At 54.3% G+C, this 57,671-nt stretch carries 48 protein-coding genes (2 of these 48 cut by a window edge); 11 read left to right on the top strand and 37 right to left on the bottom strand.

Translation table 11 applies throughout. The features are described from left to right. Nucleotides 1-91: the beginning of a helix-turn-helix transcriptional regulator gene (locus L2097_RS00505; protein WP_104659003.1), read on the bottom strand. The gene continues 140 nt to the left of window position 1, outside the view; 91 of the gene's 231 nt are visible here — the first part of the coding sequence; its start codon is at nucleotides 89-91; the stop codon falls past the left edge of the window. 206 nt (nucleotides 92-297) lie between these two features. Between L2097_RS00505 and L2097_RS00500 the strand changes: the two genes are divergently transcribed. Continuing rightward, the gene (locus tag L2097_RS00500) at nucleotides 298-1,638 is read left to right on the top strand and encodes a hypothetical protein (RefSeq protein ID WP_250351923.1); all 1,341 of its coding nucleotides are present in this window, start codon (nucleotides 298-300) and stop codon (nucleotides 1,636-1,638) included. A gap of 427 nt (nucleotides 1,639-2,065) precedes the next feature. On the opposite strand, the gene L2097_RS00495 is transcribed toward L2097_RS00500, so the two are convergent. The 4 genes from L2097_RS00495 to guaB all read right to left on the bottom strand — a co-directional run bounded on the left by L2097_RS00495 (nucleotide 2,066) and on the right by guaB (nucleotide 7,543). Next, nucleotides 2,066-2,548: a hypothetical protein gene (locus L2097_RS00495; RefSeq protein ID WP_104659004.1), complete on the bottom strand. Its 483-nt coding sequence runs from the start codon at nucleotides 2,546-2,548 to the stop codon at nucleotides 2,066-2,068. Nucleotides 2,549-2,940: 392 nt separating this feature from the next. Beyond that, nucleotides 2,941-4,128 carry a tyrosine-type recombinase/integrase gene (locus L2097_RS00490; protein WP_250351922.1) on the bottom strand — a complete coding sequence of 396 codons (1,188 nt, stop codon included), beginning with the start codon at nucleotides 4,126-4,128 and terminating at the stop codon, nucleotides 2,941-2,943. Nucleotides 4,129-4,435: 307 nt separating this feature from the next. Then, nucleotides 4,436-6,013 carry a glutamine-hydrolyzing GMP synthase gene (guaA, locus tag L2097_RS00485; RefSeq protein ID WP_039079792.1) on the bottom strand — a complete coding sequence of 526 codons (1,578 nt, stop codon included), beginning with the start codon at nucleotides 6,011-6,013 and terminating at the stop codon, nucleotides 4,436-4,438. A 63-nt stretch (nucleotides 6,014-6,076) separates the two neighbouring features. Next, nucleotides 6,077-7,543, bottom strand: coding sequence for an IMP dehydrogenase (guaB, locus tag L2097_RS00480; RefSeq protein WP_039079791.1), 1,467 nt, complete (start codon nucleotides 7,541-7,543; stop codon nucleotides 6,077-6,079). 159 nt (nucleotides 7,544-7,702) lie between these two features. Here guaB and xseA point away from each other — a divergent pair, with 159 nt between their 5' ends. Beyond that, a complete protein-coding gene (gene xseA, locus L2097_RS00475; RefSeq protein ID WP_250351921.1) occupies nucleotides 7,703-9,085 on the top strand; it encodes an exodeoxyribonuclease VII large subunit in 1,383 nt (460 codons plus the stop codon). A gap of 1 nt (nucleotide 9,086) precedes the next feature. Here xseA and L2097_RS00470 read toward each other — a convergent pair whose 3' ends face one another. Then, nucleotides 9,087-10,220 carry an MFS transporter gene (locus L2097_RS00470; RefSeq protein ID WP_350028989.1) on the bottom strand — a complete coding sequence of 378 codons (1,134 nt, stop codon included), beginning with the start codon at nucleotides 10,218-10,220 and terminating at the stop codon, nucleotides 9,087-9,089. Nucleotides 10,221-10,347: 127 nt separating this feature from the next. Between L2097_RS00470 and L2097_RS00465 the strand changes: the two genes are divergently transcribed. After that, on the top strand, nucleotides 10,348-11,373 hold the full coding sequence (locus L2097_RS00465; protein WP_047369296.1) for a M4 family metallopeptidase: 1,026 nt from the start codon (nucleotides 10,348-10,350) through the stop codon (nucleotides 11,371-11,373). Next, nucleotides 11,373-11,723: a protealysin inhibitor emfourin gene (locus L2097_RS00460; protein ID WP_047369295.1), complete on the top strand. Its 351-nt coding sequence runs from the start codon at nucleotides 11,373-11,375 to the stop codon at nucleotides 11,721-11,723. Before L2097_RS00465 ends, L2097_RS00460 begins: the two co-directional genes overlap by 1 nt. Here L2097_RS00460 and L2097_RS00455 read toward each other — a convergent pair. From L2097_RS00455 to L2097_RS00405, 11 genes are all read right to left on the bottom strand, one after another. Next, nucleotides 11,720-11,941 carry a zinc ribbon domain-containing protein gene (locus tag L2097_RS00455; protein ID WP_085005438.1) on the bottom strand — a complete coding sequence of 74 codons (222 nt, stop codon included), beginning with the start codon at nucleotides 11,939-11,941 and terminating at the stop codon, nucleotides 11,720-11,722. The genes L2097_RS00460 and L2097_RS00455 overlap by 4 nt on opposite strands. 56 nt (nucleotides 11,942-11,997) lie before the next feature. Further along, on the bottom strand, nucleotides 11,998-13,479 hold the full coding sequence (gene der, locus L2097_RS00450; protein ID WP_085005437.1) for a ribosome biogenesis GTPase Der: 1,482 nt from the start codon (nucleotides 13,477-13,479) through the stop codon (nucleotides 11,998-12,000). Between the two features lie 123 nt (nucleotides 13,480-13,602). Further along, on the bottom strand, nucleotides 13,603-14,781 hold the full coding sequence (gene bamB / locus L2097_RS00445) for an outer membrane protein assembly factor BamB (protein WP_047369292.1): 1,179 nt from the start codon (nucleotides 14,779-14,781) through the stop codon (nucleotides 13,603-13,605). Between the two features lie 10 nt (nucleotides 14,782-14,791). Continuing rightward, nucleotides 14,792-15,412, bottom strand: coding sequence for a YfgM family protein (locus L2097_RS00440; protein WP_047369291.1), 621 nt, complete (start codon nucleotides 15,410-15,412; stop codon nucleotides 14,792-14,794). Nucleotides 15,413-15,448: 36 nt separating this feature from the next. Next, entirely contained in the window at nucleotides 15,449-16,723 is a 1,275-nt protein-coding gene (gene hisS, locus L2097_RS00435) for a histidine--tRNA ligase (protein ID WP_047373200.1), read from the bottom strand. Nucleotides 16,724-16,815: 92 nt separating this feature from the next. Next, entirely contained in the window at nucleotides 16,816-17,934 is a 1,119-nt protein-coding gene (gene ispG / locus L2097_RS00430; RefSeq protein WP_047369290.1) for a flavodoxin-dependent (E)-4-hydroxy-3-methylbut-2-enyl-diphosphate synthase, read from the bottom strand. A 26-nt stretch (nucleotides 17,935-17,960) separates the two neighbouring features. After that, entirely contained in the window at nucleotides 17,961-18,968 is a 1,008-nt protein-coding gene (gene rodZ / locus L2097_RS00425) for a cytoskeleton protein RodZ (protein ID WP_047369289.1), read from the bottom strand. Nucleotides 18,969-19,260: 292 nt separating this feature from the next. Beyond that, the gene (rlmN, locus tag L2097_RS00420; RefSeq protein WP_047369288.1) at nucleotides 19,261-20,427 is read right to left on the bottom strand and encodes a dual-specificity RNA methyltransferase RlmN; all 1,167 of its coding nucleotides are present in this window, start codon (nucleotides 20,425-20,427) and stop codon (nucleotides 19,261-19,263) included. Nucleotides 20,428-20,645: 218 nt separating this feature from the next. After that, nucleotides 20,646-21,077 (bottom strand): nucleoside-diphosphate kinase, encoded by a 432-nt coding sequence (gene ndk, locus L2097_RS00415; RefSeq protein WP_047369287.1) that lies wholly within the window; start codon nucleotides 21,075-21,077, stop codon nucleotides 20,646-20,648. 282 nt (nucleotides 21,078-21,359) lie between these two features. Beyond that, entirely contained in the window at nucleotides 21,360-23,684 is a 2,325-nt protein-coding gene (pbpC, locus tag L2097_RS00410; RefSeq protein WP_250351920.1) for a peptidoglycan glycosyltransferase PbpC, read from the bottom strand. Nucleotide 23,685: 1 nt separating this feature from the next. Further along, nucleotides 23,686-28,647 carry an alpha-2-macroglobulin family protein gene (locus L2097_RS00405; RefSeq protein WP_250351919.1) on the bottom strand — a complete coding sequence of 1,654 codons (4,962 nt, stop codon included), beginning with the start codon at nucleotides 28,645-28,647 and terminating at the stop codon, nucleotides 23,686-23,688. Between the two features lie 278 nt (nucleotides 28,648-28,925). On the opposite strand from L2097_RS00405, the gene L2097_RS00400 reads away from it, so the two are divergent. The 4 genes from L2097_RS00400 (at nucleotide 28,926) to L2097_RS00385 (ending at nucleotide 33,685) form a co-directional block, all read left to right on the top strand. Next, nucleotides 28,926-30,470 (top strand): PTS transporter subunit EIIC, encoded by a 1,545-nt coding sequence (locus L2097_RS00400; RefSeq protein ID WP_085005430.1) that lies wholly within the window; start codon nucleotides 28,926-28,928, stop codon nucleotides 30,468-30,470. A gap of 12 nt (nucleotides 30,471-30,482) precedes the next feature. Beyond that, nucleotides 30,483-31,850: a 6-phospho-alpha-glucosidase gene (locus tag L2097_RS00395; RefSeq protein ID WP_142516176.1), complete on the top strand. Its 1,368-nt coding sequence runs from the start codon at nucleotides 30,483-30,485 to the stop codon at nucleotides 31,848-31,850. 215 nt (nucleotides 31,851-32,065) lie between these two features. After that, nucleotides 32,066-32,911, top strand: a complete 846-nt coding sequence (gene sseA / locus L2097_RS00390; RefSeq protein WP_250351918.1) for a 3-mercaptopyruvate sulfurtransferase — start codon at nucleotides 32,066-32,068, stop codon at nucleotides 32,909-32,911. Further along, entirely contained in the window at nucleotides 32,912-33,685 is a 774-nt protein-coding gene (locus tag L2097_RS00385; protein WP_047369281.1) for a MurR/RpiR family transcriptional regulator, read from the top strand. Between the two features lie 13 nt (nucleotides 33,686-33,698). Here L2097_RS00385 and sseB read toward each other — a convergent pair whose 3' ends face one another. The 11 genes from sseB to trmJ form a co-directional block, all read right to left on the bottom strand. Beyond that, the gene (sseB, locus tag L2097_RS00380) at nucleotides 33,699-34,496 is read right to left on the bottom strand and encodes an enhanced serine sensitivity protein SseB (RefSeq protein WP_250351917.1); all 798 of its coding nucleotides are present in this window, start codon (nucleotides 34,494-34,496) and stop codon (nucleotides 33,699-33,701) included. 127 nt (nucleotides 34,497-34,623) lie between these two features. Further along, entirely contained in the window at nucleotides 34,624-35,913 is a 1,290-nt protein-coding gene (gene pepB, locus L2097_RS00375) for an aminopeptidase PepB (RefSeq protein WP_047369279.1), read from the bottom strand. 60 nt (nucleotides 35,914-35,973) lie between these two features. Then, nucleotides 35,974-36,174, bottom strand: coding sequence for a Fe-S cluster assembly protein IscX (iscX, locus tag L2097_RS00370; RefSeq protein WP_039079658.1), 201 nt, complete (start codon nucleotides 36,172-36,174; stop codon nucleotides 35,974-35,976). Between the two features lies 1 nt (nucleotide 36,175). Beyond that, nucleotides 36,176-36,511 carry an ISC system 2Fe-2S type ferredoxin gene (gene fdx, locus L2097_RS00365; RefSeq protein ID WP_039079657.1) on the bottom strand — a complete coding sequence of 112 codons (336 nt, stop codon included), beginning with the start codon at nucleotides 36,509-36,511 and terminating at the stop codon, nucleotides 36,176-36,178. 1 nt (nucleotide 36,512) lies between these two features. After that, nucleotides 36,513-38,363 (bottom strand): Fe-S protein assembly chaperone HscA, encoded by a 1,851-nt coding sequence (gene hscA / locus L2097_RS00360; protein ID WP_085005428.1) that lies wholly within the window; start codon nucleotides 38,361-38,363, stop codon nucleotides 36,513-36,515. 18 nt (nucleotides 38,364-38,381) lie between these two features. Beyond that, nucleotides 38,382-38,897, bottom strand: coding sequence for a co-chaperone HscB (gene hscB, locus L2097_RS00355; protein WP_047369277.1), 516 nt, complete (start codon nucleotides 38,895-38,897; stop codon nucleotides 38,382-38,384). Between the two features lie 122 nt (nucleotides 38,898-39,019). Further along, nucleotides 39,020-39,343, bottom strand: coding sequence for an iron-sulfur cluster assembly protein IscA (gene iscA, locus L2097_RS00350; protein WP_039079654.1), 324 nt, complete (start codon nucleotides 39,341-39,343; stop codon nucleotides 39,020-39,022). 13 nt (nucleotides 39,344-39,356) lie between these two features. Beyond that, on the bottom strand, nucleotides 39,357-39,743 hold the full coding sequence (gene iscU / locus L2097_RS00345; protein ID WP_003860661.1) for a Fe-S cluster assembly scaffold IscU: 387 nt from the start codon (nucleotides 39,741-39,743) through the stop codon (nucleotides 39,357-39,359). Between the two features lie 27 nt (nucleotides 39,744-39,770). Then, a complete protein-coding gene (gene iscS / locus L2097_RS00340) occupies nucleotides 39,771-40,985 on the bottom strand; it encodes a cysteine desulfurase (protein ID WP_047369276.1) in 1,215 nt (404 codons plus the stop codon). 242 nt (nucleotides 40,986-41,227) lie between these two features. After that, nucleotides 41,228-41,719, bottom strand: a complete 492-nt coding sequence (gene iscR, locus L2097_RS00335; protein ID WP_047369275.1) for a Fe-S cluster assembly transcriptional regulator IscR — start codon at nucleotides 41,717-41,719, stop codon at nucleotides 41,228-41,230. A 217-nt stretch (nucleotides 41,720-41,936) separates the two neighbouring features. Further along, complete coding sequence (gene trmJ, locus L2097_RS00330; protein ID WP_047369274.1) at nucleotides 41,937-42,671, bottom strand: tRNA (cytosine(32)/uridine(32)-2'-O)-methyltransferase TrmJ; 735 nt, start codon at nucleotides 42,669-42,671, stop codon at nucleotides 41,937-41,939. 117 nt (nucleotides 42,672-42,788) lie between these two features. Between trmJ and suhB the strand changes: the two genes are divergently transcribed. After that, the gene (gene suhB / locus L2097_RS00325; RefSeq protein ID WP_047369273.1) at nucleotides 42,789-43,592 is read left to right on the top strand and encodes an inositol-1-monophosphatase; all 804 of its coding nucleotides are present in this window, start codon (nucleotides 42,789-42,791) and stop codon (nucleotides 43,590-43,592) included. Between the two features lie 52 nt (nucleotides 43,593-43,644). On the opposite strand, the gene L2097_RS00320 is transcribed toward suhB, so the two are convergent. Together L2097_RS00320 and L2097_RS00315 are read right to left on the bottom strand one after the other, a co-directional pair. Beyond that, entirely contained in the window at nucleotides 43,645-44,625 is a 981-nt protein-coding gene (locus L2097_RS00320; RefSeq protein WP_250351916.1) for a nickel/cobalt transporter, read from the bottom strand. Beyond that, nucleotides 44,616-45,254, bottom strand: coding sequence for a DUF1007 family protein (locus L2097_RS00315; protein ID WP_047369271.1), 639 nt, complete (start codon nucleotides 45,252-45,254; stop codon nucleotides 44,616-44,618). The genes L2097_RS00320 and L2097_RS00315 overlap by 10 nt, the downstream gene beginning before the upstream one ends. A gap of 124 nt (nucleotides 45,255-45,378) precedes the next feature. Here L2097_RS00315 and csiE point away from each other — a divergent pair, with 124 nt between their 5' ends. Further along, complete coding sequence (csiE, locus tag L2097_RS00310) at nucleotides 45,379-46,656, top strand: stationary phase inducible protein CsiE (protein ID WP_047369270.1); 1,278 nt, start codon at nucleotides 45,379-45,381, stop codon at nucleotides 46,654-46,656. Here the strand turns inward: csiE and L2097_RS00305 are convergent. The 7 genes from L2097_RS00305 to L2097_RS00275 form a co-directional block, all read right to left on the bottom strand. Continuing rightward, nucleotides 46,653-47,792 carry a 3-phenylpropionate MFS transporter gene (locus tag L2097_RS00305; RefSeq protein WP_047369269.1) on the bottom strand — a complete coding sequence of 380 codons (1,140 nt, stop codon included), beginning with the start codon at nucleotides 47,790-47,792 and terminating at the stop codon, nucleotides 46,653-46,655. The two genes, csiE and L2097_RS00305, sit on opposite strands and share 4 nt — an antisense overlap. A 100-nt stretch (nucleotides 47,793-47,892) precedes the next feature. After that, nucleotides 47,893-48,756 (bottom strand): aldose 1-epimerase, encoded by an 864-nt coding sequence (locus L2097_RS00300; RefSeq protein ID WP_250351915.1) that lies wholly within the window; start codon nucleotides 48,754-48,756, stop codon nucleotides 47,893-47,895. An 11-nt stretch (nucleotides 48,757-48,767) separates the two neighbouring features. Continuing rightward, nucleotides 48,768-49,829 (bottom strand): zinc-dependent alcohol dehydrogenase family protein, encoded by a 1,062-nt coding sequence (locus tag L2097_RS00295; RefSeq protein WP_250353108.1) that lies wholly within the window; start codon nucleotides 49,827-49,829, stop codon nucleotides 48,768-48,770. A gap of 62 nt (nucleotides 49,830-49,891) precedes the next feature. Continuing rightward, nucleotides 49,892-50,887 carry an ABC transporter permease gene (locus tag L2097_RS00290; protein ID WP_250351914.1) on the bottom strand — a complete coding sequence of 332 codons (996 nt, stop codon included), beginning with the start codon at nucleotides 50,885-50,887 and terminating at the stop codon, nucleotides 49,892-49,894. Between the two features lie 25 nt (nucleotides 50,888-50,912). Beyond that, nucleotides 50,913-52,424 (bottom strand): sugar ABC transporter ATP-binding protein, encoded by a 1,512-nt coding sequence (locus tag L2097_RS00285; RefSeq protein WP_250351913.1) that lies wholly within the window; start codon nucleotides 52,422-52,424, stop codon nucleotides 50,913-50,915. 12 nt (nucleotides 52,425-52,436) lie between these two features. Beyond that, nucleotides 52,437-53,420 (bottom strand): substrate-binding domain-containing protein, encoded by a 984-nt coding sequence (locus L2097_RS00280; protein WP_047369266.1) that lies wholly within the window; start codon nucleotides 53,418-53,420, stop codon nucleotides 52,437-52,439. 139 nt (nucleotides 53,421-53,559) lie between these two features. After that, entirely contained in the window at nucleotides 53,560-56,841 is a 3,282-nt protein-coding gene (locus L2097_RS00275) for a DUF5107 domain-containing protein (RefSeq protein ID WP_250351912.1), read from the bottom strand. 117 nt (nucleotides 56,842-56,958) lie between these two features. On the opposite strand from L2097_RS00275, the gene L2097_RS00270 reads away from it, so the two are divergent. Next, a protein-coding gene (locus L2097_RS00270) for an ROK family protein (RefSeq protein WP_250351911.1) crosses the window boundary here: on the top strand, nucleotides 56,959-57,671 show its 5' portion. The gene runs 481 nt beyond the window's last position; the window shows 713 of its 1,194 coding nt (coding positions 1-713); its start codon is at nucleotides 56,959-56,961; its stop codon lies beyond the right edge, outside the window.

Here is a 57,671-nt window from a genome sequence, read left to right as displayed (position 1 = left end):
GTTCCAGGTTATAGATTGTTCGATCAGACAAAGGAATCATGCTGAGTAGGGTCTTACGATTAATTAGGGTCTTATGTGCTAGTTCTTGCATGTGTTGGCCTCCTGTTAGTTGCTGAGACCTGACTATGCCAATATTTTTCAGGCATCGAATTGGACGTTTAGGCGGATTAGGTTGAATCTTCAATTTATTTTCAAATTAACAAAGGACAGCTGCCAGCCATTACAAGTAGTTGCTAATAGACTCATTACTTAACCAGTAGTAACATAACCCTGAACTGTATATGGGGGATGTGGAAAATGGCATATATCGAAAGTGAAAAGAATATAAGTGATCGCTTAGGTATGTACTTTATCTCTGTCTGGGAAGATTGCGATACCGCTGTTGCCGCTGGCATACGGGAATTTCGAGAGCGATGGGCAAACTACACTGTACATTCAAAAAGAAAGGACCCACGAAGCCATTTGAAGGGTATTTCATCCTACGACAAACGAGAAGCGGATAAGCGCCCTATTGGAGAGCTTATCTTAGAGGTTATTGATCCTAAGGTGTCAGCATTCCTTAACTCTCTTCCTGAGAGTCATTTTCAATTCTTTCCTATCCCCTATATGAATATTGCTCACTCCCCCTTACCCTGTTCAAATGATAAATTTACCAGCACTGAAAGCGTCCCTAGTTGTTCGCATATTAAATATGGTTCTAAATTTAAAGAAGATGCTCCGATAACCAATCTAGTGATGGTTATGGGTATCAAAAATGCTCATGATGTTATTAAACAGCAACTAAGGCGTTTTGCAAACACGGAACATCAATATCGACCTATTGATCTTAAGTTTCAAGCAACCGTGGAAAATCTGCTTGAGCTTTTATGGCAGCTTCACCTTACACCGACACGCTTCAAGCAGCACAGTGCAGACACAAAACTCAATGCGCGGCGAAAGCAAACTTTCTGCGAGCTGTGTGGCCAAAGAAATGAACTTGCAGAATATTTTTATAAGCTAGATAACAATATGCTAGAACTGGAAGATGAGATAGAAATTCACAACGAACAGAACCCTGATAATCAGAAAAAACTACAACTCAGCCACAGGTATTGTTCTTACCATAAACAGAAACACAAAAATGGCTGCACCTGGAACTCCGCTTACAAGAGTGCTCTGCACTCAAAAGACCAATTCGAGAATGAATTGCAGAGATTGCAACTTCACATAGTCAGAGTCGAAGAGCTGAAAGTGATTTCAAGAGATGAACTAGTTGACCTTTATTTCTATCATTTCCTTCAAGATAAATGCGTGACTCAGAAACAAAGTGACGCATTTTTCCATTACGTTAAGGATAATTTTAAATACCCAATTGTACTCAAGGGAGAAACAAAAAGACTCATTCATGAAGCAGCCGTTCGCTTGACTGGAGTTGGTATAACTCTTGGAGCTGATGATGTCGGAAAACTGCGAGATATCGCTCGCCATATGGTTGACTCTAGATTAACAGATAGTAAGAAACGAATGCTCGTTCTTAAGAAACAAGGATTCAATCAGAGACAAATTGCAGATAAGTTAACGGAAATAGAGGGAAGAACTATTTCACCCCAAGCAGTTTCTAAAGCTTTGAGAAGTGTAAATAGTGATTTTAACATTTAAAAACATGAATCCAATCATACTATAAATGAATAAGATGGTAATATATAACACCCAATTAAAGAAAATGCATTTCTAATTAAATAGACACTTCTGACCCATCTGATAATAGAAAATAGATGAATTGAGTAGATCAAGGACATCAAAATAAACATACCTCACATCAAAAACAGCAATCAAAATAAATAAACTCCGTACGTTATTAAAATAACACTGGAACGTCCGAATTAAATATAAGAATATTCTCAACAAAGAACTGAATTATAGCATATAAAAATGCATTAACTCATGATTTAACTGACAAAATCCCTTAGTTGCGCACAACACAATCTTAAAATCCACTATAAACGAAAAACATAAATTGTATATTGCCAACAATAACCAAGAATAATAGTCAACTAAAAAGGATAACAACCAAAGTAGTGACCATTCAATATTTTTTTGCGTACGATTCCAGATCGTATACCACTTGAATGAAGAGATCAGCAAGTCCAACCCCATATTTCTCTTGTGTTTCAAGCAGGTTTTCCGAATTTTTTAGAGCATCATGCAGCTGTCCAAGCCCATCGGTCAAATCGTCAAAACTATGTGAACATTGTTCGATTAGATTCAACAGCTCACCTTTATTTGGTGTGTATCCTAATTGATGAGCGAATTTATTCCTCATCTTGTTAATACTTTGCAAACAACTAGCCACTTCATCTGGTATTAATTCCAAAGAGTTAATAAAAGCAATTTTCCTGCTATGGGTCAATGAAAGAAAATGCTGTTTAAGCTTAACGTCATAGCTTAAAACTATCTCTTCGAGAAGATGTTCAACTACTAAGTGACCAATAACAAATCCTGTCAGCAAATCCGAATCCTCGATCCTATGGAACAAGAATTCCTCGTACTCATTTATATTATCTGACATTGTAACTTGGCTCCCTAATGCAACGAATTACATTTACCATCCCTAACCCTTTATTGCTGGTTCCACAAGATAATCGACAAGGACAACAGGTGAAAAAATTCTCATACTAGATAGCTGTAATCAGGAACACTAAAAATCTATCAGGCATGTTTTAAATTTTTACCCTCGCTATTTTAGGTTAATGCATACTAGCTTCCCAAATAATAGGCTTGCCTCTTTTGTAACAAGTAAATGTATCTAGCTTACGTTCTAAGCATTTTAATAAACTAATTGAAATTTATTAAAAGTATAATTTTCAGGGTACAAGTCACTATATTTGGCATAGTGCTGCCTGTCAAATTTGTTTTATATCTTTCCGTAGATGTGTCCGATTAAGTCTGAGCTATTACATATTACGCAACCCATTCATCTATCATATCAGCCCAATCCTGTAGCATTGATGCTCTTTGCTCTCGATATTCAGCTTTGTTGTATACCGCTCTCACCCCTTTCTGTTCATGTGCCAGGCATTTTTCTATCCAGTCAGTATTGTATCCGGCCTCATGCAGCAGAGTGCTCGCAGTTCTACGAAGATCATGGGGTCCAAATTTAATGAGTGACTGGCCTTCTTTCTGCGCCGCCTTATACGTTAAAACCATTACGCGGTTCATCGTCGCACTGCTCATTGGAGCATCGGAATCATAACGAGAAGGAAGAATGTAGTCAGAACCACCGGCAAATGTTTTCAAAGCAATCAGAATATCCATAGCCTGGCGAGACAAAAATACCAAGTGTGGGTTACGCCGTTTCATTCGCTCCTTAGGGATCGTCCACAACGCTTCAATAAAGTTAAATTCATTCCAGGTTGCATTAGTTAATTCGCTTTTACGTACCATAGTCAACAAGAGAAGCTTTACCGCAGCACGAATCTGAGGAGTTGTTCCTACTTTTTCCATGTACCGGTACATCAAACCGATCTCAGCCGGCATTAATGTTCGGTCTCTCGGCTCAAATCGAGCGATACTTGCAGGCCGTACCAAATCAGCGGGATTCTCGACTTTCTGCCCTCTTTCTATTGCCCATCGATATACTTGGAGCACAATATCACGCGTATGCACAGCTGTTGCAGGTGCCCCTCTCTCCACTATCGCATCAGTAAGTGCTCTCAAGTCTTCATGGGTAATTTCTGTAAGCTTTTGGTTGCCAAATTTTCCCTCTAGCTCTCGGGCATAGACTGAGCGACGCATATCACGGGTGGAGTCGGCCATCTGATAGCCACGCAGCCATTTCTGAGCCCAGGCACCAAAGGTTTCAGCATCTTTCGTTCTCGCCTTAGCACGGGCTTTCTCTTTGGCCGGAGACTTTCCATCAGTAACCATTCGCTTCGCTTCATTGAGACGCTCACGTGCTTCAGCTAACGTTATACCTCCTACTCCGTAGCGGCCAAAGGTAATGGTTTCTTGCCTGCCATTGATCGAGTAGTTGTAGCGAAAGGAGATAGACCCTGCGGTTGTGACGGCAACATAGAGGCCATCACGGTCATTGACTTTGTAAAGTCTATCCTTGGGTTTGAGATTGCGTAGCTTAGTATCAGTCAGCATGTTTCAACCTATTATTCTTGTTTGATACCATGCTGAGAAACCTCTAAATAATTGGAGTTTAATCCTTATAAAACAGATGGATATGAAAAATTAATACCATGCCCCATCAAAAACACTCAGCATGGTATCGGGCGTAATCCATGGCATTACCAATGAATCATACCCATCAAAATACCACTGTCAAACCATGCTTGGCGTTGCCAGACATTGCCAAAAATAACTATACCAAAAACAAAAAAAGTCCGCATTTACGCGGACTTAGATATGATTTAGTGCCTGTTAGTGCAAGACGTTTCCTGTTGGAAAATCATTCCCACTCAATCGTCGCTGGCGGCTTACCGCTGATGTCATACACCACGCGGGAAATACCATTCACTTCGTTGATGATACGGTTGGAAACGCGGCCGAGGAAGTCGTACGGCAGATGTGCCCAGTGCGCAGTCATAAAGTCGATGGTTTCAACGGCACGCAGAGAGACAACCCAGTCGTACTTACGGCCATCGCCCATCACGCCAACAGAGCGGACCGGCAGAAAGACGGTAAATGCCTGGCTGACTTTGTTGTACAGGTCAGCTTTGCGCAGTTCTTCAATAAAAATAGCATCTGCGCGACGCAGCAGGTCGCAGTACTCTTTCTTCACTTCGCCCAGTACGCGAACGCCAAGGCCTGGCCCCGGGAACGGATGGCGGTAAAGCATGTCGTACGGCAGGCCCAGCTCAAGGCCGATTTTACGGACTTCGTCTTTGAACAGCTCACGCAGCGGTTCAACAAGGCCCATCTTCATCTCTTTCGGCAAGCCGCCCACGTTGTGGTGAGACTTAATCACGTGTGCTTTACCGGTCGCGGACGCGGCAGATTCGATCACGTCAGGGTAGATGGTGCCCTGCGCCAGCCATTTCACGTCTTCAAGTTTCAGCGCTTCTTCGTCGAAGATTTCGACAAACACACGGCCAATGATTTTGCGTTTGGCTTCCGGATCGTTCTCGCCTGCCAGCTCACTCAGGAAGCGTGATTCACCTTCCACGTGAACAATGTTCAGACCGAAGTGGTCGCCGAACATGTCCATTACCTGCTCAGCTTCATTCAGACGCAGCAGACCGTTATCGACGAACACGCAGGTCAGGTTTTTACCGATCGCGCGATGTAAAAGCATCGCCGTCACAGAGGAGTCAACGCCGCCGGACAGGCCGAGGATCACTTTGTCGTCGCCAACCTGCGCACGGATGCGTTCGATAGCGTCGTCGATGATTTTCGCCGGGGTCCACAGGGCTTCACACTGGCAGATATCGATAACGAAACGCTCCAGCATGCGCAGACCCTGACGGGTATGGGTCACTTCCGGGTGGAACTGTACGCCGTAGAAGCGTTTTTCTTCGTTAGCCATAATGGCGAACGGGCAGGTTTCGGTGCTGGCAACGGTGACAAAGTCAGACGGAATAGCCGTCACTTTATCGCCATGGCTCATCCATACGTCCAGCAGCGGTTTACCGTCTGCGGTCAGGGAGTCTTCAATACCACGAATCAGGGCGCTGTCGGTCAGAACTTCAACCTGGGCATAACCAAATTCGCGCTCGCTGGACGCTTCAACATGGCCGCCCAACTGCATCGCCATCGTCTGCATGCCGTAGCAGACGCCAAATACGGGCACGCCGGCTTCAAATACATATTGCGGCGCGCGCGGACTGTTATCTTCGGTGGTGCTTTCCGGGCCGCCGGAAAGGATGATGCCGCTTGGGTTAAATTCACGAATCTGCGCTTCGGTGACATCCCATGCCCACAGTTCACAGTAAACACCGAGCTCACGCACGCGGCGGGCAACAAGTTGTGTGTACTGAGAACCGAAATCGAGGATAAGGATGCGATGTTTATGAATATTTTCCGTCATTGACGCTAATTCCGAGGCAAGTGAAACAAAATCGCCCGGCTTATAGCCGGGCGTGGAAACTTATCAGGAGCCCATACGGTAGTTCGGGGATTCCTTGGTGATGGTCACATCATGGACGTGGCTTTCCTGGATGCCCGCACCGCTGATACGCACGAATTCCGCTTTCGTGCGCAGCAGGTCGATGGTACCACAGCCGGTCAGCCCCATACAGGAACGCAGGCCGCCCATTTGCTGATGAATAATCTCTTTCAGGCGACCTTTATACGCCACGCGTCCTTCGATACCTTCCGGCACCAGTTTGTCAGCGGCATTATCCGTCTGGAAATAACGATCAGAGGAACCTTTGGACATCGCGCCCAGAGAACCCATACCACGGTAAGATTTGTAAGAACGCCCCTGGTAAAGTTCGATTTCGCCCGGCGACTCTTCGGTGCCCGCCAGCATAGAGCCGACCATCACCGCAGCCGCGCCAGCGGCGATCGCTTTGGCAATGTCGCCAGAGAAGCGGATACCGCCGTCAGCGATAACCGGAATACCGGTGCCTTCCAGCGCTTCAACCGCGTCTGAAACAGCCGTAATCTGCGGAACACCCACACCGGTAACGATACGGGTAGTACAGATAGAGCCAGGGCCAATACCGACTTTCACAGCGCTGCAACCGGCTTCCGCCAGCGCACGTGCGCCTGCGCCCGTCGCGACGTTACCGCCAATGATTTGCAGATCCGGGTATTTTGCACGGGTTTCACGAATGCGTTGCAGAACGCCCTCGGAATGGCCATGCGAGGAGTCAATCAGCAGAACGTCAACGCCTGCCGCAACCAGCGCATCAACACGCTCTTCGTTACCTGCGCCGGCGCCAACCGCAGCACCGACGCGAAGACGGCCCTGCTCGTCTTTACAGGCGTTCGGTTTACGTTCCGCTTTCTGGAAGTCTTTGACGGTAATCATGCCGAGCAGACGGAATTTGTCGTCAACAACCAGCGCTTTCTCAACGCGTTTTTCGTGCATTTTCGCAAACACAACTTCACGCGCTTCGCCTTCGCGAACGGTAACCAGACGCTCTTTCGGCGTCATATATACGCTAACAGGCTGGTTCAGGTCGGTGACAAAGCGAACATCACGACCGGTAATGATACCCACCAGTGAATTGTCTTCGGCAACCACCGGATAACCAGCGAAACCGTTACGCTCGGTCAGTTCTTTCACTTCGCGCAGAGTAGTGGTTGGCAGGACGGTTTGAGGATCTTTAACCACGCCGGACTCGTGTTTTTTAACACGGCGGACTTCCTCAGCCTGGCGTTCGATGGACATGTTTTTATGAATAAAGCCAATGCCGCCTTCCTGTGCCAGGGCAATTGCCAGGCGCGCTTCCGTAACGGTGTCCATTGCTGCGGAGAGCATCGGAATATTCAGACGAATGGTCTTAGTGAGCTGAGTGCTCAAATCGGCAGTATTCGGCAGAACGGTGGAGTGAGCGGGAACGAGGAGGACGTCGTCAAACGTCAGGGCTTCTTTAGCGATACGTAGCATGGGCAATATCTCTGACCTGGGTGGTTAAATATTGCCGTGGCATTATACAGAGCGTAACCGATTGCTTCCACATTTTTTTGCGAAAAATACTTGCGCTCATCGCTGAGCGGGTTACTATCGACTGAATAACCTGCTGATTTAGAATTTGATCTAGCTCACATGTCATCTCTTCAAAGCCCCGCAATTTTTACCGTTAGCCGCCTGAATCAGACAGTACGTAGCCTGCTGGAACGCGAAATGGGCCAGGTCTGGATCACAGGTGAAATCTCTAATTTTACCCAGCCTGCGTCCGGTCACTGGTACTTCACGCTTAAGGACGACACCGCACAGGTTCGCGGGGCAATGTTTCGCAACAGCAACCGTCGCGTGACGTTCCGCCCTCAGCATGGGCAGCAAGTGCTGGTTCGCGCGTCTGTTACGCTCTATGACCCGCGCGGCGATTACCAGATAATCGTTGAAAGCATGCAGCCCGCCGGTGAAGGGTTACTGCAGCAGAAATATGAGCAACTGAAAGCGGCGCTGTCAGCAGAAGGGCTTTTCGATCAACAGTTCAAACAGCCGCTCCCCACACCGGCCCACTGTATTGGCGTTATCACCTCGAAAACCGGCGCTGCACTACATGACATTCTCCACGTTCTGAAACGACGGGATCCCTCTTTGCCGGTGGTCATCTACCCCACCGCGGTACAAGGTGACGATGCGCCGGGGCAAATTGTACGCGCCATAGAACTGGCGAACGCGCGTCAGGAATGTGATGTGCTGATCGTCGGGCGTGGTGGTGGCTCGCTGGAAGATTTATGGAGTTTTAATGACGAGCGCGTTGCGCGCGCCATTTTTGCCAGCCGTATTCCGGTGGTCAGCGCCGTCGGCCACGAAACCGACGTGACCATTGCGGATTTTGTCGCAGATTTACGTGCCCCTACCCCCTCTGCCGCAGCGGAAATCGTCAGTCGCAACCAGACGGAGCTGCTGCGCCAGATCCAGTCTTCTCAGCAACGCCTTGAGATGGCGATGGACTTTTTCATTGCTAACCGCACCCGACGCTTTACTCAACTTAACCACAGGCTGCAACAGCAGCATCCACAACTGCGTCTCGCCCGTCAGCACACCGTACTGGAAAAACTCCGCCAGCGGATGCGTGTCGCCCTGGACAACCAGCTTAAACAGGCGACAGTGCGTCAACGCCGTGTCGGCCAGCGCCTGAATCAGCAAAACCCACAGCCGCGGATCTGGCGTGCGCAGACACGTATTCAGCAACTGGAATACCGGCTGGCGGAAAGCCTGCGTGCGCAATTGGGCGTGACGCGAGAGCGTTTTGGCAAGGCAGTGACGCACCTGGAGGCAGTCAGCCCGCTCTCGACGCTGGCCCGCGGCTATAGCGTCACCACGGCTGCCGATGGCAATGTGCTGAAACAGGCGAAACAGGTTAAAACGGGCGATACGCTGACCACCCGTCTCGCCGATGGCTGGATAGAGAGTGAAGTGAAAAGCGTCATTCCTGCGAAAAAAGCGCGCGCGTCTAAACCCCGCAGCGCGGGCTAATTCACAGCCTGGTCGGGGTCAGAAACATAATAAGAAGTGCTAATCCGGCAAACATCAAAAGCGACCAGGTGGCTCCCAGTAATGCATACAGTTGTCCAAAAACTATCGCCCCCGCCACCTGCCCTACCGCCAGCATAAAAAAGACGATACCTACCCCTGCGGCCGGCGCATTCGCCGTAGCGGACGCGCCGCAGACCAGCAGTACGCCGGAAAGCGTAATATAGCCCACGCCACAGAGGGCCGCCGCCGGAATAAGCCACCCGCTATAGCCATGACTTACCGCCAGTAGCACCAGCGGTGCGGCCATAAAAAGCAGCGACAGCCAGTAAACCGGGTTCCAGCCTGTCCGGGCAGCCAGCGCGCCGGTAAAGATGCCAGCTATTCCCGCCCCGCCGCTTACCAGCCACAGCATGCTGGTGGTTTCTTTTGCAATATGCAGATGATTTTGCAGAATATCGGGTCCGAAATTCCACCATGCCGCGCTCGCTATTCCGCAGATAAAAGCAATCAGCGCCAGCCGCCGCATTGCCTGGCACTGTAAGACCTGCCGCCAGGATTGTTCATTTTTTGCCCCCTGTGTTTTGGTCGCGGGTAAGTAGCGCATCACCGGCAGCAGGCAAAGCAGCGCCAGCACCGCGAACGCAATGCAGGCTCCGCGCCACCCAAAGGGGGTGAAAAGCAGTACCGGTACGGAAAGGATAATGCCGCCGCCAGTACCGGCATTGATAAAAGTGTTAGTGGTGGACTGCCGACGCTCTGCCACCGCCTGGCTGACCGATGCAGCCAGTGACGGCGATGCCAGCCCCGAACTCAGACCGGCGATAAACAGCCCCAGCGCAAGGAGTAGAACACCCGAAGACAATGCCAGGATCAGTAGCCCAAGTGCCGCGCAGAGTGCCGAAACGATCGCGGTGGTACGAGCGCCGTAACGCCCGGTTACCGGGGCGGCCCAGAGCGAAGAAAAACAGTAGGCGATATAGCTACAGGCGGCGATAACACCCGCAGCCCGTGGACTCAGCGCAATATCCTGTCCTACCGACGGCAGCATCAGGCCCCAGGCAAAACGCGCCATGCCATACGTCACAGCAATAAGCAAAAACCCGGTTAACGCAAGCGGTGAAATTGTTTTATCCACACCCGACCCTCTTTTCTGATTGAGCAGTTAATGATGGTCGAAACGGACAGTTTTGCCGCGTAAGGGGTAAAAATGCCGAATGTCACATAAACTTGTAGTCAGCCTTGCCAACAATCAGGAGAGCAGCATGACAGCGACACGACTTCACAGTGTTATCCCGCCCTACATCCTGCGCCGCATTATTGATAACGGCTCCGACGTACAGCAAAAGTGCGCCCGCCAGACCCTAACCCATGTCCAGACGCTCATGGCACATATGCCGGGCAAGCCTGCCGCGCCGCATGTTGCGAAAGCGGGCCAGTTGCAGCGGGACATTTATGATGCGAAACAGACTCAGGAGTTACCAGGCACGCAGGTGCGCTTTGAGGGGCAGTCATCAAATGGCGATATCGCCGTAGATGAAGCATGGGAATATCTGGGTGTGACGCACGATTTTTTCTGGAAAATTTATCATCGCGATTCACTGGATAATAAGGGCCTGACGCTTATCGGTACCGTTCACTATGGCCGCGAATACCAGAATGCATTCTGGAACGGTCAGCAGATGGTATTTGGCGATGGCGACGGCGAGATCTTTAACCGTTTCACTATCGCACCGGATATTGTCGCCCATGAGCTTAGCCACGGCGTAACGGAAACAGAAGCCGGGCTGATTTATTTCGAACAATCCGGGGCGCTCAATGAATCCCTGTCCGATGTGTTTGGCTCGCTGGTGAAACAGTATTTGCACAAACAGACCGCGCAAGAGGCGGACTGGCTTATTGGCGAAGGGTTATTGGCCGCAGGTATCAACGGCAAAGGGTTGCGCTCTATGGCAGAGCCGGGCACCGCCTATGACGACCCGCTACTGGGTAAAGACCCCCAGCCTGCGCATATGAAGGACTTTATTAAAACTCGCGAGGATAACGGCGGCGTACATCTTAACTCAGGCATTCCTAATCGTGCGTTTTACCTCGCCGCCACCGCGCTTGGTGGTTATGCATGGGAAAAAGCCGGTTATGCCTGGTATGACACGGTTTGCGACCACTCACTCGCGCAAAATGCTGACTTTGCGGCTTTCGCCCAACTGACCATTGCTCACGGTGAAAAACGGTCGGGAAAAGAGACGGCGGAAGCCATTAAACAGGCCTGGATTGAGACAGGGGTACTGTGATGAATATTCCGGAGCTCACTGAGGACGCGGTCATTGAGCTTGCCCGTGAAGGCGGAGTGGCATTTATCCCACAGTTGAGCGGTCTGAGAAGAATCGCCCTATCCGCCCTTACGCCACAGCAACGTGAGCGGGTGATTGATATTTTACAGCAAGCACTGCAGCGCGGCTTTCCACCAGGGCAGACGGACTCACCGGGGCGCGGCGACCAGCGCTATTTTCGTATTCAGATAATCTGGACTCACCACAACGAGGCGCACTATACCGATATTATCTTGCTGGTGCCGGAACAGGAGGCACCGCCTTCGCTGGTGGATCTGTGGAAAAAGGGCGAAAGCGGCGTGTGTGATTAAATGTCCTGCAGGGCAAAGATCACCCGCTTTTTGGAGATCAGACCGTGACCCTGCTGGCAGAAATAGTCCACCGCTCCGCAGGCTTTGAGCACGTCCAGCGGCTGTTGGCACTCCGGGCATAGCGCGTGAAGAGGGTAATCTTTATCACAACCATGGCAGTGACCATGTGTACCGATCAATTCCAGCGGGTTGTGGCAGGTTGGGCATTTAAGATCCATAAATATCCTCCCATAAGGTTACCCGGTAGTGATTAACACCACCGGGGTTTTTAAACTTACTTGCCTTTCTTAATATGTTTAATCAAGCGCTTACGTTTACGCATCTGGTTTGGCGTCAGCGTATTGCGTTTGTCCGCATACGGGTTTTCCCCTTCCTTAAACTGAATACGGATAGGGGTGCCCATCACATCCAGCGATTTGCGGAAGTAGTTCATCAGATAACGCTTGTAGGAGTCCGGCAGATCTTTTACCTGGTTGCCGTGAATCACCACAATTGGCGGGTTATAACCACCAGCATGCGCATATTTCAGCTTCACGCGACGGCCACGAACCAACGGCGGCTGGTGATCTTCGCTCGCCATATTCATGATACGGGTCAGCATCGCGGTGCTCTGGCGACGGGTCGAACTGTCGTAGGCTTCGCGCACCGATTCAAACAGGTTACCTACGCCGCTGCCATGCAGCGCGGAGATAAAGTGCACGCGAGCAAAGTCGATAAAGCCCAGACGGAAGTCCAGCGTCTCTTTAACCTGCTCTTTCACTTCCTGGCTGAGGCCATCCCATTTGTTCACCACGATAACCAGTGAGCGCCCACTATTAAGGATGAAACCCAGCAGGGAGAGATCCTGGTCGGAAATACCTTCACGGGCATCAATAACCAGCAGTACCACGTTGGCGTCTTCAATCGCCTGCAGCGTTTTGATGACCGAGAATTTTTCCACCGCGTCGGTGATTTTGCCGCGTTTACGCACGCCCGCGGTGTCGATCAGAACGTATTCACGCCCATCACGCTCCATCGGGATATAAATACTGTCACGCGTGGTACCTGGCATGTCATAAACCACGACACGCTCTTCCCCGAGAATGCGGTTAGTCAGCGTGGACTTACCGACATTAGGCCGCCCGACAATCGCCAGCTTGATAGGCAGATCCTGCGGGTTGAAGTCGTCTTCTGGCTCTTCTTCTTCACCCTCTTCACCCTTACCGTCATCGAACTGGGCCCAGTAGGCGGCGTTCTCATCCAGTTCTTCCGGCGGGTCGATTTCGTCCATCCACGGCAGCAGAACGTGTTCCAGCAGGCTGACAACACCACGACCATGAGAGGCGGCAATCGGGTGAATTTCACCCAGACCAAGGGAGTAAAAATCAACAACCGCCTGATCCGGATCCAGCCCGTCTGTTTTGTTGGCGACGAGGAATGTCGGTTTTTCACGCGAACGCAGGTGCTTAGCAATAGCTTCATCAGCCGGCATCAGCCCGGCGCGCGCATCCACCATAAACAGCACCACATCAGCCTCTTCAATCGCCAGCAGCGACTGTTCCGCCATACGGGTTTCTACGCCGTCTTCCGTACCATCAATACCGCCCGTGTCGATACAGATAAATTCGCGACCTTCGACTTCAGCACGACCGTACTTACGGTCACGGGTCAGCCCCGGAAAATCCGCTACCAGCGCATCACGGGTGCGTGTTAAACGGTTAAAAAGCGTGGATTTTCCAACGTTAGGGCGCCCGACCAGCGCGACCACAGGTATCATGTTTAAAGCCTCATTACTTAGAATTCAAAAATCAAAACGTCGCAACGCTGGCGACGTTTTAAAAACAGTAAAACGGCCCCTGCAACAGGAGCCGTCTTCTCACGAACGACCACCTTCGCGCGATTAACGCGTGATGGCGTACAGCGTACCGTCTTTAGCCTGGATCAGCAGTTTGCCATCCGCAGCGACAGGATCGGTCAGGAAACCGGAGCCGTCCACTTTCTGCTGCGCGACAAAACGCCCGTCTTCGACGTTAATCCAGTGCATATAACCTTCGCTGTCACCGGTCACGATGTAACCATTATACAACGCCGGAGCAGTAAGGTTACGGTGCAGAAGATCGCTTTGCGTCCACAGCGTCACGCCACCGTCAGTGGTTAACGCCAGAACACGGTCATTCTGGTCAATCATATAAATACGATTACCGTCTACAACGAAATTGCTCACTGAACCCAGTTCGCGTTTCCACATAATCTGACCGCTACGCAGATCCAGCGCCGTCAGATTACCGTTGTAAGCCAGCGCGTAAACCACGCCGTTTACAATCACCGGCGTTGTGTCTACGTCACTCAGACGGTCGATTTCCGTCGGGCCGGTTGCCTGAGAAATACGCTGCTGCCAAATCATCTGGCCCTGCTGCATCAACACGGCGCTTACACGACCGTTGTCACCACCCACAATGGCTGCGCCGTAGGCGGTAGCCGGTGCGGATTCACCACGCAGGGACAAAGACGGCATATCGAGGTTAACCGTCCATTTTACTGCGCCGTCGCTCTCATTAAGCGCCTGCAGTTGGCCGTTACTGGTATGAATCAGCACCAGGCCATCGCTGACAACAGGACGGGACAACGCTTCACCGGCAACGTTGGTTTTCCAGGCTTCGGAACCGTCGTTCGTATTCAGCGCATAAACCTTCGCTTTTTCACTGCCCACATAGACATGGCCGCCAGCAACGGTCACACCACCGGACAACAGCGCCGGACTGCTGGAGAACCAGCCGGATTTTTCTGCCAGGTTAACGGACCAGACTTCCTTGCCATCGCTCGCGCTAACCGCTTTTACCGTACCGCGACGATCGGCAGCATAGACCACGCCGCTGTCCAGCGCCGGATGTAAATTCGAATGAAAATCGCCAATACCGCTACCCACAGACGTACTCCATGCGGTAGACGGATTAAATTGGTTCGTAACCGTCGGCAGAGGGGACATTTTGACAACATCTTCTTCGCCGTTAAACAGGGAACAACCGCTCAGTAAGGTGACGGACAGCAGCCCAGGCAGAAGTAATTTACGCAATTGCATCGGGTCCCTCTTAGATGGACAAATTGTTGATTTTCATCTGCATCATTTCACTCAGCGCCGGGGAGGCGTTGTTTTTAACGCCATTCTCCCAGGCAGTGCGTGCACCTTGTTTGTCGCCTTTGCTGAGTAACGCTTCACCACGCAGGTCAGCAACAATGGCCGCCCAGCCGTCGCCTTTCACGCTATCAAGCGTTTTCAGCGCGGCATCCTGCTGCTTAAGCTGCACCTGGATACGGGCGAGACGGATGTTGATCATACCCTTAAGGTTTTCATCGCTGGTAGCGGCAAGCCCTTGTTGCAGCTGCGCGGACGCTTTTTCAAGCTCATTGCGTTCAACGTACTGCTGTGCCAGTTCCAGTGACGCCAGCGCGCCATAGGTATTTTTATTCTCTGCCGCGAATTTTTCAGCCGCAGTCAGCGTTTCAGGTTTATCAGCACGAATCGCGGTAATTGCGTTTTCGTAGCCTTGTGAAGCCGATCGCGCTGTTTCGATTTGGTGACTATTCCAGTAGCGCCAGCCAACTAATGCACCAATACCTAAAATGACACCAACAGCCAGCGCTTTGCCGTTTTCAGCAAAAAAGCGTTTGAGCGCGTCTACCTGTTCGTTGTCGTTCTCGTAAATTTCCACGCAGTCCTTCTCCTTAACGATAATTCACCGGGGAGATTAGCCCAGTAGTGTGCGCAAATGCGCCGCAACGCTGTCCTGCGTTACCGTATTTTGCTCACCAGAGCGTAAATCCTTCACTACAACGTTACCGTCAGCGATTTCAGACTCACCCAGCACCAGTGCGAGCTTCGCGCCCCACTTATCGGCACGGGCAAATTGCTTTTTGAAATTACCGCCGCCGTGGTTCGTCATGAGCTTAACATCAGGTAACGCATCGCGTACCCGTTCAGCCAGTTGCATTGCAGCGGACTGTACGTTTTCGCCCGACGCTACCAGGTATATATCGACAACGGATTCTGCTTTAAATTCCGGATTAACTGCCTGAACCAACAAAACAAGTCGTTCAAGACCCATCGCGAAGCCAACCGCCGGGGTTGCGCGACCGCCAAGCTGCTCGACCAGGCCGTCGTAACGGCCACCCGCACACACCGTTCCCTGAGAACCCAGGCTGGTGGTCACCCACTCGAAAACAGTGCGGTTGTAATAATCAAGACCGCGCACCAGACGCTGGTTTACCGTATAGGCAATACCCGCCGCCTCCAGCAGTTTGCACAGGCCTGCGAAGTGTTCGCGAGATTCTTCATCCAGATAATCACCCAGCGCTGGCGCCGAATTCAGAAGCGCCTGAATGTCCGGATTTTTGGAATCCAGCACGCGCAGCGGGTTGCTGTACATACGGCGTTTGCAATCTTCGTCCAGTTGTTCTTTATGCTGCTCAAGGAACGCCACCAGTGCATCGCGATAGTTTGCACGCGCTTCCAGGGAGCCGATAGAGTTCAGTTCGAGGCTAACATGATCGAAGATACCCAGCGCACGCCACCAGCGCGCCGTGAGCATAATCAGCTCGGCATCAATGTCCGGGCCCTGCAGGCCAAACACTTCGACACCCAACTGATGGAATTGACGGTAGCGACCTTTTTGCGGGCGCTCATAGCGGAACATCGGACCGACATACCACAGGCGCTGTTCCTGATTGTACAGAAGACCATGCTCGATGCCGGCGCGTACACAGCCCGCTGTACCTTCTGGACGCAGCGTCAGGCTATCGCCGTTGCGATCGTCAAAGGTGTACATCTCTTTTTCAACCACGTCGGTGACTTCACCGATCGCGCGTTTGAATAACGGGGTCTGCTCTACAATCGGCAAACGGATTTCATTGTAACCGTAGCTGCCGAGCACGTTTTTGAGTGTGCCTTCAATGCGCTGCCAGATGGCGGTTTCGCCAGGCAGATAATCGTTCATGCCGCGAATGGCTTGAATATTCTTTGCCACGTTTATTCTCTTTTTGAATACAAAAAATGAACCCTCAGGGCTTGCGCCTTGCGGGTTCATCATACACGGGAAGCCAGCCGCTTCCCATCACGTTATTTTTCTACCTGTTGGACATCAATACGATTAGCTTCATCCAGCATTGATGCTTTCGCACGGATACGGGCTTCGAGCTGGGTAATCATATCGTCGTTATCCAGTCTGTCTCTACGCACGCCATCTTCATAAAGGCCGCTTTTCTTGTTACCGCCGGTCACGCCAAGCGTAGAAACCAGCGCTTCGCCTGGGCCGTTCACCACGCAACCGATGATCGAAACATCCATCGGCGTGATGATATCTTCCAGGCGCTGCTCAAGGGCATTCACGGTGCCGATCACGTCAAATTCCTGACGCGAGCAGGTAGGGCAGGCAATGAAGTTGATGCCACGTGCGCGGATACGCAGTGATTTCAGGATATCGAAGCCAACTTTGATCTCTTCAACCGGATCCGCCGCCAGCGAGACACGCAGCGTATCGCCGATCCCCTCAGACAGCAGCAAGCCCAGACCAATCGCCGACTTGACCGCGCCACTGCGCGCGCCACCCGCTTCGGTGATACCGAGGTGCAACGGCTGATCAATCTGTTTTGCCAACAGACGGTAAGATTCCACCGCCAGGAACACATCGGAGGCTTTTACGCTGACTTTGAATTGATCGAAATTAAGTCTGTCCAGGTGATCGACATGGCGCATGGCAGACTCCAGCAGCGCTTGCGGCGTGGGCTCACCATATTTCTCCTGCAGATCCTTTTCCAGCGATCCTGCATTGACGCCAATACGAATAGGGATATTTTTGTCGCGCGCGCAGTCCACAACCATGCGAATGCGTTCTTCATTACCGATATTGCCTGGGTTGATACGCAGACAGTCGACGCCATATTCCGCGACTTTCAGCGCGATACGGTAGTCAAAGTGAATGTCCGCGACCAGCGGTACGCTCACCTGTTGCTTAATCAATTTGAATGCTTCTGCCGCGTCCATGGTAGGGACGGAAACGCGAACAATGTCAGCGCCAACACGCTCAAGCGCTTTGATCTGCGCGACCGTCGCGTCCACATCAGTGGTGCGGGTGTTTGTCATTGACTGCACGGCGATGGGGGCGCCATCGCCAATCGGCACATTACCAACGTAAATCCGTTTCGATTTCCGACGTTGAATCGGAGCCTGGTTATGCATGAAAAATCTCCCGCGTTGCCCGTCTGTTACTGTACTGCTGATTGTTCGGCATTGAGGGTCAGGCGTGCAACCTGGTTAGTTCTGATAAAGCGGCTCAGATCGACAGGTTTACCCTGATATTGAATCTGTACCGCAGCAGGTGCACCGATTTTGAGCTTGTAAGGCGCCTGGCCGGTTAAATTCAGCGTCGCGTCTTTACGCTGGATCCCACTGAATAATTTTTTACCGCTTGCATCACTCACTTCTAACCAGCAGTCGGCGTTAAAGTTCATGACCAGCGCATGTGCGGCGTCCGGGGAGGTAATACCTGCCTGGTCAGTCGGTAGCGGCGCGTTATTCGCGGTTGCCGATGGCTGAGTGGCAGGAGATTGGGTAACAGGTGCCTGAGAAGGTGATACAACGGCATTTGAATGCGCGGTGGTCGCAGGCGCCTGCGTCGCTGTTCCAGGGGCTGCGGCAGGGGCGGTTGGTTCAACTGGCGTAGTCGCAGCCGTATTCGGTGTTTCTGTCGGTGTGCTGGCAGCATCGTTGTTCAGCGCAACGCTCTGCCCTTCGCTGTTCCCACTGGCGTTCAGCTCTGCAGAGGACTGATCGGCCATTGTGGTGATCTCTTGCTGCTGCGCTTTGTGATTTTGCCACCACCATGCGCCTGTCAGACCAACAACCACAAACAGCACCAGCCAGGTAAAGCTCATTAACCAGCCGTCACGTTTTTTACGACGTTTACCCAGAGAAAAGGTCTGCATCGGCGCGACTTTCGCCGCCCGAATCGGTGCCTGTTTCTCAATCATCGGCAGCAGTTCTTCTTCCGGGATATGCACCAAACGCGCATACGAGCGGATGTAACCACGCAGGAATGTTGAAGCCAATTCGGCAGGAGCCTTATCGTCTTCAATATCGCGCACCGTGGAAACTTTGAGACAGAGGCGCTCAGCTACCGCCTGCTGGCTAAGTCCGAGTTGTTCACGGGCATTGCGCAGACGAACGCCCGTGGTTTGTGCTTCGTTTTGGTCGTGAGTGGCTTCAGTATTCATTCGCTACAACTGCTGGTACGTGAAAATTTAAGATTCAGGCGCGTAGTAAGCATTGCCTGGGCGCGCCGCGAAATGTCAGGGTCAGTTAAATTTAGACCGACAGTATAAGACTGTCAGGCCGGTCATAACAGAACAGCTTTTCGTACTTTTGCTAAGCTGTTGTTCCATCGCTACATACTGCCTTAAAGTAGAGAGAAACGCACAGTAATTATTGATTACACAAGTATACTCAGGCGATTAAATCAGCATATTTATGCGTCGCGACACAGAAGCCTGCCGCGACGCCAGAAGACTAAACCGCTTTAATCGAAATCGGCTCACCCTGCATACGTTTACGCATTGTGCGTTTCGTACGGTCAATGACGTCACCGGCCAGTTGACCACATGCCGCGTCAATGTCATCACCACGTGTTTTACGCACAATGGTGGTGAAACCATAGCTCATCAGCACCTTACAGAAACGATCGATACGGCTGTTTGAGCTGCGACCATATGGCGCACCCGGGAACGGGTTCCACGGAATCAGGTTGATCTTGCACGGCGTGTCTTTCAGCAACGCGGCCAACTCATGCGCATGCTCAGTACCGTCATTCACGTGGTCGAGCATTACGTATTCAATGGTTACGCGGCCCTGATTAGCATTGGATTTCGAAATGTAACCGCGAACCGATTCGAGGAACGTCGCAATATTATACTTTTTGTTAATCGGCACAATTTCGTCGCGAATAGTATCGTTCGGCGCATGCAGGGAAATAGCCAGTGCAACATCAATCATGTCACCCAGCTTATCCAGCGCAGGAACCACGCCGGACGTCGACAGCGTAACGCGGCGTTTGGACAGGCCAAAACCAAAGTCATCCAGCATGATTTCCATTGCCGGTACGACGTTAGTCAGGTTCAGCAATGGTTCGCCCATCCCCATCATCACTACGTTAGTGATAGGACGTACGCCGGTCGTTTTTACCGCACCGATAATTTTTGCCGCCCGCCAGACCTGACCAATAATTTCTGAAACTTTCAGGTTACGGTTGAAGCCCTGCTGCGCCGTGGAGCAGAATTTACACTCCAGCGCACAGCCGACCTGCGAGGAAACGCACAGAGTGGCGCGATCGTCTTCCGGAATGTACACCGTTTCAACGCGCTGATCGCCTACGGCAATCGCCCATTTAATCGTGCCATCAGAGGAGCGCTGCTCTTCCACAACTTCCGGCGCGCGGATCACCGCAACTTCTTTGAGCTTATTACGCAGCACCTTATTGATGTCGGTCATCTCATCAAAATCGTCGCTGCAATAGTGGTACATCCACTTCATCACCTGATCGGCGCGGAAGGGTTTTTCGCCTAAGTTTTTGAAAAACTCTCGCATCTGCTGACGATTCAAATCCAGCAGGTTAATTTTTGCATCTTTATTGGGAACCGTCAGTGCGACGTTCTCAGGCGTGACAATGTGTTCAGACATAGTTTGTGTATTCCGGCCTCGTTATTACACGTTATGGCCCCTGGAGGGTTGAAAAAAGAAGCGCCCCGGGAATGCGTTTTGCAATTCACGGGGCGCTGCATTGTACAAATTCTGCTGTGCAGATGCCACGACTGTGCGCAGCATTGACAAAATAAAGTGTAACTATGCTTACAATTTCCGATGGGCTTCACGCAACACGGCGCGCAAGGCGGCGGAAATTAGCGAGTGCGCGGGCAAACTTCGCCTTCGCCGAAGAAATAGGCGATTTCACGCGCGGCAGACTCAAGTGAATCGGAACCATGGGTGCCGTTCTCGGTGAAGCTGTCAGCATAATCCGCGCGCAGAGTACCGGCCAGCGCGTTAGCCGGGTTGGTGGCGCCCAGCAGGTCACGGTGACGCTGCACCGCATTTTCACTTTCCAGTACGGAGACCACGATCGGGCCGGAGGTCATGAATTCAACCAGACCGTCGAAGAATGGTTTGCCATCGTGTTCAGCGTAGAAGCCGCGAGCCTGCTCAACGGACAGATGCAGCATTTTCGTGCCAACAATCTTGAAACCAGCAGATTCAAAACGCGCGAAAATACTACCAATAACGTTTTTTGCCACCGCGTTCGGCTTGATGATGGAAAAAGTACGTTCAATAGCCATGTTAACCCCTGTAAGTTGTTCTGTTGTCGTACATACATACGTATGACCTGGCGCGGATTATAAAGAGCAACGCGGGCATTGCCTATGGATAAAGGTAACATTTTTTTAAAATAAGACGAGTTTCAGCAACACCATTCACCAAAACGTCTCTAACCAACGTATTACGGCGCCTTGAGGCGGCAAGAGTGGGGATCCCCGGCCGCTGACATAAATCAGGTACCGGGGTGAGCGCGAGCAGTCAGCACAAAGGTCGTGTCAACGCTGACGCGTATCTTCGTTGCGTCATTGCACCGCGAACTCGACTGCCGCAACCTGCCCGGCATCATCCATCACCAGTAACTGATACTCCCCGCTTTTATCAAGGTTAAGGCTTAATATGCGATCATGACCGTCCAGCGGCTCTCCGTTTAAAAACCACCAGCGTCGCCCTTCCCCACCGATGGCCTGTAGTGGCAATGTTGCCTGCGAGCGCCCCGGTAGCCGTTTGATCACTGCGCCGTCCCGGATCCCCGAGAGCAACAGCGGCGGCGGTGCGTTCTCATCACGCGGAGGACATGTTTTCGAGCGCGGAGGTAATCTCGCCGCTCGCCGCTCGCCATCGGGCAACCAGGGTTCCAGGGGCAAAGGCCAGACGATAACTGTACGTTGCTGCGCATCGGGGCAGTCTGCTGCGACCCGTTCTCCCTGCGCGTTTACCCATACGGGAAAACGGATGCCGCGAGCGCCTTCCTGTTCAGCCATCAGCATCGTGGGCGGCTGGCTGTTATCTAAAAGCCAGGTCGCCAGACGGCGGCGGCAATTGCTGTCCCCCTCTGGCAAACTCTGCCCGCCAGGCCAGCAGATAACGTCGCGGCTTACCGATTCCGGGCGGGGATCCTGTGGCAAACGCGCCAGTTCCAGCGCGGAGCGCGGCTGCAGCAGATTGTTAACCTGATTGAGCAAGGGGACTGCGCTGGCGAAACCAAATTGACCAGCAACCGGCGTGCCGTCCGGCCTGCCCGTCCAGACGCCAATCACATAGCGGCTATTGAGCCCAATGGCCCACGCGTCACGATAACCGTAGCTGGTGCCGGTTTTCCAGGCCAGCGGCACCACTTGCGGGAGCGCGCTGTCCGGCAGGGGCTGCGCTTCCCCGGCAAGAATGCGGCGAATAATCCACGCCGCGCCCGGAGACATCAACGTTCTTTCCATCAGCGGGTCGTCTGGCTGAAAGCGCAACTGCCCGGCCTTGCCGTGACGCGCAAAGGCGCTATACGCTGCAGTGATATCCGCCAGACGGGCGCCTGCGCCCCCCAGAATAAGTGACAGGTTCGGCTCCGCGCCTTCCGGCAATTTCAGCGGCAACCCCGCATTGCGCAGCGTGGCAGCAAATTTCTTTGGCCCGTAGGCCTCCAGAACCTGAACCGCGGGAAGATTGAGGGAACGAACCAGCGCCTCATTCATACTGACCGGGCCGTGAAAACCACTGTCAAAATTACCGGGCCGATAGTCTCCCGTTCGCCGTGGCACATCCTGCAGCAACGAGGCGGGATGAATCAGACCGTCATCCATCGCCAGGCCATATATAAAGGGCTTTAACACCGATCCCGGCGAGCGGGTGGCGCTGACCATATCGACATGGCCAAAACGGCTGTCGTCATTGATGTCAACCGATCCTACCCAGCCACGGACTTTCATGTCCGTATGGTCGACAACGATGATCGCCAGCGAGCTACGCGGGGGAAGACGAGATTTAACGCCAGCAGCCATGTCTTCAAGCTGACGCTGGAGGCTGGCATCGAGTGTGGTGGTAATCTTGAGACCCGGATCTTTGCTCAACATATAGCGAGAGAAGAGGGGCGCGAGCTGCGGCATCTGACGGGGCGCCAGCCAGACCGGCTCTTCACGCGACTCCTCAACCTGCTTTTGGCTCCACACTCCCTGCGAGACCATGCGATCCAGTACTTTATCCCGCGCCGCCTGTGCACGTTCCGACCAGCGGTCCGGGCGCAGGCGACTCGGCGCCTGCGGTAAGACGGCCAGCAGTGCCGCCTCTGCATAGCTGAGCTGAGCGGGGGATTTACCCAGATACACCCAGCTTGCCGCCCCAACGCCCTGCAACGTACCGCCAAACGGTGCCCGGTTGAGATAGAGCGTCAGAATATCGCGCTTGGAGAGATGCCATTCCAGTTGCATCGCCCGCCACAGCTGGCGGACTTTACCGCCAAAAGTACGCGGATGGGGATCGAGCAGACGCGCGACCTGCATGGTGAGCGTACTGCCGCCAGAGATAACTCTGCCAGCCAGCAGGTCCTGCCATGCGGCACGGGCGACCGAAAGCGGGTTGACGCCTGGATGTTTCCAGAACCAGCGATCTTCGTATTCGATAAGCGCCTGTAAATAGCGTGGGGAGACATCCTCTATCGCCACCGGGTAGCGCCAGATCCCTTCGGCATCGGCGAAGCGCCAGAGCGGCGTGCCATCTTCCGCCACGACGACACGCGCCGGGTTGACCTCTTTCAAGGGCAACGGCCAGAGTTTGTCGGCAATAAAAAGAACCAACGGAATAAGAAGAAACGCTCCCGCAAGCCAAAGCCCGCGGGAGCGCCAGGTGCGCCCTTTGTTCATACTAAGGGCGAACGATCAGCGGACCGCTTGCGGCCCCGGTGGCCCGCCATTGCGGTACATACATCGATTCCACCTGTGGCATCGGCAGTTGATAGGTTCCCGGCGTTACCGCACGCGCAAGATACACCAGCGTCACTGGCTGGCCTTCGCTCACGGAGACGGCGGCGACAAAGCGATCATCGCGGAATTCCATATGGGCAATATCTGCCTGCTGCATACGGTTGAGGAGTTCCTGTACTTCGCTGCCGCTATCCTGCAGACTCGCGCTGCTGCTGGCCAGGTTCTGGTTTTCCAGCTCCAGCCCGGCGGGCAAAAGGTCGACTACCAACGCATCCGGCACGTTGTGGCTGGCACGCACTTCAAGCCACACCAGCACCAGCTCGCCGCTTTTCAGCGAGGCCAGCGATTTTGTCTGCCCATCGGTACCGAGGATCTGGCGTTCAATGTTCAGTACATTGCTGGCTGGTGCCGGGGTGTATTCCGGATACCCTGTGCTGTCGAGACGCAGCCACATCGGACTTTCCCCGGTGTTGGTCACCGTCAATGCCGTCATCTGGTCCGCATTGAGTTCGCGCGTTTGCGGTTTGTCGCCTTTAAGTTCTTCATTGGTCAAAGAGGTCTGTGCCTGCCAGGTGCCCGGCAAGTTTTGCAAATGACGCCCTGCCAGATAGAGCGCATTGCTCTCCTGGGTAGAGAGCCAGCGTTGACCGTATGCCTGTTCAGATAAAGTGGTCAGCAGCTTGTTCTGCGCATCCGGCAACAGCGAGTTTTCTTCCAGCAGGGACAGCATCAGCGCGTTATCTCGCAGATCGCTGCCGTAGTCCGCCATCCAGCGCTGCGCTTTCGCACGCGGCGTGGTTAACGCCAGCGCCAGTGCTTGTTCACTACGCGGTGCATCGCCCATCAGCTTGAGTGCGACACCCAGTTGCAGCAGAGGCAGACCGGCTTTCGCCTGAGCATGGCGTTGCCACAGTTCGCGCAGTGCCCCGAGAGGCGCTTTCTGCTGACGTGCAAGCACCAGCGCCGCATAGCTTTGCGCCGCAAATTTGGTCGCCTGGACATCGTCGCTGTAACGTACCGCCATCACCGCCGGGTCTTGCAAGTAACGCAAAAGGCGGCTATTGGCATTATTCAGCGCTTCAACCGGCACGCTGTAGCCCTGCTCAGAGGCGCGTACCAGGAAGTCAGTCACGTAAGCGGACAACCAGTACTCTTCCGGCCCGTTTTTATCCCATAACGAGAAGCCGCCGTCGTCACGCTGCATTTGCAGTAAGCGGGAGATACCGATTTCCACTGCCGCACGGCGCTGTTCATCGCTGTCACCCTTGATACCCATCGCCTTAAGCTGGGCCGCATTGGTATACAACGACGGGAACAGCCCGCTCGCCGTCTGCTCAAGGCATCCGTACGGGTAGGCTTTCAGTTCCTGAATGTAGCGGGCAATATTGAGCGAAGGACGTCCGCTGAGCAACAACTGCCCTTGCAGCGCCACAGGCGAAATGCGTTTCGTATGCTCAGCCGGTGCATTCCAGCTCTCATGCGGGTAGAGCATGACATCGCTACTGATGGTCTGAGCCGGGTAAGCCGGACGCACACCGATTTTCCACGATTTATTCTGCGTCGCGAAGGTTTCTCCCGGCAACGTCAGACCTGAAACCGAAGCCGTCACTTCGCCATCGCCATAACCGTCCAGCGCGCGTACCGGAATAAAGAGCGTCATCCGCGCCCCTGCCGCCACATTCACCGGTTTCGGCTGTTCGCTTTCCAGTGCCAGCAGTCCTTTTGCCGCCAGCGCAATATTCAGCGTCTGTGGCTTATCGGTGAGGTTAGTAATATCGAGCGTCAGGCGGCTGGTATCGCCACCGGCCAGGAAGCGCGGTGTGTTTAGCTCCGTAATAACCGGTGCTGCCACAATCACTTTGCCTTCGCTATTACCAAAGTCTTCCGCCGTCCAGGCCTGTGCCATCACACGCAGTTCACCGTTAAAGTCGCCAACGGGGAGCGTGACGGTTCCTTCACCGTTGTCATCGAGCGTCACCGGCTGCGCCTGCTGGGCGATGATGGTGACATGGTTAACCGGTGGCTTGCCACCGCGGTTGAGTTCGTCGCCATCACCACCAAAACGTAACGCGGCCAGACGCCCCTGCCCTTCAATCACCTGACCATAAATGTCATAGATATCTGCGCCATAGCGTTTTTGCCCGAAGAAGGCTTCCCACGGATCCGGCGTGACATAATCGGTGATATTCAGTACGCCGCTATCCACTGCGGAGACCAATACGTTAACCTGTTTTGGCACAGTGCCGTTTTTCAGGCTGGCCTTCACTTTGACCGTCAGCGGCTGGTTCGGGCGCATTTTTTGCGGTGTTTCCAGCGCCAGGGAGAGACGACGGTTTTCGTCACCCATCGGCAGATGGAGCAGGCCCACGGCGCGTTTCGGAGTTGCCGATTTTGATTTATCCCCCGGACGCACCACCAGCGTGCTCAGGTAGAGATCGTGGCGACGCCATTTCTGATCTACCGGGATGGAGAGATCGAGCCCGGTCGCGGGTACATCGATTTCCTGCCACCACAACGGCCCTTCGCTGGACTCAATCATGGCGTAACCTTTACCCGCGGCAGGAGCGGTAATATGCAACTTGATGGTATCGCCCGGCTGATAAGAGGGTTTATCAAGTTTCATGGTGACGCGGTCAGGGCGCGCAGCCCCGGATCCGTCACTGTTATCCTGCCAGCTGTAGCCCGCCCAGAAACGGACGCTACTGACGCTTTCATCCGGCGCTTTGACTTCCAGACGATACGAGCCCCACTCTACCGGTACGGTAATTTTCCCGGTTTCGTCAGCTGCCAGATCCAGCGTCTGCTCATTCTCCACCAGATCTTTTTGATCGAATTGCGACTGCCAGCCTTCACTTTCCGACCAGTTCCAGTAGTAATCGCGACGTTCACGAATCAGCCGAACCTGCAGGCCCGATACTGCTTTTTTTACGCCCTGTGCGTCGGCATAGACAATATCAAAACCGGCATTGCCATTTTCATCAACAATGGGCTGGTTGACGGTGGTATCGGTGCGGTAATCGTAAACCGCTTTTGAGGCAAACTGCGGGCGAATACCCGGCAATGCAGGTGCAGGCCAGACAGCCTGTTCAGCACGACGCGTGACCGGGCGACCGCCCGATTCCAGCAGGCTTGCCTGCAAAATGACCTGCAACGGGGAGTGCGTTTCCTGCCACTGGCTGGGGGCTGTAACCTGACCATGGCCTTTTTCGTCCAGCGTCAGATGCACTTCATCCAGGGTACGCGTCAGCGTTTCATCGGCAATGTCGCCAAACTGGAAGCCGGGCAGCGCTTTTACCGCTTCGCGTAAAGGTCGCAGCCAGAGCTGCCCCTGCAGGGTGTTGCCGTTAGCAGGCGCACCGTACAGGTAATAGCCGGCGACGTTGAAATCCACATCCTCATCGGCTTTGAGCGGTGTCGCTTGTGGGCTCAGATTCAGCGCCATGCGTTCTGGCATAAAATCTTCCACATGGAAAGACCAGTTGCGTAGTTGGTTATCCCCGGTATTGGCGCGAATCGACCATGTACCGGTTTGCGCGCTGGCATCAAGGGCATAGGTAAAATGATAAAGACCGTTTGTCGGCTGGCTCACCACGGTACGCATCACCTGACCATCCGGTTTGACGACTTCAAGCTTCACGGGTTGATCGGCAAGTGGTTTACCGTCGCTGTCACGCAGCAGAGCATTTAAGATAACCGTTTCGCCCGGACGGTAGAGATCGCGCGGACCAAACATAAAGAACTGCTTGCTGTAACCCGGATCCCCGGCAATCGCAAATTCCGCCAGATCGAGGGCGGGAAGTTGCAAGTCGAGCAATGTTGTCTCGCCGTCTTTACGCGCCAGAACCAGCGCCGCCTCTTTGTCGGTGGTCAGTGTGGCATGTCCCTGCGCATCGCTCGTCGCCTGAGCCAGCGTCTGGCCTTTCTCGTTCAGTAGCACAACGTCGACGCCCGATTGCGCCGCTCCGTTTTCCAGCCCCTGTGTGAAAATATCCAGCCGATTATGGTAACGGTGAGCAGACAGACCAATATTACTCAGCGTGAAGAGAGTGGCCGCATTGCTATAGCTATAATGCCCCGCCTGGTTCATCACGGCGATATATACGCCAGCCTGCTGCAGGGGTTTGATTTCCCCCAGCGGAAGCAGGAGTTTTTCTCGGGTGTTACGTGCCGGGTTGAGGTCAAACCGCCCGGTGTAAACCAGATCGGCCATTTTCAGCAAGGTGTCTGACTCCCAGTTCGTCAGCGCATTACGGTATTCCCATTGGCTGACAAACGCCGCCAGCGATTCCGGCTTCACGCGGTAGAAGTTCACGTCCACATTATTGACGTTAAGCGCCATAACCGGCAGCCCTTCCACCACTTTTCCAGGCAGTAAAGACCCGCGGCTGGCGAAGCCGACGGTAGGCTGAATATCACGCGTGGTAATCGCCTTTTCGTAATCAATGCCAAAGGTGGCTTTATTAAGCGCCACCAGCCCGCGGTCAACGGATACCAGTAACTCGCGGTTGGGTTCAAGGTGACGCAGGCGAAGCTCTTTCAGGTTTGTGGAGAGTTCCCACGCCCCGTCTACTTTGCCATTCTTTTTATCCACCACATGGACAGTCTGGGCAAAGTTTTGATCCGGGTCGAGCGGAACGGAGAAGGTCAACACAAGGGCAGCCGCGCCCTCAAGCTGAACCTCGGAGGCATCAACCAGCGTTAACGGCTTACCTTCACTGCTCGCCGCCAGTTGTTTGAGTTTTTCGCCATCCGGTTTTGCCGCGGCTGGAGTTTGACTCGCGGCTGGCGCTGCAGCGGCCGGTGCGGCCTGCGCTTCCTGAGGTTTATCGTTGTTATCACAGCCTGCCAATATAAACGCACTTAAGAAGGCGATAGCCATCGCCGCTGAACGTTTTAGTTTCATCCTTTATCCCTGGCCCACAAAGCCTGTTAATTCGTTAAGCGTAAGTATTATGCGTGACTTTGCCGATTACAAACACCCTCCCAGAATCTGGAAAGCGCTTCGTTGTATTGAGCCGGTTCGCTCGGGCGTGTTACCGCGATCACAGGTCGTAACGTTACATGTTACCTTTTAGGTCATTTGTTTTTAAAACAACAAGATAGATGGCTTCTTTTTACGTGTACCTGCTAACGTTACTGCATCTTCACCTATTTTTCGCGGTTCATATAAGAGAGAACGTTATGAGCAGAGCCGTTAATGCCCTACAAAATTTCGGTAAGTCCCTCTTTGGTCCGGTGCTGATTTTGCCGATTGTCGGCTTGTTTATCGCCTTCGGAAATATTTTCGGCAACGGCAACCTGGCAGAGTACCTGCCTTTTCTCGGTCACCCGCTGATTCAACACACCGGACAACTGATTGCAAAGTCCGCCGTCTCGGTACTGGCCAACCTGGCGCTGGTGTTCGCCGTCGGCATCCCCGTTGGCCTCGCCGCGCGCGATAAAGGCTATGCCGCGCTAATTGGCCTTGTCACCTTTATCGTTTTTATCAACGCCATGAATGTCACCATGCAGATGCAGGGGGCGCTGGCAGCAGCAGATCAGATGAAAGCGGCGGGCCAGAGCATGGTGTTGGGTGTGCAGGTACTGGAGATGGGCGTCTTCGCCGGGATCCTCACCGGCGCGCTATCGGGATATGTGTACAACAAATATTCCGGCGTACAGTTTTCCGGGGCGATGGCTATCTATTCCGGGCACTGCTTTGTCGCCATTATCATGCTGCCTGTCTCCATGGTGCTGGGCGTGATCATGAGCGAATTGTGGCCTTTCGCCCAGCATGGCATCAGCACACTGGCGATGGCCATTAAAGGCGCCGGGCCCTTCGGCGTGGCAATTTATGGCTTCCTTGAACGCATCCTTGTGCCCACTGGCCTGCATCACCTGGTCTACACGCCATTTTTATATACCGAGCTGGGCGGTACGCAGGAGGTATGCGGCTCCATGTACCAGGGCGCACGCAATATTTACTTTGCCGAGATGGCCTGTCCGGACGTGAAACAGCTTAGCAGTACGGTGGTATGGGATGCGCGCGGTATCAGTAAGATGTTCGGCCTGCCTGCGGCGGCGCTGGCTATGTATTTGACCGCGAAGCCAGAACGCAAAGCAGCGGCAAAAGCGATTCTTATCCCCGCAGCGCTGACCTCGCTTCTGGTTGGGGTGACTGAGCCTATCGAGTTTTCTTTCCTGTTCGTCGCGCCGCTGCTGTTCGTGGTGCATGCGGTGCTGACCGGTATCGGCATGATGCTTTTCTCCCTGTTTGGCGTCCATGCGATCGGTGCAAACGGCATCATTGATTTCATTCTCTATAACCTGCCGCTCGGCACTGAGAAATCGAACTGGCCGATGTACATCGTGGTTGGCCTCATCATGTTCGCGCTCTATTTCATTATCTTCCGCTTCCTGATTTTGCGTTTCGACATGAAGACGCCTGGCCGGGAAGCCGAAGACGAAGAGACGCGTCTTTACAGCAAACAGGATTACCAGGCCAAAGGTAACAACGATGGGCTCGGCGTGGCGATCATTGAAGGGCTTGGCGGACGCGGCAACATTGAGGTGGTAGACAACTGCTATACCCGTCTGCGCGTCACGGTAAAAGATGTCGCCACTATTGATGAACCTCGTCTGAAAGCAACAGGCGCGAAGGCGGTCATCAAACAAGGCAATAACGTTCAGGTGGTCTACGGGCTGCATGTCAAAAAAATGCGAGAAGCCGTTGAGGCCTTTCTCTAAAGGAGACTAAAGATGTTGAACCCCCCATTTATTCTCTCTATCGCCGGCGGCGGCAGCACCTATACGCCAGGGATCGTCAAAAGCCTGATGGTACGTCTGGAAGATTTCCCTCTGGCGGAAATTCGCCTCTACGACATTGACGAAGCCCGACAGAGCACCATTGCGCCGGTCGTGGAAAAGGTCATTCGTGACCACAGCCAGAGTATCAAATTTACCGTCACCAGCGATCCGGAAGCGGCCTTTAGCGGTGCCCATTTTGTCTTCGCCCAGATGCGCGTCGGCCAGTACAAAATGCGTGAGCAGGATGAAAAGATCCCGCTACGTCATGGGGTGGTGGGTCAGGAAACCTGTGGACCTGGCGGTCTGGCCTACGGTTTACGTACCATTCTGCCAATGGTTGAACTTATAGACCTGGTGGAGCGCTACGCGGATAAACGCGCCTGGATTGTAAATTACTCCAACCCGGCAGCCATTGTTGCCGAAGGGGTACGCCGCCTTCGCCCTGACGCGCGCGTACTCAATATTTGCGATATGCCGGTCGCGGCGATGCGTAATATGGGGGCAATTCTCGGCGTTGATCGCCACAAGCTGGAGGTGGATTACTTCGGCCTGAACCATTTTGGCTGGTTTACCCGCGTGCTTGTCGATGGCGAAGACAGGCTGCCTCAACTGCGCGAACATATCGCCCGCTTTGGCCTGCTCACCGAAGATGCCGCACAGACCGATCCGCAGCATTCCGATCCGTCGTGGGTGAAGACATGGCGCAATATTAAACCATTGATGGATCATTTCCCGGAGTATCTGCCGAACCCTTATCTGCAGTACTACCTGATGCCCAACGAGATTGTGGCGCATCAGGACCCGAACTATACCCGCGCCAATGAGGTGATGAACGGCCGGGAGAAAAAACTGTTTGCCGCAGCCCAGGAGTACCAGCGTACCGGCATCTTACCGGATGCGTTCCATGTCGGGGTTCACGGCGCGTTTATCGTCGATGTCGCCTGTTCGCTGGCCTTTGATTTACGCCAGCGTCACCTGGTGATCGTCGAAAACAAAGGAGCGATTGCGAATCTACCCTACGATGCGATGGTAGAAGTACCGGCTTACATCACGGCAAACGGGCCGGAGCCAGTGCGCATGGGGGCCGTGCCGTTGTTTCATCAGACATTATTGATGCAGCAACTCGCCTCGGAGCAGTTGTTGGTGGAAGCCACCATTGAAGGCAGTTACGAGAAAGCCCTGCAGGCCTTTACGCTCAACCGTACGGTACCCACCATGCAACACGCCAAAGCGATTCTTGATGAGATGATCGCGGCGAATCGAGAATACTGGCCCGCGCTGCAAAAAGCCTGGGAAAACGGTCGGGCGGTAAAAAAATAACGAGGTTACTCTCGCCTTTTGCGATGGTTGCTTGTCGGGTCAGGAAAAAACGTTAACAATTCAGGATATACCCGAAATAATTCGAGTTGCAGGCAGGCGGCAAGTGAGAGAATCCCCGGGAGCTTACTGATTTAAGTGACTGGGGTGGACAATATAGCCAACACGCCTGCAACCTGAAGTATGACGGGTTTCTTGTTGATGACACGGAGGCAACCATGTCCACCTCTTTTTTTGTCGCAGCCGACTGGCTGATTGAACACGCTGATGATCCAGAACTTCAGGTCATTGATGCGCGTATGGCCCCTGCAGGCCAGGAACACACCCGTGATATGACGGCGGAGTACCGCGCCGGACACATCCCCGGGGCGGTATTTTTTGATATCGAAGCCCTTTCTGATCACACCACTTCTTTGCCGCACATGTTACCGCGCCCGGAAGCGTTTGCCGTCGCCATGCGCGAACTGGGCATCAGCCACGACAAACATCTGGTGGTCTACGATGAGGGCAATCTCTTCTCTGCCCCGCGCGCCTGGTGGATGCTGCGTAATTTCGGTGTCGAACACGTTTCAATCCTGGCGGGTGGACTGGCGGGCTGGCAGCGCGATGAGTTGCCGCTCGAACAGGGTGATGCCGATTTGCCACAGTCTGATTTTGAGGTGAAATTTGACCCGTCAGTGGTTAAACGACTGACCGATGTGCTGCTGGTCAGCCACGAGCGTACCGCACAGCTCGTGGATGCACGCCCGGCAGCCCGTTTCAACGCCGAGGCGGATGAGCCGCGTGCAGGTCTGAAACGCGGCCATATTCCCGGCGCGTTGAATGTACCGTGGGGCGATCTGGTTGTTAACGGCGAGTTGAAAACGACGGACGAACTGGAAGCCATCTTCAGACGCCAGGGGGTTAATCTGCAGGAGCCGATTATTGCCAGCTGTGGCTCGGGGGTCACCGCCGCTGTCGTTATTCTGGCGCTGGCCACGCTCGGCGCCCCTAACTTGAAGTTGTACGATGGTTCCTGGAGTGAATGGGGCGCACGCGACGATTTGCCGATTGAACCTGCGTAAATGGATACCCGCTTAGCGCCCCTTTTGTCGCGTGGGGAGTCGCTTACCCGCGCCGAATACCGGGTACTCGCCCACCTCACGGATCACCCGTTACTGGTGGGCAATATCACTGTACGCGATCTGGCGACGGCGACCTTTGTCTCTACGGCCACGATCATGCGGCTATGTCAGAAACTGGGGTTTAGCGGCTACAGTGAATTTATCTGGCACTGTAAGCAACTTCTGGCCGATACCCCTCATATCCCGGAGCAGGTTACGGGCAATGGCAACACCCTGCCCGCGCTTTTTCATCAGTTTATGGCGAACTACCAGCAGACCTTTCAGTGGGTGACCGAGGAAAAGCGCCGCCAGTTCGTCACGTTGCTGCGTGAGAAAGAGAGTTTTTTCCTTTATGGTGCCGGGTTTTCGTACCTGTTTGCGGAATACCTGACGAAAAAATTGCAGGTGCTGGGTAAAACGGCATTTATTTCCGGCCCCGGCGACAGCCGTAATATCTTCCTCAGCAACGCAGCGCGTTACCAGGTGTTTATTGCCGTCTCACGTAGTGGTGAAACGGAACAGGTTCTGGATAAAGCGCGTATTGCGCAGAATGTCGGTATGACGGTTATCGCGTTTACCCGCGCCTCGGCAAATACGCTGGCAAACCTCGCGGATTTGCATTTTGCGCTGTATGACGAAGCGGTGCATTTTGCCGCCGAAGCGGCCGGTGTCACGTCGTTTGAGTCGAATCTGGTGCTACTGATGGACTTACTGCTACTGGAAGCGACGGGCTAAGCCCGTCGATACCTCAGATAATGCGGTTGTTCTTCAGATCGCGCAGAAAACTGCCCCAGCGGCGCTCATAGAAAGGGGGGATATGGGCAATCATAAAATGGCTGACCCCGTGCTCCCCTTTTACTACCTGGCAAATATCCACCGGCTCATCCCCCGGTAAGGTGTCCATCGCCACACTGCCTGCCGCCTCAATCACACTCTCAATGTCGCCTTCTGCTTCAATACCAATCAGCAGATTCGGCTGAGCATCATTTTTCTCTTTGATAGAGCAAAGGTATGCACATTTCACATGGTTGAAGGTCGCGAACAATTTGGTCAACGAATCGATCATTTGCGCGGGCGGTTCCGCCACTTCGGAGAGCAGCAGCGACATACCGCCTTCCAGCACTTCCTGCTGGCTTAACGGGCTGTCATCTTTACCCACCAGATGGCTGATTTCACGCGGCGTGAGCTCTTTGCCGGTCGGTAACTTCGCATTGAGAAACAGCGTCTCGCCAAGCGTCATTTCAAATAGCGTTCGCGCAGGCATCACCACAAACGCTTGCTCGGTTTCTACCGCCTGCTGCAGAGCCTCAAGGGAGGTGAAAAAGGGGATCACCGACTGACCGTCGTCCTTTTCCCAGTGCTGTAGATCCAGCACGCTGTCTTCAACAATGGCTTCATCTTCGGCAGCGGTACCCGGCACCCAAACGGTAGACTCCAGCAATTTGCGGAAAAACGCCGGGCGATAAGCAGGCTCGGTCGCCGCCTTTTCCAGCAGGGTATCGAGGGTTTCAGGCTCGTGATGATGGTCGTGATCTGAATGGGACATAGATTTTACTGTTCGTATTGAGCTGTTTGATGCCCTCACCCCGACCCTCTCCCACAGGGAGAGGGGGGAAATCGCACCGTGCGGTTCCCTCGCCCTTTTGGGGAGAGGGTTAGGGTGAGGGGAAAAATTACTTACTGGTCAGCAGATTAGCCAGTGCACGCACGCCAAGGCCCGTCGCACCTGCCGCCCACTGCTCTACCGCCGCTTTGCGATAGGTCGCAGAGCAGTCGATATGCAGCCAGCCCTGCTGGTAATTTTCCACAAAGTGCGAAAGGAAACCTGCCGCGGTACTTGCCCCCGCCGGGAACGCCGCACCCGCGGTGTTATTCAGCTCAGCAAAGTTCGACGGCAACTGGTTACGGTGGAATTCCGCCAGCGGCAAACGCCAGAACGGCTCGTTTTCCGCCGCGGCGCTTGCCAGTAAACGGTTTGCCAGTTTGTCATCGAAGCTGAACAGCGCATGGTAGTCATTACCCAACGCGGTTTTTGCAGCCCCCGTCAGGGTCGCGGCATCAATGATAAATTGCGGTTTCTGCGCGGAGGCATTGATCAAACCGTCTGCCAGCACCAGACGCCCTTCCGCATCGGTGTTCATGACCTCCACGGTTTTGCCGTTACGGTAGCGGATGATATCGCCCAGTTTGAAGGCGTTGCCGCTGACCATATTGTCTGCGCAGCACAGATAAAGTTTCACACGCTTGTTCAGGCCGCGCGTAATGGCAAACGCCAGCGCGCCGGTCACCAGCGCCGCGCCGCCCATATCGGATTTCATCGAATCCATAAACGCGGTCTGCTTGAGGCTATAACCGCCGGAATCGAAGGTAATGCCTTTACCGACCAGGCAGGCATAGATCGGGGCTTCTGCATCGCCCGTCGGGTTAAAGTCCAGTGACAGCAGTACCGGCGGACGTTCTGAACCGCGTCCAACAGTGTGGATGCCCATGTAACCTTTATCGCGCAGATCTTCGCCTTTGACGATGCGGTAAGAGACCGCCTCGCCCCCCACCTCATCAAGCAGATCCACAGCGCGTTGCGCCAACTGCTCCGGGCCGAGATCTTCTGCCGGTGCATTGATGATGTCACGCACCCAGTCGATGGTTTTCAGACGGCTGTCGAGCTCTTTTTGATCGGCCTCGGATAAGGTTGCCCATTCAATTTTACGCGTTCCTTTTGGCCCTTTGTAACCGGCCCAGAACGCCCAGCTCCTGTCCGCATCCCAGCCTTCACCGCTCAGCGCGACATGCTTTATCCCCATGCCGTCGATTTTGCGCGCGGCACGCTGGATTAATCCAGTGTCATCTTTACCGGTCAGGTGCAGGGCAATGCCGTCGTTATTAATACTGTAGAGCGCTTTTTCGCCCCAACGAGCGTCTGCGCCCTGGGTCGTCAGCGTAATTTTCATCGCTTCTGTTGTCATTGTTTTGTCCTTTAGCGCATGGGATATGAAAACGGGCCGCCAGAAGGCAGCCCGTCGATATCAAGATGCTTCATCTAACCAGACTAGCAGAATTGCTTCGAGAATCTTTTCGTTCGATGCGTTCGGATCGTCATCAAAATCTTCCAGATCGCAAATCCACTGGTGCATATCGGTGAAGCGGACAGTTCGTGGGTCGAGATCCGGGTTAGCGTCATACAGCGCCTCGCCGATCTCGCGACTGTCGGTCCATTTCAGTGCCATATTAATGCTCCCGAGCGTGGTTGATAGTGTAACGCGGGATCTCCACAACCAGATCTTCGTCGGTGACACGCGCCTGGCAACCCAGGCGACTTTCTGGCTCCAGACCCCAGGCTTTATCCAGCATGTCGTCTTCGTCTTCGCTGCTTTCCGGCAACGAATCAAACCCTTCACGCACGACACAGTGGCAGGTGGTGCAGGCGCAGGATTTCTCACAGGCGTGTTCAATCTCAATACCGCCACGCAGGGCGACATCAAGAATGGTCTCGCCGCTCTTAGCTTCCAGAACTGCGCCATCGGGACAGAGGTCCTGATGAGGCAGAAAAACGATCTTTGGCATGTTAAACCTCGTCGACGGAATGGCCTTTTAACGCGGTGCGCACGGACTGATCCATGCGGCGCGCGGCGAATTCCTGGGTTTGTTTGTCTAGATTTTTAATGGCTTGTTCTATGGCGTCCGTATCATCGCCGTTAGCGACCGCGCTTAACTGTGCGATAGCCTCGTCGATAACCGTCCGCTCTGCGGCGCTTAACAGCGCGGCATCTGTCGCCAGCGCACCGTTCAGGCTTTCCAGAACGCGGGCTGCTTCCACTTTCTGCTCAGCCAGCATACGTGCTTTCACGTCCTGCTCAGCGAAGCTCATGGAATCTTTAATCATGGTGGCGATTTCGTTGTCGGTCAGGCCGTAGGACGGCTTCACCTGAATGGCCGCTTCAACGCCGGTGGATTTCTCCATCGCCGTTACGCTGAGCAGGCCGTCCGCATCCACCTGGAAGGTAACACGGATATGCGCGCCGCCTGCCGGCATCGCCGGAATACCACGGAGTGCGAAACGCGCCAGTGAACGGCAATCCTGCACCAGTTCGCGCTCGCCCTGCATCACGTGGATGGACATGGCCGTTTGACCATCTTTGAAGGTGGTGAACTCCTGCGCACGCGCCACCGGAATGGTGGTATTACGCGGGATAACTTTCTCCACCAGCCCACCCATGGTTTCCAGACCAAGCGACAGCGGAATCACATCCAGTAGCAGCATGTCGCTGTCTGGTTTGTTGCCCACCAGAATATCAGCCTGGATTGCCGCGCCAATGGCGACGACTTTATCCGGGTCGATGGAGGTCAATGGCGTACGGCCAAAAAACTCACCCACTTGCTCGCGAACCAGCGGTACACGCGTGGAGCCGCCCACCATGACCACTTCCAGCACCTCGTTCGGCTCAACGCCCGCATCTTTCAGCGCGCGACGACAAGAAAGTAGCGTACGTTTGACCAGCGTCGAAATCAGCGCTTCGAATTGTTCACGGGTCACGACGCCCTGCCAGCCAGCCACCTCAACGGTAACGGAGGCCGCGTCGCTCAGCGCAATTTTTGCGGCGATAGCGGCATCCAGCAGTTCACGCTGCAGACGGTTGTCGCCATGCTCAGGCAGGTTCGCCTGCTCGCGGATAAAATCAGCCAGCAGATGGTCGAAGTCATCGCCACCCAGCGCGGAATCACCGCCGGTAGCCAGCACTTCAAACACCCCACGGCTTAAGCGCAGAATGGAAATATCAAAGGTACCGCCGCCCAGATCGTAAACGGCAATCACACCCTCTTTACCGGAATCCAGACCATAGGCAATCGCCGCGGCGGTCGGTTCGTTGAGCAAACGCAAAACATGCAGGCCAGCCAGACGCGCGGCATCTTTGGTGCCCTGACGCTGTGCATCATCAAAATAGGCCGGAACGGTGATAACTACGCCGTCGAGTTCGCCGGACAGAGACGCTTGTGCGCGAAGCGCAAGGGATTTCAGAATATCGGCAGAGACGCGGATCGGGTTTATCAGCCCCGCACGGGTGGCGATCATCGGCAGGCCGTTTTCGCTTGCCTGCAATTGATACGGCAGATGCGGGTAACGTGCCTGAATATCGCTCAGCGCGCGGCCCATCATTCGTTTTACGGAGCTGATGGTATTAACCGGATCCTGAGCTGCGTTGGCACGCGCGTCATAACCCACGGTATGTTCGGTAGCAGAGTAGTGCACAACCGAAGGTAACAGATGACGCCCGGCGCTATCGGCAAGGGTCTCAGCCTGACCGCTACGTACAGTAGCAACCAGAGAATTGGTGGTGCCTAAATCGATGCCTGCCGCCAGACGACGCTGATGCGGCGCGGCACTCAAACCAGGCTCACTAATTTGTAATAAGGCCATCTTGTGCTTCCAGAAAAATTAAAAACCGAGCAGTTTTTCTTCGAGTTGTTCTGTTGAACTGCGCAGTTTATCGAGAAAACGCAGTTTACGCACGGTATCCGCCGCGACATCCCACGTTTCAGTATTCAGTTGTTCAACCAGTTGCTGATGGCGGGAATCAAACATACCTTTCACGCGTTTGATAAAACGTTCCAGACGCGCCTGATCCTGCGCCTGTTCAATCTCATCGAGCTCTTCGCGCAGTTCCAGTTGTTCCATCAGAAAAGCGGTATCGCGCACCGTATGTTGTTCGCTGGCGAGATCGAATCCGTGCAGTGAAAGGAGATATTCCGCGCGGTTCAGCGGATTACGCAACGTCTGCCATGCCTGATTAATGGTTGCAGACTGCTGCAGTGCAGCCAGTTGTTCTGTCTGGGTTCCGCTGGCGAATTTATCCGGATGGTATTGGCGCTGCAGATCCTGGTAGCGGGAAGCCAGCGCCTGAATGTCAATCTGATAGTGGGCGGATAACCCAAAGAGAGTGAAGTAATCCATAGCAATCTCGGAATAGCCTGCTAAAACAAACCCCACGCACAGTCATACTCTTCGTCCTTCACGCCGACTCAGCGCGAAGGAGGTGAGTCTTTTCTATGGTGGGGCTTATCGGTGAAATGCAATTACACGTTAAAGCTTTCGCCGCAACCGCACTCGTCTTTGACGTTCGGATTGGTGAATTTAAACCCTTCGTTCAGGCCTTCTTTAACGAAATCCAGTTGCGTGCCATCAAGGAATTGCAGGCTTTTGCCGTCGATAACGACCTTCACACCTTTATCTTCGAACACGGTGTCTTCCGCCGAGGGTTCGTCAACAAATTCCAGTACGTAGGCCATGCCAGAACAACCAGAGGTTCTGACCCCCAGACGCAGGCCAAACCCTTTACCGCGGTTGGCCAAAAAGTTATTCACTCGCGTTGCAGCACTGTCGCTCAGGGTAATCGACATACAATGCCCTCAATTATTTTGCTTCACGTTTACTTTTGTAATCCGCAATCGCGGCCTTAATCGCATCTTCCGCCAGAATAGAGCAGTGGATTTTTACCGGCGGCAATTCCAGCTCTTCGGCAATGTCAGTGTTTTTAATTGCCTGCGCTTCGTCCAGGGATTTGCCCTTCACCCACTCGGTAACCAGCGAGCTGGAAGCGATAGCCGAACCGCAACCGTAGGTTTTAAAGCGCGCGTCTTCAATGATACCCTCATTGTTGACTTTGATCTGCAACTTCATCACGTCGCCACAGGCCGGTGCACCCACCATGCCGCTGCCTACGCTCTCGTCGCTGTTGTCGAAAGAACCCACGTTGCGCGGATTCTCATAATGATCGATTACTTTTTCGCTGTAAGCCATGTTCTGTTCTCCTGATTCCGCTACCGATTAGTGATGTGACCATTCAATGGTGTTCAAGTCCACGCCCTGTTTGAACATCTCCCACAGTGGAGAAAGTTCGCGCAGACGACCAATGGAGCTGCGAACCAGCTTGATGGCGTAGTCAATCTCTTCTTCGGTAGTGAAACGACCTAAAGAGAAACGAATAGAGCTGTGTGCCAGCTCGTCAGTCATACCCAGCGCACGCAGTACGTAAGAGGGTTCCAGGCTCGCCGAGGTACAGGCAGAACCAGAAGAAACCGCCAGGTCTTTGAGCGCCATGATCAGCGACTCGCCTTCAACATAGTTAAAGCTGACGTTGAGGATATTCGGTGCGCCCTGCTCAAGAGAGCCGTTCAGGTAGACCTCTTCCATATCTTTCACGCCGTCCCACAGACGGTTACGCAGACCGCGCAGACGCGCCATCTCGGTGTCCATCTCTTCTTTGGCGATACGGTAAGCTTCACCCATGCCGACGATCTGGTGAACTGGCAGCGTACCGGAACGCATGCCGCGCTCGTGACCACCGCCGTGCATCTGTGCTTCGATGCGGATACGCGGTTTACGACGCACGTACAGCGCGCCGATGCCTTTCGGGCCATAGATTTTGTGGCCGGAGAAGGACATCAGGTCCACTTTCAGTTGGCTCAGGTCGATAGGCAGTTTGCCTACGCTCTGGGTCGCATCAACGTGGTAGATAATGCCGCGCGCACGGCACATTTCGCCGATGGTCGCGATATCCTGCACCACGCCGATTTCATTATTCACGTGCATAATGGAGACGAGAATGGTGTCGTCACGCATGGCCGCTTCGAGCTCTTTGAGGTCGATGATACCGTTGCTCTGCGGGGCGAGATACGTGACGTCAAACCCTTCACGCTCCAGCTGACGGCAGGTGTCCAGCACGGCTTTGTGTTCGGTTTTGCTGGTGATAATGTGCTTGCCTTTTTTCTGATAGAAGTTGGCCGCACCTTTGATCGCCAGGTTATCGGATTCGGTCGCGCCAGAGGTGAAAACAATTTCACGCGGATCGGCACCAACCAGCTCAGCAATCTGATTACGGGCGATATCAACCGCCTCTTCAGCCTGCCAGCCAAAACGGTGAGAGCGGGAAGCTGGGTTACCAAAAGTCCCGTCCAGAGTCAGACACTGCATCATTTTCTCAGCAACACGCGGATCCACCGGCGTGGTTGCGGAGTAATCGAGATAGATCGGTAATTTCATTGCTCTATAAACTCCGTACATCACTCAATGCAATGAATCAGGCTACCGGCTGGATGTACGACCGTTTATACGGGGTGACGGATCACCCCGGCCTGATTCTGAATTCTTATAGTGTTTTAACCTAACTGTTTTGCGGTGCAGCAAGGCGGCAAGCTTGTGAATGCCCGGGAGCTTACATAAGTAAGTGCCAGGGTTGAACAAGTGCGGCCCATGCAGCAGCGCCCCGAAACAGGACGGGTAAATTATGCGCGCAGCTTGACGTCGATAGCATCCTGACCGCGGGTCGTGCGTTGGGACTCGTGCGTATGCTGACGATCGGACACATCGAGGATTTCCTGGTTATTGACCAACTCACCCAGGGTGATGTTGTTCAGGAAACCGGTCAGACGATCGCTCAGGTCACGCCACAGCGCATGGGTCAGGCATTTGTCGCCGCCCTGGCAGCCGCTTTTACCCTGGCAACGGGTTGCATCAACAGATTCGTCAACGGCGCTGATCACTTCACCAACAGCGATACTGCCTGCATCTTTACCCAGCAGATAACCGCCGCCCGGGCCACGCACGCTGGCAACGAGGCCATTTTTGCGCAAGCGAGAGAACAGTTGTTCCAGATAAGAGAGGGAGATTCCCTGACGTTCGGAAATATCAGCCAACGGTACCGGGCCCGTTTCGGAGTTGAGCGCAACGTCCAGCATTGCGGTCACGGCATAACGCCCTTTAGATGTCAGTCTCATGTCTTAACTTAGCCTCAGACTCGCCCCTGCCCGGGGTTTTTATTAAAATTTAAAATAATGTCGCATAGCAGGGGCAAGTCTGACATTCCTGACTAAATTGGTCAACTATTTACTTGACTGTTTTAGTCAGGTATTTGGCTTTACGTGCCGTTTTGCTGAGGGGCAATTTGTGCCCCTTTCTAAGGCCAGAACGCACGCAAGAAAAAATGTGCTACCTCTACTGTTTTTCCTGCGTTTTCTGCTCAATTGACGCCAGAATTCCACGCAGGATGTTCAGTTCCTGGCTTTCCGGACGCGCACGCGTAAAGAGGCGGCGCAGCTTGTTCATCACCTGGCCCGGGTGACTTTCACGGATAAACCCGGTGGAAAGCAGCGTCTTTTCCAGGTGACCGTAGAAGCGCTCCAGATCATCCACCAGCGGATACGGCGTCTCTTCATGCTCTTCTGTGTTGACGTTTTCCTGGGTTGCCAGCCACGCCATGCGGACTTCGTAAGCGATCACCTGAACCGCCATCGCCAGGTTCAGAGAACTGTATTCCGGGTTCGCGGCAATCGCGACGTGATAGTGGCATTTCTGCAGTTCGTCGTTGGTCAGCCCGACGCGTTCGCGCCCAAACACCAGCGCGACCGGAGCATGCTGTGCCTCGGCAACGCTTTTCAAACCACACTCTCGCGGGTCGAGCATCGGCCACGGCAGCGTACGCGAGCGGGCGCTGGTGCCGACGACAAGGCTACAGCCTGCCAGCGCTTCATCAAGGGTATCGACAATGTGCGCATTGCCAATCACATCGCTGGCACCTGCGGCCAGCGCGATGGCCTGCGAGTCCGGTTTTACCAGCGGGTTTACCAGCCACAGGTTGGTTAAGCCCATCGTTTTCATTGCGCGGGCGACGGAGCCCATGTTGCCAGTATGAGAGGTTTCAACCAGCACAATTCGAATATTTTGCAGCATATTTTTTCAACGGCTAAAGAATATTCGCGCATATTATCATAAACCGAAGACATAATCCGAATTCGCTGCTATCATACGCGCCGTTTTCCGTTCTTTAACATCCAGTGAGAGAAACCGATGCATCCGATGCTGACCATCGCCGTGCGTGCTGCGCGCAAGGCGGGTAATGTAATTGCCAAAAACTATGAAACCCCGGACGCTGTAGAAGCGAGCCAGAAAGGCAGTAACGATTTCGTGACTAACGTAGATAAAGCTGCAGAAGCAGTGATTATCGACACTATCCGTAAATCTTACCCGCAACACACCATTATCACCGAAGAAAGCGGTGAGCATGAAGGCACAGATCAGGATGTTCAATGGGTTATCGATCCACTGGATGGCACCACCAACTTCATCAAACGTCTGCCACATTTCTCCGTCTCTATCGCCGTGCGCATTAAAGGCCGCACCGAAGTCGCAGTCGTTTACGATCCAATGCGTAATGAACTCTTCACGGCAACCCGTGGTCAGGGCGCACAGCTGAACGGCTACCGTCTGCGTGGCAGCACTGCGCGCGATCTGGACGGCACCATTCTGGCGACCGGCTTCCCGTTCAAAGCCAAGCAACACGCGGCGACCTACATCAACATCGTTGGCAAACTGTTTACTGAGTGCGCGGATTTCCGTCGTACCGGTTCTGCTGCGCTGGACCTGGCCTATGTGGCTGCGGGCCGCGTTGACGGTTTCTTCGAAATCGCCCTCAAACCGTGGGATTTCGCGGCGGGTGAACTGCTGGTTCGTGAAGCAGGCGGCCTGGTTTGCGATTTCACCGGCGGTCATAACTATATGACAACCGGCAACATCGTTGCAGGTAACCCACGCGTGGTGAAAGCGATGCTGGCGAACATGCGCGAAGAGCTGAGCGAAGCACTCAAGCGTTAATGCCTGATAACCGCTTGCGGCCCGGCTGCAAGCGGTATCCTCTTGCGGTGAATCAAAAAGGCCGCAACCCTCTTACCATCATTTCCGCACTCAGCCACATTACAACCGATGCGGTGACAAGAATGGCCCCACCTGCCAGCGCCAGCGTCGTCCAGCCAACCTGTTTCCATAAGGCAGGCGCCTTATTCGCACTTAATTTCACCGCCAGTTGACGAAAACTGTGCACCAGTAGCGCCAGCGTTGAGATAGTCAATGATGTCCCGGCCGCCATCGCCATCGCCGACGCCACACCCCAGCCGAAAACGCCAATCACCTTACTGAACAGAAGAACCATAATGGCCCCGGAACAGGGTCGCATCCCCATCGAGAGAATGATCATCAAACGCGCGCGCCAGTCGTCACCCTGCAGTAGCTGCTCCGATGTGGGCAGATGCTGATGCCCACAGCCGCAATGTTCATGATGCTCATGATAGGGCGTAAACGCGTTAAACGTGGGTTGGCGTAACAGGCGGCGAAGTTTTTTGACCGCACGCCAGCAGAGCAATATGCCCAGTACGCCCACCAGCGCATAGCTTCCTTTTTCCAGCCAGAAGCTGCTTAAGTGCAATTGGCGAGCCGGTAGCGCCAGCACGCTCAAGACCACAAAAACCAGCGTCACCGCCACCAGTCCTTGCAGTAAGGAAGAAGCCAGCGTCAGCCCAATACTGGATTTCAGACGCGAAGGATGCGTTGCAAGCCAGGTGGCGATCACCACTTTTCCATGCCCCGGCCCCAGCGCATGCAGTACGCCATACATAAAGCTCACCAGCAGCAGAGAACCGCCCGCGGCGGTCGGGTTTTCTGCCACAGCCTGAATCAGCGCGCTCATTTGCCGGTTAAACCCACGCTGCCAGCTGACACTTTCACGCAATACCTGCGGCCAGATGTGCCAGAGCCATAGTGCAGCGCCCAGCGCGAACAGAATAAAGAGAGCAAGCGGCCACCACTGCTGCCAGCGCCGCAGCGGTCGGCGTGTTGTGGCGATCACGGGCATTGGACAGTCACCGTCTGCGCGAATTGTTTACCCAACTGCATGTCTTCCTCCGGAGCATCCGCTTTATCCAGTGATTGGGCATAGTTCAGCACATCTTCCCCCGGCTTCGGTGTTTTAACTGTAAGTTTGCATGTCTTTTGCAGCGAATCAGGCAGCGTGGCATCACTCTCACTGGCGTAACTCATGTCGACAAAATAGGTTGGATCATAAGTAGAAAAAGTATACGTCTGCCCACTTAGTGGCTGCGGTTCTGCCAGCGGCAAGATAAAGGTAAGTACCGCCTTATGTCCTTCCCTCGCGAGACCATAGCTTAAGGGTCGATTTTGAAATTTCACTTTTTGCCCGTTATGCCAGACCTCGGTGAAGTAATGCTGCCCCAGCACATTGGCCATTACTTCCGCCGCCAGCTTTTTCCAGATTTCGTCACCCGGTTTGGCATCGCCTGCATCATAGAGGAGGTCTGCGGAGGTAATTTCATCCATCGTCCAGCGCATATTCAGCCCGGTCCACTGCCCGTTATCCACCACGAGCTGCATTTTTATACGGATGAAACTGTGCGGATGCGCCAGCGCACTGAATGATAAAAATGCGAGAAAGAGCCCAAAAGCACATTGTTTAACTGCTTGCATGTATTCCTCACGAGAAAAATTCTGTGATGCTCTCCGGCAATCCTGAAGGAAAGGGCTGCGGCTGCGCTTTCACCAGACATACCTTTAGCTATTCTTATCAAATAACCTTACTGGGGCCTGACAGATGACCATAGAAATGACACCGCCATCTGTGCTCTCCAGTCCGCAGCGCCGCTGCCAGGTGCTTTTGATGCTCGCACTCCCCGGGCACACTGTCACCACGGAAATCATACGTGCCATGAATGGCGTGGACGAAGAGGTCACCCGGCAGGATATTGCCGATACTGACCATGAGATCCAGCGTTTTCATCGGCTTAATATTACGTCCCGACAGGACGGCAGCTACCGGATTGAAGGCACAGCACTTGACCAACGTTTATGCCTGTTGCAATGGCTCCGGCGAGGGCTGCGCCTGTGCCCCCATTTTATCGCCCAGCAGTATGCGCCAGCGCTCAAAGCCGCACTCAAGCAACAGGGCGTTGCCCGCACGCTGTATGACGATACCAATTTGCGCGCGCTGATTAACCTCTGCGCCCGGCGCTTAGAGCGCTCATTTGAATGCCGTGACATTCAATTCCTGCGTCTTTATCTCCAGTACTGCCTGCTACAAAGCCACTACGGGTTTACGCCGGAGTTTAACCCGGTTCAGCAGGCATGGACACAGATGCGCGCAGAATACGCAGCGGCGCATGAAATCGTGCGTCACTGGCGTCGCCGTGTCACCGCGTTACCGCCCGGCAATGAACATGCCTTTCTTTCACTGCTGTTTATGATGCTGCGCACGCCGGATCCGCTGAACGACAGTCAGCAGCAGGATAAACGCCTGCAACAAGCCATTGCCCATATGATTGCCCGCTTTCGCGCACTTGCCGGTCTGCGTTTCAGCGATGAGCAAGGACTGGCAGCGCAGCTCTATGTCCATCTGGCCCAGGCGCTGGATCGCAATCTCTTTGGTATCGGCATCGATGACAGTCTGCAGGAGGAGATTTTCCGTCTTTATCCACGTCTGGTACGCACCGCCCGCGAAGCGTTATTGGTGGTGGAAAAAGAATATGGCTTACGTTTTAGCGATGAGGAAGCGGGCCTGGTGGCGGTCATCTTCGGGGCATGGCTGATGCAGGAAAGTGACCTGCATGAAAAACAGGTCGTATTGCTTACCGGCAATGAACCAGAGCGCGAGCAGGAAATTGAATTGCAACTGCGCGAACTCACACTGCTACCGCTCAATATCAAATATTTGCCGCTGCAGGATTTTCAGAAACAGGGGGCGCCGCGCGATGTCACGCTGATCGTGACCCCGTATACGACCCCGCTGCCCCTCTTTTCACCGCCGTTAATCCATGCCGATCGCCCGCTGACCGGTCATCAGCAGGCGCATATCCGTGAAATGCTTGAAGCTTAAGGCTGAGCGGCAACCTTAGGGCGTAAAAACAGTGCAGGCACTGCCAGTAGCGCCATGACCCAGAACAGCCCCTGATGCAGATGCTGAAATAAGAATCCGGAGAACATGGTCATCACCGCAATACTGCCCCCCATTGCGACGGCGGAATAAACGGCCTGCAGGCGGATTATCTCATTATCTTTGCGGGCAGCGATGTAGCGCATACCGGCCAGATGGCAGACGGTGAAGGTACCGCAGTGCAGGATTTGCGCGACGATAAGCCACGGCAGATCGGTCGTCCATCCCATCAGCCCCCAGCGCACCAGTCCGCAAACGGCAGACAGTAAAAGCAAATCGCGGGCACTAAAGCGGCGGAACAATCGGTTACTGAGCGCAAAGACAATGACCTCAGCGACCACCCCCAACGACCACAGATAACCCACCGTTGAAGCGGAATATCCCGCTTCCTGCCAGTAGATCGCGCTGAAACCATAATAGGCAGCATGCGCCCCTTGCAGTAGCGAAACGCAAGCCAGGAAACGCCAGCTTTTTACTATCAGTAAGTACCATGCCTTCCAGCCAGTGGCATCCTGATGACGGGTATCTCCCTGAGGCAAAATCGACGGGCGTAGCAACATCCCCAACAGCATCGAGGCAACCCCCAGCGTCAGCATTGCCAGTACGGCACGATAATCAAACTCGCTAACCAGTTTTCCGGTTGCCGCCGATCCAATAACGAAGGCGATAGAGCCCCAGACGCGTACCCGACCGTAGTCCATGGGAAACTGTTTCTGCCAGGTATTGGCAAGCGCATCCGTCAGCGGCACCAGCGGTGAGAAAAAGAGATTAAAGCCGATAATCACCACCATCAGCCAGGCCACATTGGTCCCGGCCCAGAACGCGAGAGCAAACACCAGCGTGATCAGAGCAAGTATGCGTAATGCTTTGATAAGCAGGGAAGGATTACTGACACGCGGGGCGATAAGCAGGCTACCGAGAAAACGCGCCACCAGGCCTGCGCCGAGTAAGATCCCGATGGTTTCCGGCGTGAGTCCTGTGCCTTTGAGCCAGACGCTCCAGAAGGGCAAAAAGATACCGTAACTAAAAAAATAGGTGAAATAAGCGAGCGCCAGCCAGCGCGTGGACTGCAAAACCATGATTCCCTCCTGAATGAGGCGATAGTCTGGAGGGAAACCGGCAGGCTTGCAAGTAACAGTTAGATAACATGCCTGCCCATTCGCGAGCAGGCCTGTTTTTTCAGGAAAGCAACTCCAGCACCATTGTCTGGCTGAGACGCTCGCCCGGTTTTAACGCGGTCAGATGTCCACCCTGCGATCGGTGATGATCGTCCGGCGCGTGGCTCATCGGCTCAATACAAAAGAAGTCAAACGCATAGCCTTTATCAAACGCGGGATCGGAAACAAAAACAAAGTAACAAGGGGCAGCAGGTTCGGTTTTCATCCGTAGCACATAACCATGCTGCCTGATAAGCGCCTCGCCGTTCCAGCCTGCAAAAGCGTTGTTCACCCACCGACGTGGCAGCGCGTTCAGCTGATTGAAATCCAGTGAGTCAGGCAATCTGTCCTGGTACTCACCCGCCAGCCACTGCTCGCGCTCCAGCCAGTAGCCCGAAGCCTTCGCCTGTAACTGCGTCGTTTCGCTCAGCGGAAAGTACGGGTGCCAGCCGAGGCCAAATGGCAGGGTCTCTTTCCCCTCATTCGTGACGGTAAGCGTCACCGATAACGACGACGCCGAGAGGTGAAAATGCTGCTGCGACTTGTAGCGATAAACCCCATGTCGATGTTGATAAACGAGGGTTAATCCATCGTCTGACGCCCCGTCACACTGCCAGTCGTTCAGCCAGCCGTCACCGTGCAGATAGTGGCTGTCCCACGCTACGTTCGGCGCCAGATGATACGACTCGCCTTCCCATTTAAAGCGATTTCCGCTGACCCGATTGCCAAAAGGCACCAGTGGGAAGCAGGATGACTCCACCGCCACGCCGCTCTGCTTGCCGGGGCGCAGCAAGGGCGTATCGTTGTGCCAGAAACCTTCAATGGCCCCACCGCGTTCTGACACCACGAGCCGTAACGCCCCGTTCTGTAAGGTATAAAGCGCCATCTTGTGCCTCGTCAGTCAGGGAAATTGATAACCACTTTGCCGCACTTACCGCTCGCCATCAGCGCGTATGCCTCTCCCGCCTGTTCCAGCGAGAATCTGTGGGTGATGGCATTACGCGGCCACAGTTTCCAGTCGGTAAGGTCATTCGCACATTTTTCCATGTGGAAAAGACTGGTCACCCAGGAACCGATAATGCGCCGCTGGTGATGCATCAGATCGGCGCTGACTTCGAACTCCACTTTGCCGGTTTCGCCAATATAAACCACGCGGCCCCAGTCAGCGGTAGATTGCAGGGCCAGCAGACGCCCGGCGGCATTGCCGGAGCAGTCGAGCGCCACATCAGCGCCGCCGCGTGTGATATCCGCAATGATCGCCGCAAGCCCGTCGGTGGTCGCCAGATAGCCGTGGTCCATCACCCCAAGCTGCCTGGCCATCGTCAGTCGTTCCGGCAGCATATCCACACCAATGACGCGTTTCGCACCACGTCCCCGCGCCAGCATCATAGCCATCATCCCCACCGGGCCGAGTCCGACCACCAGCACGTTATCACTACCGGACACCTCTCCGCGCAGAATGCCTTCATAAGCCGTACCCACGCCACAACTCACAAAAGCGCCATCTTCATAACTCAGGGCTTCCGGAAGCAGGATGAGATCTTTCTCTTCCGCCAGCAGGTATTCGGCGTGGCCGCCATCGCGCTGCCAGCCGTAAGCGGCTTTGCCTTCTCCGGTACAGGAGATTGGGAATCCCCGGCGACAGTTTGCGCAAAATCCGCAGCCCGAGATGTGGTACACCAGCACGCGGTCACCCTCTTTGAAATGGCGACACCCTGGCCCACGCGCCACAATCTGCCCGCACGGCTCATGCCCATTGATAAAACCCTGGTACAACGGTTTATCCGGCGCCGCAGCGGTCGCCCGATGTTGATGGTAAATGTAATGGACATCGCTCCCGCAAATACCCGACGACTTCATTTTAATCAACACCTGGTTGATGCCAGGTTGCGGGACGGGTACTTCCCGCAAATCGACGGTGGAATTGCCCGGTAAGTAAGCTGCCAGCATGGTTTTCATCATTCCCTCGTTCCTCTGTAGCAATTATGTTTGCGCCCTGTCCGGCGCGAAGAGTCATCGAATCAGCGTTTTTTACTGTTACGTTGGGTCAGCAGAATGTTCGCCAGTACCGCCACCACGATGATGACGCCGCGCACCACCTGCTGGAAAAAGGAGTTAATTCCAAGCAGCACCAGCCCGTTACCGATAAGCGTGATGACCAGCACACCAAGCAGCGTGCCGAGCAAAGAGCCGCGTCCGCCGGAAAGCGCGGTGCCGCCGACCACAACGGCGGCAATCACATCGAACTCCAGTCCGTTAGCCGCACCGGCATTGCCCGACCCCAGGCGCGCCGCCAGCAGAATGCCGGTCACCGATGCCAGCAGGCCGGACAGCGTGAAAATCAGAATACGCACCCGTTTGACGTTGATGCCGCAAAGTTGCGCGGCGGTCGCGTTGCCGCCCACGGCGAACACCGAGCGACCAAAGGCGGTTTTACGGCTGATAAACACAAAGAGCGCGAAGATAATCATCATGATCAGCGCCGAAACCGGCACGCCGAGAAACTGTCCGCCCAGCCAGTCCAGTACATCACTCTCTTCAATAGGTACCGGCAGCGCATTGGTCATAAACAGACCCATACCGCGCAGGGCGCTCCATAACCCTAAGGTCGCCACGAAGCTCGGGACGTTAAACACACCGCGCAAAATGCCCGCCAGCGTGCCCAGGACCGCCCCCAGCAGGAGCACCAGCAGGCAAGCTACCAGCAGAGGCACCTGGAATTGCAGCAAAAAAGCCAGACAAACCGAGACAAAAGCCACCATGGGCCCGACGCTGACATCAATTTCACCGGAGATAATAATCAGCGTCATCGCCCAGGCGGCAATCCCGATAGTGGCGGCATCACGCAGCACGTTCATTTGGTTGTTTAGTGAGATAAACCCGGGCGCATTGAACGAAAACACCAGGTACAAAATGGCGATCACCACCAGCAGGCCAATCACGTTGATATGGCGACCTACGAACTGTTTTAGCGACCCTTTTTTGCCATGCGGCAGGGTGATAGATGAGGCAGACATCGTAAATTCCTCTGTAGGGCAGTCATCAGTGGACGGACAAAATCGCGGACATCAGTACATCCACGCTGACGGGAGAGACAAATTCGCGGGTAAACGTCCCTTGCTGAAGCAACAGGATGCGGTCACACACCAGCGGTAGCTCCTCCACCTCACTGGAAATGAAGACCACGCTTTTGCCTTCCTGGGCCAGTTCACGGACGATGCGGTAAATTTGCTGTTTGGCTTCAATATCGACACCGCGCGTAGGTTCATCGAGCAACAGGATTTGGCTGCCCGCATAGACCCAACGCCCGATCACCACTTTTTGCTGATTGCCGCCGGAGAGCGTGCCGATAGCGGTTTCGCTGCTGCTGGCTTTCACACTCATGCGCTGCATGATGGACTCGGTGAAGGTCCGAATGCGTTCCCATTGCAGCACACCCCGTCGGCTGACCGAATGGCGATTGGTAATCACCGTATTTTCATCCACGCCAAGCAGCGGAATGATCCCGGCCTCTTTACGGTTTTCTGGCGTATACCCCATGCCGCGGTGGATCATGGCGCCGTAGTCAGGTTTTTGCAGCGTTTCGCCGTTAAGGGTGATGACGCCCGCCTCGAAACTTTCCAGACCAACGATCGCTTTGAGCAGTTCCGTGCGCCCTGCCCCCAACAAACCGGCAATGCCCAGCACTTCTCCCCGCTGCAGATGAAATGAAATGTCTTCCAGCTTGGGCCGCATTCGTAGCCCTTTGACCTCCAGCACCGTTTCCTCATGGGAAACCGCCTGGCTGACCGGAGCGAGATCCTGATGCTCGCGCCCGAGCATCAGCGAGACAATATGCCCGGTGGTGGTATTTTCCAGCGCCACATTACCCGCCACCTGCCCGTCACGCATGATGGTGGCCGACGAGGCAATCCGCCGGATCTCTTCCATCCGGTGGCTCACGTAGATGACCGCCACGCCAAGCGCCGACATCTGTTTGACCGCCGACATGACCAATTCCACTTCGGCGCTGGCCAGCGAACTGGTGGGTTCATCGAGGATAACCAGTCCCGGTTCCCCGGCCATCACACGGGCAATTTCCACCAGCTGTTTTTGCGCCGGGCTCAGGTTTTCCACCAGCGCATCCGGTTCAACATCGACACCCAGTTTTTCCAGGCACAGACGGGCCTGACGCTGCATGAGCCCGGTGTCAATCATGCCGCCCTGCTTCGGCCAGTGACCGAGGCAGAGATTTTCTGCCACCGTCAGACCTTCGACCAGGCTGAGCTCCTGATAGACCGCCCGTACGCCAAGCTCCGCCGCACGGCGGGTTAAGGTGGCATCCGCACCCTCCAGCAGCGTGCCAGAAAGACGCACTTCACCGCTGTCGAGCCGTTCACTGCCAGTCAACATACGAATGAGCGTCGATTTACCGGCACCGTTTTTACCGAGCAAGGCCCGGACTTCACCTCGGTGAAGAGTGAAATCAACGTTATCCAGCGCCACAACGCCCGGGTAACGCTTATTCCCCCCTTTCACGGAGGCGATGGGGTTTTCATGCATAACCATCGCCATGTTCCGCCTCTGTCAGGGTAAGCCATCCACGTGAGTCGCCAGCCACTGCTTGCCGTCATCCGCTTTGGTATAGAGATCGATAGGCACCTGAATCACCTTCTCTTTCGGCGGTGTCTTGTTGATAACGTTCATCGTCTGGGCAAAGACCGCATCGCCCATCTTCTTGCCGGAGATATCAACAACGGCTTTAAGCACCTGATTGTTTTGTAGCTCCTGGGCAATTTCGGTGGTCATATCAGAACCAAACACCGCAATTTTTCCGGCCTGGTTCTGGTTGCGAACCGCTTTCACTGCACCGAGCGTGGCCCCACCCGACTCGCCCATAATGGCGTCGATGTCCGGCGTTGAGATAATCAGCTTTTCACCCACGGAGATGGCTTTATCGAGCACCGTCCCTTCCTGATTAGCGACGATTTTCATCCCCGGCACTTTCGCTTTCAGCGCCTCTTCGAAGCCTTTGCGGCGCTGCACGCACACTTCGTAGGCCTCACAGTTGATAACCGCAATTTTCGGTTCTGTGATGTTTTTCGCGACAAAGTACTCCGCTGCGGCCTGGCCTAATTTGCGCCCGAACTCCATCGGGTCACCTACCAGCCAGGCAGAAACGTACTTATCCACCCCTTTCTGGCTAATGCAGGTGTTGTAACAAAGCACCGGAATACCCGCCTCGCTGGCGCGGCGAATGGTGCGGCTGCTGCCGTTTTCCGAAACGGCGGAGAGAATGATGGCGTCCACATTGCGCGCCACCAGGGTGTCAATAAACGAACTCTCTTTCGAGATATCGCCCTGGGCATTGGTTTCAATCAACTGCACCTTCACTTCGGAGGCTTTAGCCGCATCCTGCACGCCCTGGCGCACCCCGGCGTAGTAGCCTTGTGTGTCGAGATAGATAGCACCGATGGTCATCTCTTTCGGTGCCGCATGAGCAGTAAAAACAGTGGTAACTAACGGGAACAGGGTCAGTGCCAAAAGCGACGCTTTTAATGTGCGGGACATAATTGTCTCCTTGTAAGGTCTTCGTTTTGTTGTGTTTTACGCGCGGCAAGACGCGTGGTGTTACCTTAAATTTTTAAATATTTTATACATTTACCTGAGAGCGGCGGTCAGGCCGCTCGCAGATTTCAGTAAACAAGATTTAGTGAATGAGATGCAGCACATAGGACATCACCCGCGAAAAGAGCGCCGCTTTCGGCCAGGCGGGGTTAAGTTTCGTCAGCGCTGCGCTGGCCTGGCTCCATTGATATTCATCCCCCATGCCCGCTGCGGACAACGCCTGAATGTACAGGCACTTCTCCTGATGCTGCTGTTGCAAAGAGCCGTACAGTGAGAGCAAATCGGGCTGCGAAACAGCAAAGAAATCCGCTTCAACCGGGGCGTGGAGCATATTGGCTGCCCACTGCGCCATATCCGTAAACAGCGCGTCAGCAGCAACGTTATCGCCCAGCATGCGCAGCGCCATGCCCTGCCAGAAGAGATAATCTGCGGGCTGGTCGTTGTAATAACTATGGACATTGAGTGTGCGGTCACCCTGCGCGGCTTTTTGCCAGGCCGCCTGCGCCTGCGCCTCATCTCGTTGCAGCCGGGCACAGACACCTAACCAGAACCAGATGTCGTTGTCGGTCTGCCCAGGCAAACGTCCTTCACTCAGGTTTTCCGGGTAACGCAAGGCGGCGGTGAGCAATAATTCTGCGCGGGCCGGATGGTGAGCGTCGATGGCCTGCCACGCCTGCAGCAATTGATTGAGAATAAACTGGCCCGTAATTTTACCTTCACCCCCTTCCCAGGGGTGGAATTTACGATGCTTTAGCACGGCGGTGGCTTTCTCTGTTTCACCACACAGGTGCCAGAGGTTAAGCAACTCCGCCGTCATGTCATCGCGTTTTAAGGCACATGGAAGGTTAGCCTCCAGCCGTGTCAGTCGACTTTGCGGCGTGGCCCCCGTAAGTTTTGCCAGCAAATCACGCTCAAACAGCAAACGCGCGTCGTCGGGTAATAAACGGCAGGCAGTGTCGAGATAACGGGCGGCGAGCGTTTCATCCTGTTGCTTATTCCAGGCGTATATGGCGAGACCACGCCAGGCATCAGCCACGCTGTCGTCCATCGCCACGCACTGCTGCCAGAGCGCCACCGCTTTTTCGTCATTGCGCTTACTGTAGTGGAAACAGGCCAGCAAATGACGGGCAAACGCACTTTCCGGGAGCATGTTTAATGCATCCACTTCATCCAGCGTATTTGGGAAACGCACAAAGCGCGGGAAAGCGTCAATAGCACGGGCAATCAGCGGCGCACGGTCGGATTCAGTGAGCAAGCTCGCTTGTAGCAACAGTGGCAAGGTGCGCTCACAAGCCAGTTTCTCCAGTACCCCGATAGCCTCAGTTTTCATTCCCCAACTCAATAGCTGCCCGGCAGTGAGTAGCGCGTTGATATCGCGCCCGCCGCAGATGTCGCGCCAGGCGTTCAGCGCTTCATCACTGCCTTCGCTTTGCCATTGCAGCCACCACACCGTTGGGTTCAGCGGGTAGTCATGACGCAGCGTCTGTAGATTTGCCTTCGCCTCTTCTGCATCACCGCTCAACTGCAGCAGGCGTACCTGCAGGCACAGAACGTCCTGATTGGTCGGGCAAGCCCGTAGACTCTGGCGGCAAAACTCGATGCCCTCCGGGTAGTGCAACTCACGGGCAGCCAGGCGTGCCAGCCCATAAAAACCCGCCGCTTTGCTGTTGCCGCTCCAGGTCGCCCGCCAGAAATCCTCTTTCGCCTCCGGGAAGCATTGCTGGCGTTCAAGGGCGCTGGCACGAATAAAACTGGCCTGCCCGCACTGCGGATTTTTATTCAGTCGGTGTGCGCGAGCCAACGCCTGCGTCGCATATTCGACGGCGCGCGGGTAGTCAGCACGGTTATATTCGAGGGTGGCCAGCGCCAGGTTGCAGCGATAATCGAGCGGATCAATCGCCACGCCACGGATGTAATAATCAAAGGCCGAACGGCTGGCATGGTTGTACTGCTCAAGGTGCTGACCAATAAACCAGGCTTCATCGGCTGAGGTTATGTTTTCTGCAGCGGCAGGGGCGGTCGCTACCTCCGGCAGAGGCAACTCACCAGGCTGGTGCTCTTCATACGCCAGAACGACGATGCCATTCGCATCCGTCAGCGTAAGCGTCAGTCGCGTAGGGAGAGCAACGTCAAGCTCGCCCTGTAGCACCGAGCACGGTGCCAGATTTACGCTTTCGTCCAGCAGCGGCTTCGGATTGCCTGCCCCGGTGAGCGTTAAACGGTATCCTTCCAGTGAAGCAATGGCATACAGCCCCCACTCCACGCCGTTGTCACTGCGCTGCAGCTTTAATACCGCATCCCGTGAGGCGTTCTGTACCATCCCGAGGGTGTGGTACGGCAGGAAATACTGCACAAAGCGTTTCTCTTCATACGCATCAAGCCAGGTGAAATCGGGCTGATTATCGGCAAAGATCCCGGTCATCAGCTCAATGTAGGGTCCGTTGATATCGGTGAGGCTACGATCCCAGGCCTGACCAAATTCACTGTGTCCCCAACTCCACTGTTTCTTGCCAGGCGCAATATGGTGGTCGGCAACGTGCAACAGCCCGCCGTCTTCATCATGCGACCAGGCCCCGACGAAGTCATAGGCCGACTTCTCCGCCATGTACGAGGTCGGGACTGGCACGTTCTTATAGCGGGAAATGTCGACCCCAGCGGAATAATCGACTTTGTAGTAAGTCCCGGTGGCGATGGGGAACGCGGACACGGCTCGTTTGCCGTGGTCGAACACGGCTGTCACATCAGGCGGGAAGACGCTTTGATGGTCATCACCCCCTTTCACCGCCGGGTTTGCCCACCATAAAAAGTGGCGCGGCGTGGCGTTAGCATTGTAGACGCGGCTGCCAATTTCGAGCGCAGCGCGATTCGGGCGCAGAGTGAAGCCGGTCATCACCTGTAGCCCGTGCATCGGCTCAGTTTCTCCGACCCATACCGTCTTGCTGCCGTCGTCATGCTCTTCAAACGTGCAATCCACCGGCATGTAGGTGGTCGGGCGATGGTGCTGTGGCCAGTTGAACTCAATGCCCCCCGAGATCCAGGGACCGAGCAGACCGACCAGCGCCGGTTTGATGACCTCATTGTGATAGACAAAATCGCGCTGTTTGACCTTATCAAACGCCTTCTGTACACGCCCGCCCAGTTCCGGAAGGATCATGATTTTCAGATAGTCATTTTCCAGCCAGACCGCCTGCCACGCTTTCTCTGTTTTGCTGTCGCTCAGCGTATCGGTCACCCCGTAGGGGTAGACGGCCCCCGTTGACCCCTGATAAACGCGGTTTTCAAGAAACATAGGGTGAGTGTCCTGCGGACCGGTTTCGTAAGTAGGGATAAAGACGGTTTCACGCCAGACTTTTACGGGTTCCATATTGCCCTCTTAATTAACAAGACATACTAAAATGTGGATTTGTGGGCAGTCTGACAGACTAAGACAAGGCGTTTTCGCATAATAATCACGCAATACACTAAACAAGGTTTAGTAACCATGAGCGTCTGCATTAACAATCAACAGATTCGCCGCATCAATAAATGCGTAGTACTGGAGCACCTTTACCGTGAAAAGCGCGCGACCAAATCCACGTTGGCAAAGCTGGCGCAGGTTTCTATTCCCGCGATAAGCAACATCCTTGAGGAGCTGGCGGCAGAGCACCGCGTGTTGAATGTGATGGACGAGAAACCCTCCCGCGGCCACAGTAGCGGAACCTGGCTGATTGCGCCGGAAGGTGACTGGACGCTCTGCATGAACATCACGCCGACCAGCATCGAATGCCAGCTCGCCAATGCCTGCATGAGCCCGAAGGGGGAGTACGAACGTCATACGTTGAACGCCCCTCACCCACAGGCCTTGCTGGCTGCGATTGAGCAGTGCTGGCATCGCTACCGCAAAGCGTGGCCGGGGCGCACGCTCAACCTGGCGCTGGGGATCCACGGGCAGGTCGACCCGGTAACCGGTGTATCGCAAAATATGCCGCAGGCCCCGTGGAGCGAGCCGATTGAGCTGAAGTATCTGCTGGAGGAGAAGCTGGGTGTACGCGTTCTGGTGGATAACGACTGCGTAATGCTGGCCCTGGCGGAGAAGTGGCAGAATCACGGCCAGGCACGGGATTTCTGCGTCATCAACGTGGATTACGGTATTGGCTCCTCCTTCGTCATTAACGAACGGATTTACCGCGGGACGCTCTATGGCAGTGGACAGAT

Origin of the sequence: Citrobacter sp. MNAZ 1397, assembly GCF_023613995.1 — a bacterium.
Taxonomy (GTDB): Bacteria; Pseudomonadota; Gammaproteobacteria; order Enterobacterales; family Enterobacteriaceae; genus Phytobacter; species Phytobacter ursingii.
The sequence above is the reverse complement of the archived record's forward strand: the minus strand, read 5'-3'. Positions and strand labels throughout refer to the sequence as shown.

Excerpts from the sequence above, each read along its gene's own strand:
- iscU (WP_003860661.1), bottom strand. The coding sequence starts at position 39,743 with ATGGCTTACAGCGAAAAAGTAATCGATCATTATGAGAATCCGCGCAAC.
- bamB (WP_047369292.1), bottom strand. The coding sequence starts at position 14,781 with ATGCAATTGCGTAAATTACTTCTGCCTGGGCTGCTGTCCGTCACCTTA.
- rlmN (WP_047369288.1), bottom strand. The coding sequence starts at position 20,427 with ATGTCTGAACACATTGTCACGCCTGAGAACGTCGCACTGACGGTTCCC.
- hscB (WP_047369277.1), bottom strand. The coding sequence starts at position 38,897 with ATGGATTACTTCACTCTCTTTGGGTTATCCGCCCACTATCAGATTGAC.
- L2097_RS00490 (WP_250351922.1), bottom strand. The coding sequence starts at position 4,128 with ATGCTGACTGATACTAAGCTACGCAATCTCAAACCCAAGGATAGACTT.
- guaB (WP_039079791.1), bottom strand. The coding sequence starts at position 7,543 with ATGCTACGTATCGCTAAAGAAGCCCTGACGTTTGACGACGTCCTCCTC.
- iscX (WP_039079658.1), bottom strand. The coding sequence starts at position 36,174 with ATGGCACTGAAATGGACCGACAGTCGCGAGATCGGCGAGGCGCTGTAT.
- fdx (WP_039079657.1), bottom strand. The coding sequence starts at position 36,511 with ATGCCAAAGATCGTTTTTCTGCCTCATCAGGACCTCTGTCCCGATGGC.
- L2097_RS00500 (WP_250351923.1), top strand. The coding sequence starts at position 298 with ATGGCATATATCGAAAGTGAAAAGAATATAAGTGATCGCTTAGGTATG.
- pepB (WP_047369279.1), bottom strand. The coding sequence starts at position 35,913 with ATGACAACAGAAGCGATGAAAATTACGCTGACGACCCAGGGCGCAGAC.
- pbpC (WP_250351920.1), bottom strand. The coding sequence starts at position 23,684 with ATGAACAAAGGGCGCACCTGGCGCTCCCGCGGGCTTTGGCTTGCGGGA.
- L2097_RS00465 (WP_047369296.1), top strand. The coding sequence starts at position 10,348 with ATGACAGCGACACGACTTCACAGTGTTATCCCGCCCTACATCCTGCGC.
- L2097_RS00320 (WP_250351916.1), bottom strand. The coding sequence starts at position 44,625 with ATGCCCGTGATCGCCACAACACGCCGACCGCTGCGGCGCTGGCAGCAG.
- L2097_RS00305 (WP_047369269.1), bottom strand. The coding sequence starts at position 47,792 with ATGGTTTTGCAGTCCACGCGCTGGCTGGCGCTCGCTTATTTCACCTAT.
- iscR (WP_047369275.1), bottom strand. The coding sequence starts at position 41,719 with ATGAGACTGACATCTAAAGGGCGTTATGCCGTGACCGCAATGCTGGAC.
- L2097_RS00275 (WP_250351912.1), bottom strand. The coding sequence starts at position 56,841 with ATGGAACCCGTAAAAGTCTGGCGTGAAACCGTCTTTATCCCTACTTAC.
- L2097_RS00395 (WP_142516176.1), top strand. The coding sequence starts at position 30,483 with ATGTTGAACCCCCCATTTATTCTCTCTATCGCCGGCGGCGGCAGCACC.
- csiE (WP_047369270.1), top strand. The coding sequence starts at position 45,379 with ATGACCATAGAAATGACACCGCCATCTGTGCTCTCCAGTCCGCAGCGC.
- suhB (WP_047369273.1), top strand. The coding sequence starts at position 42,789 with ATGCATCCGATGCTGACCATCGCCGTGCGTGCTGCGCGCAAGGCGGGT.
- sseA (WP_250351918.1), top strand. The coding sequence starts at position 32,066 with ATGTCCACCTCTTTTTTTGTCGCAGCCGACTGGCTGATTGAACACGCT.
- L2097_RS00285 (WP_250351913.1), bottom strand. The coding sequence starts at position 52,424 with ATGGCGATGGTTATGCATGAAAACCCCATCGCCTCCGTGAAAGGGGGG.
- hscA (WP_085005428.1), bottom strand. The coding sequence starts at position 38,363 with ATGGCCTTATTACAAATTAGTGAGCCTGGTTTGAGTGCCGCGCCGCAT.
- xseA (WP_250351921.1), top strand. The coding sequence starts at position 7,703 with ATGTCATCTCTTCAAAGCCCCGCAATTTTTACCGTTAGCCGCCTGAAT.
- L2097_RS00385 (WP_047369281.1), top strand. The coding sequence starts at position 32,912 with ATGGATACCCGCTTAGCGCCCCTTTTGTCGCGTGGGGAGTCGCTTACC.
- L2097_RS00405 (WP_250351919.1), bottom strand. The coding sequence starts at position 28,647 with ATGAAACTAAAACGTTCAGCGGCGATGGCTATCGCCTTCTTAAGTGCG.
- L2097_RS00495 (WP_104659004.1), bottom strand. The coding sequence starts at position 2,548 with ATGTCAGATAATATAAATGAGTACGAGGAATTCTTGTTCCATAGGATC.
- L2097_RS00290 (WP_250351914.1), bottom strand. The coding sequence starts at position 50,887 with ATGTCTGCCTCATCTATCACCCTGCCGCATGGCAAAAAAGGGTCGCTA.
- guaA (WP_039079792.1), bottom strand. The coding sequence starts at position 6,013 with ATGACGGAAAATATTCATAAACATCGCATCCTTATCCTCGATTTCGGT.
- L2097_RS00295 (WP_250353108.1), bottom strand. The coding sequence starts at position 49,829 with ATGAAAACCATGCTGGCAGCTTACTTACCGGGCAATTCCACCGTCGAT.
- ndk (WP_047369287.1), bottom strand. The coding sequence starts at position 21,077 with ATGGCTATTGAACGTACTTTTTCCATCATCAAGCCGAACGCGGTGGCA.
- L2097_RS00315 (WP_047369271.1), bottom strand. The coding sequence starts at position 45,254 with ATGCAAGCAGTTAAACAATGTGCTTTTGGGCTCTTTCTCGCATTTTTA.
- L2097_RS00400 (WP_085005430.1), top strand. The coding sequence starts at position 28,926 with ATGAGCAGAGCCGTTAATGCCCTACAAAATTTCGGTAAGTCCCTCTTT.
- L2097_RS00300 (WP_250351915.1), bottom strand. The coding sequence starts at position 48,756 with ATGGCGCTTTATACCTTACAGAACGGGGCGTTACGGCTCGTGGTGTCA.
- L2097_RS00280 (WP_047369266.1), bottom strand. The coding sequence starts at position 53,420 with ATGTCCCGCACATTAAAAGCGTCGCTTTTGGCACTGACCCTGTTCCCG.
- sseB (WP_250351917.1), bottom strand. The coding sequence starts at position 34,496 with ATGTCCCATTCAGATCACGACCATCATCACGAGCCTGAAACCCTCGAT.
- trmJ (WP_047369274.1), bottom strand. The coding sequence starts at position 42,671 with ATGCTGCAAAATATTCGAATTGTGCTGGTTGAAACCTCTCATACTGGC.
- iscA (WP_039079654.1), bottom strand. The coding sequence starts at position 39,343 with ATGTCGATTACCCTGAGCGACAGTGCTGCAACGCGAGTGAATAACTTT.
- rodZ (WP_047369289.1), bottom strand. The coding sequence starts at position 18,968 with ATGAATACTGAAGCCACTCACGACCAAAACGAAGCACAAACCACGGGC.
- der (WP_085005437.1), bottom strand. The coding sequence starts at position 13,479 with ATGATACCTGTGGTCGCGCTGGTCGGGCGCCCTAACGTTGGAAAATCC.
- iscS (WP_047369276.1), bottom strand. The coding sequence starts at position 40,985 with ATGAAATTACCGATCTATCTCGATTACTCCGCAACCACGCCGGTGGAT.
- L2097_RS00455 (WP_085005438.1), bottom strand. The coding sequence starts at position 11,941 with ATGGATCTTAAATGCCCAACCTGCCACAACCCGCTGGAATTGATCGGT.
- ispG (WP_047369290.1), bottom strand. The coding sequence starts at position 17,934 with ATGCATAACCAGGCTCCGATTCAACGTCGGAAATCGAAACGGATTTAC.
- L2097_RS00460 (WP_047369295.1), top strand. The coding sequence starts at position 11,373 with ATGAATATTCCGGAGCTCACTGAGGACGCGGTCATTGAGCTTGCCCGT.